Below are 57,671 nucleotides of genomic sequence, written 5' to 3' on the forward strand. Positions count from 1 at the left end.
TACTCCGCAAGATACGGGCGTAGAGATCCGGCTTCTCCGACGAGCCCGGTGATAGCAAGCCGGGAGCTCTGCTTGCCATTGAGACCCACACCTCCCCGCGCGATGACCACGCCACACCCGGCACAAACCCCAGCAAGAGTTAGCGCGCACAACCTCTTCCCACCTATGATGAAAGGGATCAACCACTTTCGACGGGAAGCACCATGAAAACCATGAGCGGGCTGGATGCCGCGTTTTTGCATATCGAGACCCCCGAGACGCCGATGCACATCGGCGCGCTGATCCTGCTGGAGAAGCCGGCGGGCCATCAGGGCAGCTTTCTGCCCGAAATCAAGCGCCTGCTGGCGCCGAGGCTCGCGCTGGAGCCCTTCTTCCGCGCGCGGCTGGCAACGATGCCGCTGGGCTTCGCCAACCCGGTGTGGGTCGACGATGGCCTGCCGGACCTGGGCTACCACATCCGCCATTTCTATCTGTCCAAACCGGGTACCCGCGCCCAGCTCGAAGAACGCGTTGCGGCGCTGCATGGCACCCTGCTCGACCGCAGCCGGCCCCTGTGGGAGCTGACGGTGATCGAGGGGTTGCAGGATGGCAGCGTGGCGCTCTATTTCAAGGTGCATCACGCAACGCTCGATGGCGCGGCGGGTATCGCGCTGGCGGCCTCGCTGTTCGACCGCAGCGCCACGCCGGCCGCTGTGCCGGCTAACTGGCGCGAGCTGGCCGAGCGCGGGGAGCAGACCGGGCTGGTGCCGCGCGTGCAGTCGGCGCTGAGCCAGACGGCTGGGCAGTATCTGAAGCTGGTGCGCCACCTGCCCGATGCGCTCGGTGTACTCGGTGGCGTGTTCGGCTCGCTGACCTCGAAGGGCGAGGATGGCATGCGCCAGAACCTCGGTTTCGGCCCGCGCACCGTGTTCAACGTGCCGATCAGCGGCACCCGCCACTGCGCGACAGCGTCGCTGCCGCTGAAATCGGTGGTGCAGCTGGCACAGTATTTCGAGGTGAGCTTCAACGATATCGTGCTTGCCATCTGCAGCGGTGCCTTGCGCCAGTATCTGCGCGACAACGACGGCATTCCGCGCAAGCCGCTGATCGCCACCGTACCGGTGTCCCTGCGTGGAGCCGGCGACACCAAGGCGACGATACAGGCGACCTTGACGCTGGTGAACCTCGCCACCCATATTGCCGACCCGCGCAAGCGCCTGCAGGCCATACATGGCGCGGCCTCGGCGGCGGTGTCGCTGACGCGCCGCGCCAAGTCGGTGATGCCGACCGATTTCCCGTCGCTCGGCATGCCGTGGTGGCTGGGCACGCTCGCCAAGCTCTATGGCGCCAGCAAGCTGGCATCCAAGATTCCGCCGATTGCGAATGTGGCTATTTCCAATGTCCCCGGCCCGCAGCAGCCGATGTATGTGGCGGGCGCCAAAATTACCGGCTACTGGCCACTGAGCCTCGTCGAGCATGGGCTCGGGCTCAACATCACGGTGATCAGCTATGCCGACGCGCTGCACGTCGGCCTGGTTGCCGCCGATGAAGCCGTGCCCGAGATCGCGCCGCTGGCCGATGCGATCGTCGCCGCATTCGACGAGCTGGTGCAACTCGTCCCCGTTTTGGCGCCGCCCGTCGCGCCGCGCAAGCGCCGCAGCAAGCCGACGGTCAAAGTCTCACCGACACCGCCTACACTGCAATTGAGCGCGGACACCCCGCCACCGCCGAGTGATCTGATGCATTGAACCCCCATGCTTGGCGCCCGCTGCGCCGGCCCGGCCGCTCAAGCATCACCGCGGCGGGCCGATAAACCGCTCATCGAGCGAGGCAGAACAAGGAGCCGCCATGCACGAACACTACTGGTACCACCTCGGCCTGCTGCGCCCACCGGGCATGCTGCGGCTGGCGCTGGAGCTGCGCGCCGGCTGGGAATACGGCGCGAGCCTGATGTCGATGCCGCTGCTGAGCCTCGCCCCCAAGGGGGACGGCCACCCGGTGCTGGTGTTCCCGGGCATGCTGGCGGGCGACTTCACCACGCGGCCGCTACGCCGCTACCTCAGGGATCGCGGCTACACGCCCTATAGCTGGGGGCTGGGCCCCAACCTCGGTCCGCGTGACGGCGTCATCGATGCCAGCCTGGCGCGGCTGCGCGAGGTCTACAACGAACACGGCCGCCCGGTCAGCCTGATCGGCTGGAGCCTGGGCGGCATCTACGCACGCGAGCTGGCCAAGGCGATGCCGGATGCGGTGCGTCAGGTCATCACCCTGGGTACGCCGTTCACCGGCCACCCCAAGGCCACCAACGCGTGGCGCATCTATGAGCTGATCACCGGCCATGAAGTCGGCTCGCCCGAACTGCACGAGCCACTGCGCACCGCCCCGCCGGTGCCGACGACCTCGATCTACAGCCGCAGCGACGGTGTGGTGGCATGGCAATGCAGCTTCGAGCAGGAAGGTGAGATGGTCGAAAACATCGAGGTCACCGCGAGCCACTTAGGCATCGGCCACAACCCGCTCACGCTGTACGCCGTGGCCGATCGCCTGGCCCAGCCGGAAGGCCAGTGGCGGCCGTTCGAGCGTTCGGGCATGCTGCGTTACCTCTACCCCGATCCAAACCGGCCGGCCAGCTATTGAAACGGATGACCCCACCTCACACACAACTGATACGCGCCAACGGCATCGAGCTGTGCTACGAGTCGTTCGGCCGCGCGGGCGACCCGGCCATCGTACTGATCATGGGCCTCGGCATGCAGCTGATTGCCTGGCCCGATGCCTTCTGCTACGCACTGGCCGCGCAGGGTTTCCGCGTGATCCGCTTCGACAACCGCGATGTCGGCCATTCGAGCAAGATCCACTGGGCGCGCCGCCCCAACATGGTGATGTCGATGATCGCGGCCTGGCTCGGCCTACCGGTGGCGGCGCCCTACCGGCTCAAGGACATGGCGGAAGACACCGCCGGTCTGCTCGATACGCTCGGCATCGCTGCGGCCCATGTCGTCGGCGCCTCGATGGGCGGCATGATCGCGCAGACACTGGCGGCACGCTACCCCGAGCGGGTGCTGAGCCTGACCTCGATCATGTCGTCGACCGGCAACCGCCGCGTCACGCTGGGCAAGCCGGCAGCACTGCGGGCGCTGCTGAGAAGGCCGAACAACCCCAATGACCCGGAGAGCCTGATCGAGCACCTGATCCATCTGTTCGGCGTGATCGGCAGCCCCGGCTTCAAGACCGACCAGGACGAGCTGCGGCAACGCATCCGCCTGGGCATTTCGCGCAGCCATCACCCGGCCGGACAATACCAGCAGCTGCTGGCGATACTCGCCTCAGGCGACAGGCGGCGCGAGGTGCGCACGATCACTGCCCCTACCCTCGTCATCCATGGCGCGGACGACCCGCTGGTGCCGGTGGCCGCCGGCCGCGACACGGCACGCTGCATTCGTGGCGCCCAGCTGCAGGTGATCAAGGGCATGGGGCACGATCTCGCACCGGGTGTGCAGGCGATCCTGCTAGCGGCCATCGGTGCTCATTGCAGGCAGGCCGGGCCACCGGGCTGAGCGAGTACATAAAAAAACAGGCACCGAGGTGCCTGTTTTCGTTTGGCCTGATACCGAATATCAGCAAGGCATTTCCGCGCCCTTGCGCGAGTAGAACCACCAGGTGATGACCATGCAGCTCACGTAGAAGGCGACGAAGCAGTACAGCGCCATGTCGGTCGAGCCGGTCATGTCGATCGAGGTGCCGAAGCTCTTCGGGATGAAGAAGCCACCGTAGGCACCGACAGCACCCGAGAAGCCCAGTACTGCAGCCGATTCCTTGCCTGCGTCGAGCAGTGCCTGCTTTTGCGCGGCCTCGCCCTTGCCCTTGGCATCGCGTTGACGCTCGGTCAGGAAGATGATCGGGATCATGCGGAAGGTCGAGCCGTTACCGATGCCAGTCAGCGCGAACAGCACGATGAACATCGCCAGGAAGCCCTGGAAGTCGCCACCCACGCCGCCGTGCGGCAGGTAGTGGAGCACGCCGAATACGGCAACCACCATGGCAGCGAACACCCACAGGGTAACGCGCGCGCCGCCGAGCTTGTCCGAAATCCAGCCACCGAGCGGACGCATCAGCGCACCAACCAAGGGGCCGAGGAAGGCATACTGAGTCGGGTTCACGCCCGGGAACTGCGACTTGGTCAGCATCGCGAGGCCAGCGGAGAAGCCGATGAAGGAGCCGAAGGTGCCGATGTAGAGCCAGCACATCAGCCAGTTGTGCTTGCGCTTGAAGATCACGGCCTGATCTGCGAACGAAGCCTTGGCATCGGCGATGTCATTCATGCCGAACCAAGCGGCGAGCGCCGACACGATGATGAACGGAACCCACAGGAAGCCGGCGTTCTGCAGCCAGATGTGCTTCTCGACACCATCCTTGACGAAGGTGGCGGGATCACCCGACAGCGCGCCGAACATCGCACCCGAGATCACGATCGGGGTCAGAAACTGCACCACCGATACGCCGAGGTTACCGATACCGGCGTTGAGGCCGGTGGCCAGACCCTTCTTCGCCTTGGGGAAGAAGAAGCTGATGTTGGACATCGACGAGCTGAAGTTGCCGCCGCCCAGGCCGCACAGCAGCGCCAGCGCCAGCAGTGTCGGGTAGGAAGTGGTCGGATCCTTCAGCGCCATGCCCATGCCGATGGCAGGGATCAGCAGCGTGGCGGTCGAGATGGCGGTCCACCTGCGGCCGCCGAAGATCGGCACGAGGAAGGAGTAGAAGATGCGCAGCGTCGCGCCGGACAGCGCCGGCAAGGCGGTGAGCCAGAACAGCTGGTTCTTGGTGAAGGTAAAGCCGGCCTTGTCGAGGTTGACCACGACCACGCTCCACAACATCCACACGCTGAACGCCAGCATCAGTGCCGGGATCGAAATCCACAGATTGCGATAGGCAACCCGCTCGCCTTCGCTTTGCCAGAAGCTGGTATTTTCCGGCTCCCAGCGGGTCAGTACATGGGTACTCATTTGCAGTGCTCCCGTTTGACAACAATGATTAGGTACGGGGCCGGATCTCCGCCCGGCCCGGAATTCAGGCCTTGGCCGTGCCCTGCAGGGCGTGCTTCACTTCCACCTCGCAGCTTTCCGGCTTGAAACTGTAGTGCATCCACACCAGGCTCACGCACGCCGTGCCGTAGAGCAGCATGAAGCAGCTGGTACGCACGCCGGTCAGGTCGACCAGTGCGCCGAACATGATCGGCAGGATGAAGCCACCCAGGCCGCCCGCGAGGCCAACGATGCCGGATACGGCGCCGATGTTCTGGCCGAAGTCATCCGAGATAAACTTGAACACCGATGCCTTGCCCACCGCCATGGCGATGCCGACGACAAACAGCACGCCGGTGAAGACAGTCGGGTTGAGACCAAGATTGAGGCTCATCGGGCCTTTGACGGTGGTCACCACCATCTGTGTTTGCGGATAGCTCAGGATGAAGAAGGCCACCCAGCACACCCACATCACCCACCACGTGGTCTTGTAGGCTCCATAGCGGTCGGAGAACCAGCCACCGAGCGCACGCAGCACGCCACCAGGCAGCGAGAAGCAGGCAGCCAGCAGCGCGGCGAGCTTCATGTCGAAACCGTATTCACCGACGTAGTACTTGGTCATCCACAGCGCGAGGCCGACGTAGCCGCCGAACACCACCGAGTAGTACTGGCAGTAGCGCCATACCCGTGGGTCCTTCAGCATCTTGAGCTGCGCACCGAAGCTCGCAGTGGAGCGCACGTTATGCGCCGGATTGGTGGACGAGAACACCCAGAACAGCAAGGCGGTGACCAGCATGATGATCGAGTACACCTTGGGCACCACGGTCCAGGTGCCGCCCGCGCCAGCGATCAGCGCCGGAGCCAGGAACTTGGTGACGGCCGAGCCGGAGTTGCCGGCGCCGAACACGCCCATGGCCAGCCCCTGGCGGTTCTTCGGGAACCAGCGCGCCACATACGGCGTGCCGACCGAGAATGAACCGCCCGCGAGGCCGACGAACAGGCCAAGCGTGAGGAAGTGCCAGTATGCGGTGGCGTACTGCATCATCCAGATTGGGATCACCGTCGACAGCATCAGCGAGAACAGCACGATGCGGCCGCCGAAGCGGTCGGTCCAGATGCCGAGCGGCACGCGCACGAGCGAACCGGTGAGCACCGGCATCGCCGTCAGCAGGCCGAACTCGGTTTCGTTCAGGCCCAGCTGCTTTTTGATCGGAATGCCGATGATGGCGAACATCATCCACACCATGAAACATACGGTAAACGCGGTAGTGCTGGAAATCAGCACTGACATTTGCTTACGACTCTCCTGAGCCATGATGGCTACCCCCCGTAAAACGCTTTTATCACGAGGACCATGCTATGCCCTTACTCGATGAGGGGATACTCGCCGGAGGGCGAAGTCTGGCAAGGCGAAAGGGCTAGGAGGCGGCCAGCCGGGCTAGCGGGGGGCTAGTCCGAAAGGAGTAGTCGCCTTCTCGAGGCCCAGCCCCGGCCAGCCACGATGAGCACGGCAGCTTGGCACAGCCAAGGCCCACGGCCGCGCCGGAATGCACACAGGCGGCCGGAAGGCCGCCTGTGCAGGGGGAGTGGAATTCGGCAAGGTGGCCACCGACGGCAATCGCCGGGCCAGGGGCAGTCAACCCGCTGCCGGCATGGCCTGCATGGCCGCCATGGCCGAGCGGTAGCGCCGCACCGGGTATAGCAGGTTCCAGCCCAGCCAGCCCTGCGACACGAGCAGCGCCAACCCGGCAACGTGCGCCAGCGGCGGCCAGGCTACGGCCAGCAGCAACAGGCACAGCGCCACGCCGTGCGCGATCACCTGGTTGCGCATCCAGCCGGCGGGAATCAGCTGCTTGACGTTGGGCACGGCATAGCGACGGCGGCTCGCCTGGGTCAGGTGCAGCCAGACCAGGAACGGTACGATCTTGTAGAGCATGCCGGTGATCACGCTGAGCGCAAAGCCGCCGATCAGCAGCACGCCCACCAGCAGCTCCTGCCCGCACCACCAGGCGGGCAACGCCGCCAGCAGCGACCCCCAGGCCAGCTGCCAGCAGCGCCGGGTGATGTCCGGCGGACGGCGGCTGCGGGCGATCTGCCGTAGGAACAATCCAGCCATGCCGGCCAGCCCCACGCTCGCCAGCGCCTGCAATAGCCAGACGGCGGGCCAGGCCAGCGCATGGCCGATGCTCAACAGCAGCAGAAACAGGCCGGCCGCGAGCCCCAGGCGCTGCTCGAACCAGCCGGGGAAACGGTCGGTACCGAGAAACATCGGCACGACCGACAGGCCGACCCCCGCCACCAGCAACACGCACCAGCCAATCAAGCCCCATGCTGCATGCAGGTTTGCCAAGGTCACCGACGGCAGCGGCACACCCCAGCCGAGCCAGGCCAGCAGGCTGAGCCCGAGCAGGACGGTGACGGCCAGACCGGTGAGCGCCCAGCGAATGGCGCGGCTGGTGCCGTCCGTGGTATCGGCCTGACGCAGGCCGTACGCGGTCGGCAACAGGAACAACAGCATCGCCGAGCCGAGCAGGAAGGCGGCCAGCCGCAGCCAGGGGCCGTCCATGACGAGAAAGCCCGTCACCAGCGAGAGGGTGCCGGCACTGAGCAGCAGGTGTACGATGCGGGCAAGCCGCAGCGGCTGCGGCAGGCTCACCCCCGCCACCACGGGCAACAACTGCCACAGCGCGCCGAACATGGCCTGTGTCATGAAGCCGAGCGTGAACAGGTGGGTAAGCGCGAGGGTCGCTGGGGTCCAGCGGCTCAACAGTAGGTCGGGGCCGAACCACAGCAGCATGAGGCCGGCGAGCCAGCCGAAGACCGGTGCAGTCAGCAGAAAGCGCAGCGGCGCAGCGATCGGCGGCGTCGCATCATAGGCAAGGCCATGCATGGCGCAAGGTCACGCAGGCCGGGAGATGGTAATCCGGAACAGGCCGTCCTCGGTGGGCTCGCACTGGTAGCAATAGCCCTCGTTGCGCAGCATGTCGTACAGCGGATAGGGCTGGCGGTGAATGCGCAGCACCAGCACATCGCCATCCGGCAAGGATTCCAGCGCGGCGATCGCCTGCTCCATTGGCTCAGGCGGCTCGAGCCAGGCGACGTCGAGATGGTGTTGCTGGCTCATGCCGCCACCTCGTTGCGCATCCGTTCCACCACATCGGCAGCGGCGGCGCCCAGATGATGTTCTGCCATCGGATAGAGCACGTTTTCCTCTTTCAGGTTGTGCTGCTGGATCAGGATCAGCAGCGTGTCGACGACACCGGCGACATCGTCGCCCGCCTTGCGCGCCGCCGCATCGAGCAACTCGTCGGCGAGCCGGCGCATGTCCTGATGTTCGCCGCGCATCACCACGGTCGGCCCCTGGGTGATGCCGGACGCCTGTTCAAACGCCGGGAACAACACGTCCTCTTCCATCTGCAGATGGTGGAACAGTGCCTCGTGGAACGCCGTGGCCTGCGCCTGGCATGTCGCCCAGTCCCCCGAGCTCATGGCCTGTTCGGCCTGAAACAATAATTCGTCGCAACGGCGATGGTCGTCGCCGAGAAAATTGGTGATGTCACTCATGGCCGGCTCCTAGTCTAGATTGAGCGCAGCTTAGCGTGCAGCACCCGCATGCTCCTTGACAGGCATCAAGCCTGCCCCATCGGGGCAAAATGGCAACCAGACCAAGCCGGCCAGACGCGTTGGCGACCTAGTTTCGCCGGCGGGCGGTCATCGCCGCGCCGATGCGATTCAGTGTTTGAGCGTCGAGCAGGCGTACGGCCTCGGGGAATACCTCGCGCTCCTCGCGCGCCGCATGGGCCTGGTAGGTCGCGGCGAACTGCTCGGCGTCGGCCAGCGCCGCTCCCCTGCCCTCGGCCACCGCAGCGAGCTCCGGCTCGATCCGTGTCCACAGGCCGTGCAGTTGCTGGTGCTCGGCTTCGAGCGCATCCAGCGTTGCCGTCAAGGCGCTGTCCCCTGCTTGCCGCAGGGCGGGAAACAGATCCTGCTCCTCGTCTTCATGGTGCTTGGGCGCGGCAATACGGAAATAGCGCAGGATGTTCTCCGCCGCGCGTTTCGCCTGATCGTCGCAGCCATGATCGGGCAGATAGGCGGCGAGCTTCCGCAGCGTGTCCGTGAAGGCACGCACGCGGCCATGGCAGGCAATCAGCATCTCGATCGGCTCGTCGAGCGAGGGAATGGCGGGGATCAGTGCATCGGCACTGCGACTGGTCGGCATCATGAGTCGCTCATCGGCAGGTTGAGCCCATGCTCGACCGCATACACGGCGGCCTGCACACGACTACTCAGGTTGAGTTTCTTGAGGATGTTCTGCACGTGAATCTTGACGGTGCTTTCCGCCACGTTGAGTTCGCGTGCAATTTCCTTGTTGCTGTCGCCGCGCGCCAGGCAGAGCAGGATTTCTCGCTCGCGCGGGGTGAGCTTCTCCTTCTCCTGCGGCTGTGCCGGCTGGCTCGACAGCGTGCGGAACTGCTGCATCAGCTTGGCGGTCATCGCCTCGGCCATCACCGCCTCGCCACGCGCGGCGCGCTGAATCGCGGAGATCAGGAAATCGGCATCGATATTCTTGAGCAGATAGCCGCGTGCGCCGGCCTGCAGCGCACGCGACAGGTCCTCGGCATCTTCCGACACGGTCAGCATGACGACCGCCGTGGACGGGGCATCCTGCAGGATCAGCTGTACTGCATCGAGGCCGGAGAGGCCGGGCATATTGAGGTCGAGCAGCACCACGTCCGGCTTCAGCGTGACGGCGCGCTTGACGCCCTCGACCCCGTCGGATGCCTCGCCGACGATCACGAATTCGGGCTGGCGCGAGAGCAAGGCCTTGATGCCGCTACGGAACAGGGTATGGTCGTCGACCAGCAGGATACGAATCGGTTTACTCATTGATGGGTTCTGTTCTTGTGGAATCGGAAATCGTTCAAGCAACCATACGCTGCTCGCGCGCCAGCCACAACCGCCAGCGCACGCCTTCGCCGAGGCTGGTGTCGAGCGACAGCTGGGCGCCGACACGTTGCGCCCGCTCGCGCATGATGCTGAGGCCGACGTGGGACTCGCCCTTGGCCTTGACCGCCTCCGGGTCGAAACCAATACCGTCGTCGAGAATCGTCAGCTCCAGGTCCTGCGCGTCGCGCAGCTTGACCATGACATGGCGGGCCTGGGCATGCTTGCGGATGTTCGACAGCGCCTCCTGCACGATGAACAAGAGTTGCAGCTGATGCTCGGGCGGCAGGGGCGCGCCCCGGCCGCGCTCCTCGAAGTGGGTGATCACGCCGGTCTGCCGCTGGAACTTGTCGAGCGTGATGCGGATGGCCTCGGGCAGGCTCTCCTGCCCGAGCTTGGCGCGGAAGTTGTGCAACAGCTCGCGCACGTCCTCGTAGCTTTCCTGAATACCGGCCCGGATCAGCGGCATGGTATCGCCAGCCAGCTCCCAGTCGTGCCGCTTGATCGAATCGTCGAGCAGCTGCGCCTGCAGGTTGAGGAAGGTCAGCCCTTGGGCGATGCTGTCATGCAGGCCCTGCGCCATCAGGTTGCGCTCCTGCGAGACGGCCAGCTCACGCTCCTTGGCGGCGAGGCGGCGGTTGTCGAGCGCGGTACCAAGATGGTGGCCGAGCGTATCGAGCAGTTGCATCTCCTGCCCATCGAAGCGGCGCGGCTCGATGAAATACAGGTTGAACACGCCCGGCGAGCCGTGGCTGCTGTGGATCTGGAATACCGACACGGTCTTGAAGCCCTCTTCGCGGCAATTGTGCGAGAACGGCAGCTGCACCGCCTTGCGCAGGTCATGCACGACCGACATCCCGGTCTTGGCCGCTTCGCCGCACAGGCATTCGCCCTCCTTCAGGCAGTGCTCCTGGTCCGCCATCTGTTTCGATACGCCGCGATGCACCACCATGTGCAGGCTGTTGTTGCCTGGATCCGTCGCCCTGACGGTGCCGCCCTGCGCACCGAACATCGACACCACGCGGTCGACGAAGCCCTCGCACAGGACCTCCACCGTCGACGGCTGCGACAGGAAGGTGGTCATGTCGTACAGGCAGGCCAGCTCGCGGTTCTTCTGTTCGACCGACTGGGTCTTCTGTTCGACACGCTTTTCCAGCGTGTCATAGAGGTCTTCGAGCCGCGCCGCCATCTGGTTGAAGCCGGCGGTCAACAGGCCGAACTCGTCACGGCTCTCGATATCGAGCCGCACGCCGAAGTCGCCGCCGGCCATCTTGCTGATGCCCTCCTGCAACAGGTTGACCGGGCGGATGATGATCAGGAACAGCAGATAGATCACGCAGACCGTACCGGCCACGCCGAGCCCGCCGAGCACCAGCTGCGACATACGCAGGAGCGTGGTGCGGCGCGAGTTTTCGATCTCGATCAGCAGCACCTCGTTGTCGATGGTCTGCACGAAGGCTTCGGCCGCCACGCGCAGGGCCGGGATGTCCGCCGCGTGGCCACTGGACGGCAAGGCCGGGCGCAGGCGCACAATCCAGTCGTCACGGGCTTCGGCCAGCTTGCGCTGGATGATCTCGGACTTGGGGACGAACAGCGGGCGCGCCGGATCGCCACGCTGCAGCGTACCGAAGATGCGATCCATGTCACGCGTGGTGGTGGCGATGTCCTGCAGAATATCGGGACGATCGGCGACATTGAGCTCATGCCGCACCGACAGGTTGACGAGACGATAGGCGCGCATGCGCAAGCTGCCGGCGTCGTTGATCGCCGCCGCGCCGCCCTCGAGCTGCCACGACAGCCACAGCGTGAGGCCGATGGCGGTCAACGCTACGGTCAGGAAGGTCAGCAACAGGCCGACGATCTTGAACGTCAGCCGCTGCCGGACCGGTAGAATGTCCGACAAGGTCATGTTTATCTCCAGCACGCCTGTCCCGGCGTGTCTTGATGACTTCAAAATACCGCCGCCGTGCGGCCTGCGCTTATTCGAAGGCGCGCAACCGCTCGACGTCGTGCACGGTCACGTCGCGGCCATCGACCGTGATCAGCCCCTCGTGCGAGAGCTGGGCGAACACGCGCGACAGGGTCTCGGGCGTAAGATTGAGGCGCGAGGCGATGACGTTCTTGGTCGCCGGCAGTGATACGACGAAGGACGCAGCGTGCTCGTCATTGCCTTCCTGCAGCAGATAGCCGATCACGCGCTGGGCGGCCGAGCGCAGGCTGTACGATTCCACATCGTGCACCAGCTCGTGCAGGCGTGTCGAGAGCCCGGCCAGCATGCGCCGCGCGAAGGTGGCATCGGTCTCGATGGCATTGAAGATGGCGTTCTTGTTCACGTGCAGGATCAGGCTGTCGACCAGCGTCTGCGCGTACACCGGCATCGGCCGTTCGAGAAACATCACGGCCTCGCCGAAGCTCTGGCCGGGGCCGAATATCTGCAGCACCTTCTCGGCGCCCGACGGCGACGGGAAGGCCAGTTTGACCTGACCGAACACGATCACCCACAGCCCGGTGGAAGGGTCACCCTTCTGGAACAGCACCTCGCCCCGGTCGGCGCGGATTTCGCGCACCGATTGGCCAAGTTCGTCGATCTCGGCGGGAGACAGGGCCTTGAATAGGGGCAGGTTGGCGAGTACGCCATGTAAATCGAGTTTGGCTCTGGACATGGTCGGGCCGGGCAGTGTTGAGGCAATCGACAGTATAACGCGCACGCGCCCCTCTGCGCAGCCCGCCGCATGCCTGAGGTCAATTCGGTCAAACGGAGTATGGACGAGGCCGCACGCCCAGCAGGGGCACCAGCCGGGGCTGCCCCGGCAACGGCGTCGCGCGCGCCCTGGCTATTCGCGGAACTCGAACTGCTCGAAACGCTCCGCCAGTTGCGCGAGCACGGCAGGCGACGGGCGGAACGGCGGCTGCGTGAGCGCCCTGTCCTGCACCGGTCGGTAGGCCTGCAGCGCGTAACGGCGTGTACCGAACTCGACCAACTTGTCCGCCAGCGCCAACAGCGATGCGTCGTCGAACAGGCCGGGTTCGAGCGTGGTGCGGCATTCGAAGGCGACGCCGGACGCCGCCAGATGACGCAGGCTTTCCCAGGCGGGCTGGGCCGACCCGCGAATGCGCGTCACCGCCTCGTAGTCTTCGGGCAAGGCCTTGATGTCGAGCCCCACCCAGTCGAGATCGGGCAGCACGTCAGCCAGGCGCGCCGGGTAGATGCCGGCCGTGTGCAGGCCGACGGCGAAGCCGGCTTCACGCGCCTCGCGGATCGCCGCGCCCAGCGCCGGATCGATGGTTGGCTCGCCCCCCGAGAAGACAATGCCGTCGAGCAGGCCGCGCCGCGTTTCGAGCCAGTCGCGCAGCGCGGGCCAGCCCGGGCCATCGGCCTGATCGCGCGGCTGCAGGTGCGGGTTGTGGCAATAGCCGCAGCGCCAAGGGCAGCCTTGCACGAACACCACGCACGCCAGCCGGCCCGGCCAGTCTACCGTGGAGAAACGTGCCAGGCCGCCGATGCGCAGCCGCTCAGCCGAGCTGGCAGCGTGATTCACGGAAATAGGTCCGCTCGCCGAACTCGCCCTGCTTGCCGATATTGAACGACGATACCGGGCGGTGATAGCCCATCACGCGCGTCCATACCTCGCAACGCTGGCGCTCGTGCGGCTCCAGTTGCACGGTGGCTTGGTGTTGATCCTGATAGTTCATGGCAGTCTCCTGTTGTAGGTCGCAGCACCTTGCTGCGGTTGAAAATCAGCCCGCGGCCTGGCGCTTGCGGGTCAGAGCCTCGGCATCGCAGGCCGGGCAGAACTCGTGCTCGCCGGCGAGGTAACCGTGCTTCGGGCAGATCGAGAAAGTCGGCGTAACCGTGATGTAAGGCAGGCGGAAGCGCGACAGCGAGCGCTTGACGAGCTGCTTGCAGGCCTCTGCCGACGAGATGCGCTCGTTCATGTAGAGGTGCAGCACCGTGCCGCCGGTATACTTGCGCTGCAGCTCGTCCTGGCGTTCGAGCGCCTCGAACGGGTCGTCGGTGAAGCCGACCGGCAGCTGGCTCGAATTGGTGTAATACGGCTTGTCGCGCGTGCCGGCCTGCAGGATGCCGGCGTAGCGCTTGCGGTCTTCCTTGGCAAAGCGGTAGGTGGTGCCTTCCGCCGGCGTCGCTTCGAGGTTGTAGAGATGCCCCGTCTCCTCTTGGAATACGACGATGCGGCTGCGGATATGGTCGAGCAGGCGGCAGGCAAAGGCGTGACCCCACTCGGTGCTGATGTCGTGCTCGTCGTCGGTGAAGTTACGGATCATCTCATTGATGCCGTTCACGCCCAGCGTGCTGAAGTGGTTGCGCAGCGTGCCGAGGTAGCGCTTGGTGTACGGAAACAGGCCGTTGTCGATGTGGCGCTGGATCACCTTGCGCTTGAGCTCGAGCGACTGCTTGCCGAGTTCGAGCAACTCGTCGATGCGCCGCAGTGCGCCCTCTTCATCGCCCTTGTGGACATGGCCGATGCGCGCGCAGTTGATCGTCACCACGCCCAGGCTGCCAGTCTGTTCGGCCGAGCCGAACAGGCCGTTGCCGCGCTTCAGCAGCTCGCGCAGATCGAGCTGCAGGCGGCAGCACATCGAGCGGATCATGTTCGGCTTGAGCTCGGAGTTGAGGAAGTTCTGGAAATACGGCAGGCCGTACTTGGCGGTCATGTCGAACAGCAGCTCGGCGTTCTCGCTTTCCCAGGCAAAATCCTCGGTGATGTTGTAGGTCGGGATCGGGAAGGTGAACGCGCGGCCCTTGGCGTCGCCCGCCATCATCACCTCGATGTAGGCGCGGTTGATCATGTCCATCTCGGCCTGCAGCTCGCCATAGGTGAACGGCATCTCCACGCCGCCGACATAGGGCACCTGCTCGCGCAGATCTTCCGGGCACACCCAGTCGAAGGTCAGGTTGGTGAACGGCGTTTGCGTGCCCCAGCGGCTTGGCACGTTGAGGTTGTAAATCAGTTCCTGGATGCCCTGCTTGACGTCGGCGTAGCTCAGATTGTCCTTGCGGATGAACGGCGCCATATAGGTATCGAAGGAGCTGAACGCCTGCGCGCCGGCCCACTCGTTCTGCAGCGTGCCGAGGAAGTTGACGATCTGCCCCACGGCGCTCGACAGGTGCTTCGGCGGCGATGCCTCGACCTTGCCCGGCACGCCGTTGAGGCCCTCGTGCAGCAGGGTGCGCAGGCTCCAGCCGGCACAATAGCCCGACAGCATGTCGAGATCGTGGATATGGATATCGGCCTCGCGATGGGCCTCGCCCACGGCCGGCGGGTAGACGTGCGACAGCCAGTAGTTGGCGACGACCTTGCCCGATACATTGAGGATCAGCCCGCCCAGGCTGTAGCCCTGGTTTGCATTGGCGTTGACGCGCCAGTCCTGCTGCTCGAGGTATTCGTTGATCGAGCTGGCGACGTCGACAACCGTCTTCTTGTCGGCGCGCAGCTTGGCATGCTGTTCGCGGTAGACGATGTAGGCACGCGCGGTGCGGATATGGCCGGCGGCGAACAAGGTCTGCTCGACCGCGTCCTGAATATTCTCGATGGTCGGCACATTCCGGCCATAGCGATCGATCAGCGTCTTCACCACCTGGTTGGTCAGCCGCTCGGCTTCCGCCACACCGAATTCGGCGCTCGCGTTGCTCGCCTGGACCAGTGCATTGCGAATCTTGCCGGCATCGAAAGTTACCTGCTGCCCATCCCGCTTGATCACTGCGCGCGGTAAAGTCAGTACCTCGTTCATCCCACCCTCCAATCACTATATATAGTTGGTGAGCGGAGATTAGACATCGATATGTAGCAATTCAACCCCCCTGACATATCGCTTTTCGATTGCTTGAGGCAGGTCAAGAAAACCAGTGGAATCGGTTGGAGCGGTCAACTATGGCTTGTCTTTTGCGATGCCAAAATCTGCCCTAGATCAAGGATCGACCCGCGCGCGACAGCTACCATCGGCCGCAAAGCGAGGCATAGCCTCTTGACTGGGCGCTTCCGCAAGCCGCCGCTGGCGGCCAAGCTGGAGCCACGCTGATATTGCCAACGCTGGGCACCACGCCCCGCCCCTCCCGGGAACCCTATGCAAAAGACACACACTCCTGCGGCCCGCCGCCTGCAGCTGGTCGCACCGGCCGGCAGCCTGGCCGCGCTGCGCGTCGCGCTCAAGAATGGCGCCGACGCGGTCTATCTCGGCCTCAAGAACGCCACCAACGCACGCAATTTTGCCGGGCTCAATTTCACCGAACGCGATATCCAGGAAGGCGTCGAGACGGCCCACTCGATGGGACGCAAGGTGCTGTTCGCGATCAACACCTACCCGCAGGCAGGCAAGACCTCGGAATGGCGCCAGGCCATCGATGCCGCCGTGCGGCTGAAGGCCGATGCGGTGATCCTGGCCGACCCGGGGCTACTCGCGTACGCGCGCGACCGCCACCCGACGCTGGGCCTGCACCTGTCGGTGCAAAGCTCGGCGACCAATGTCGAGGCAATCGAGCTGATGCGCGAGCAGTTCGGCATCCGCCGCGTAGTGCTGCCGCGCGTGCTGACGCTCAAGGAAATCGAGCGGCTGATCCGCCAGACCACGGTCGAAATCGAGGTATTCGGCTTCGGCAGCTTGTGCGTGATGGCCGAAGGCCGCTGCCTGCTGTCGTCCTACGCCACCGGCGATTCGCCCAACAACCGCGGCGTGTGCTCGCCGGCCCATGCCGTGCGCTGGCAGGAACACGGCGACACGCTCGAAGCGCGGCTCAACGGCGTGCTCATCGACGCCTATGGCAAGGGTGAGCCGGCCGGCTACCCCACCCTGTGCAAGGGCCGCTTCAGCGTCGAGAACGAGATCGACTATGTGCTCGAAGAGCCGACCAGCCTCAACGCCGTGAGCCTGCTGCCGCAGCTGCAGCAGATGGGCGTGTCGGCGATCAAGGTGGAAGGCCGCCAGCGCAGCCCGACCTATGTCGGCCAGGTAGTAGCCGCATTGCGCGCCGCCATCGACTCGGCACATGCCGACCCGGCGCGCTTCTCGCCCAAGCCCGACTGGATGGCGGCACTCGCACGCCATGCCGAGGGTGCCCAAGTCACGCAAGGCGCTTACGAAAGGCCCTGGAAATGAAAAACGAACCATTGCCACCCATGGCCTACCGCATCTCGCTCGGGCCGCTGCTGTATTACTGGCAGAAAACCGAGATGCTGAATTTCTACGCCAGCGTCGCCACCTCCAGCGTCGACATCGTCTACCTCGGTGAGACCGTGTGCAGCCGCCGCCACGAGATGCGCCCGGCGGACTGGCTGGGCCTGGCGCAGGATCTGGCCGCTGCTGGCAAGGAAGTGGTGCTGTCCACCCAGACGCTGATCGAATCCGAATCCGACGTGATCGCGCTGCGCCGCCTGTGCGCCCAGAACGATTTCAAGATCGAGGCCAACGAGCTCGGCGCGGTGCGCCTGCTGGCCAACCGTGTGCCGTTTGTAGCCGGCCCCTTCCTCAACACCTATCATGCCGATTCCGCGCGCTGGCTCGCCGGCCTCGGCGCCACGCGCATCGTGCCGCCGCTGGAGATGTCGCGCGACAACCTTGCCGCCCTGCTTGCCGAGAAACCCGCCGGGCTGGAGACCGAGGTGCTGGTGTGGGGGCGCATGCCGCTCGCCTTCTCGGCGCGCTGCTTCACCGCCCGCCATCTACGCCTCAACAAGGATGACTGCGGCTTCCGCTGCATCGACTACCCGGACGGACTGGTGATGAACACGCGCGAGAACGAGCCCTTTCTCGTGCTCAACGGCATCCAGACGCAATCGGCCACCTGTCTCGACCTCACCGACCAGGTGGCCGAGCTGCATCGCCTGGGCGTCGACGTATTGCGCGTCAACCCGCACTCGCAGGGCACGCTCGATGTCGTCGAGGCACTCGCCACCGCACGCGACGGCCACACCCAGCCCGAAGCCGGCCGCTACGCGCCGCCTGGCGCGGCCCCCAGCAACGGCTACTGGCGTGGCGAAGCGGGCATGGCCTGGCAGGAGGAGCAGCACGCATGAAGCTACCTGATTTCCGCCTGCCCTCGCCGATCGCGAGCCTTGGCCGCAAGCTGCCGGCCGCCGCCCACACCCTGCCGCTGCTCGGCATGCTCGATATCGCGCGCCGCCGTGGCTGGCTCACCGCACCGCCGGCGCTCGAAGGCCGGCAGTTCCGCCTGGTGATCGACGATCTCGGCGTCACCGCCCGTTTTCGCTGCGTCAACGGCCGCTTCAAGTCCACCCCACGCGCCAGCGCGGACCAGGATGACCTGACGCTGTCGGCCGATGCCGTCGACTACCTGCGCCTGACGCTGGGGCTCGAAGATGCCGACACGCTGTTCTTCCGTCGTCGCCTCAAGATTGAAGGCGACACCGAGCTCGGGCTCGAGGTGAAATACTGGCTGGACGCCGCCGAGCGGCCCGCTTGGCTGGCAAAGATGGCACGCCATTTCGAGGAGCAGGCGACGTGAAAGACAGCGACCGGCCATTGGTTTACTCCTGCTCGGGCTGCTCGAGCGTGGCCCAGCTTGCCAACCAGTGTGCCGTTCGGCTCGATCGCGAAAATCTTGCCGAAATGTCGTGCATCAGCGGGGTGGGCGGCGGCGTGCCGGCCCTCACCCGGCTCGCGCGCTCCGGGCGCCCCATCCTGGCCCTCGACGGCTGTGCGCTGGCCTGCGTCAAGGCCTGCCTCGCCCAGGCTGGCGTCGCCCCCGACACGCATCTAGTATTGAATCAGCTCGGCGCGCGCAAGCGCTACCACGCCGACTGTGGCGACGACGAAGCCGCCACGGTATGGCTGACGGTGCGCGAGGCAGTGCAGGAGCTGAGCGACGAACCACTCCTGCGCGACGACTGAACGGCCGCGCAACCCGGCCAGCAGGCGCTGCCAACAAGCGTCGCGGGCACATGCGCAGGAAGGCCGGCATCTCCGCCAGGCCGCGCCCGTGCGGAAAAGCGGCCCAGGGTGTCGCCCGCGCAGCAGGCCTGTCGAGCCACCCACGCTGACAACAGGGGGATCACAATGACTGCGGAGCTGCCACACCAGCACGCCACGCCCAGCACTTTCACCTACGTGGTCAACGACCACATGCTGGTCGCCAAGCGTATCGGCATCGACACCTACACCCAGCCCGTGGTGTATCTGCGTGCCGATTCGCATATCTGCCGCTCGGAGGGCTTCGCCTCGCAATCCGGGGTGCTGGTCGAATGCCGGGGGCGCACCGCGATCGCGACGCTCAATGTGATCACCGGCACCGATCTGGTCGAGACCGACGAGGCCGGATTGTCCGAGGCGGCCTGGCGCCTGCTGCAGCCCAACGACGGCGAATGCGTGCGGCTCGCACATGCGCCGATGGTGGAATCGCTGAGCTATGTCAGGGCCAAGGTCTACGGCCAGCATCTCAGCGGCGAGCAGATGCGTACCATCATCCACGACGTGGTATCCGGGCGTTACTCCGATCTGCAGCTATCGGCCTTCGTCACCGCTTGTGCCGGCAATCGCATGTCGTTCTCCGAAACCGTCGACCTGACCCGCGCCATGGTCGAAGTCGGTGACCGCCTGAGCTGGGGCCAGCCCTTCGTCGCGGACAAGCACTGCGTCGGCGGGTTGCCGGGCAACCGCACCACGCCGATCGTGGTCGCCGTCGTCACCGCCAACGGTATCCTGATGCCCAAGACCTCGTCGCGGGCGATTACCTCGCCGGCAGGCACCGCCGACGTGATCGAGACCCTGGCTCCGGTCGACCTCGACGTACGGGCCATGCGCCGCGTGGTCGAGCGCGAGGGCGGCTGCATGATCTGGGGTGGCGCGGTGCGGCTGAGCCCGGCCGATGACATCCTGATCCGGGTGGAGCGGCCGCTCGATCTCGATAGCGAAGGCCAGGTGGTCGCCTCCATCCTGTCGAAAAAGGTATCCGCCGGCTCGACCCATGTGCTGATCGACATCCCGGTCGGCCCCACGGCCAAGGTGCGCAGCAACGATGCCGCCACCCAGCTGGCCAAGCGCCTGATACGCGTCGGCAACGAGGTCGGCCTGCATGTCCACATCAAATACACCGACGGCGGCCAGCCGGTCGGGCGCGGCATCGGCCCGGCGCTCGAAGCACGCGACGTGCTGGCGGTGTTGCAAGGCAGCGCCAACGCGCCGGCCGACCTGCGCGAACGCGCACTGTTGCTGGCCGGCGAGCTGCTCGAACTGGCCGGCCGCGCGCCGCATGGCCAAGGGCTGGAGCTCGCCCGCAGCACGCTCGACAGCGGCCAGGCCTGGCGCAAATTCCAGGCGATCTGCGAGGCTCAGGGCGGCCTGCGCACCCCTGGGGTAGCGCGTTACGTGTACATGGTCACGTCGCTGCACAGCGGCCGTGTCGTGCGCATCGACAACCGCCAGCTGGCCCGCGTCGCCAAGCTGGCCGGAGCACCGAATGCACCGGCCGCCGGCATCGAGTTTCTCGCCCCGCTCGGCAGCTGGATCGAGCGCGGCCAGCCGCTGTTCGCCATCCATGCCGAGGCGCCGGGCGAGCTCACCTACGCACGCGCCTATCTCGAGGCTCACCCGGACATCGTCACCTTCGAAGACACGCCGAGCGGAGAAGCCCCGTGAAGCCGCTGATCCTGCCGCTATTCGGCCATGACGCGCTGGCAGCCAGTATCGCCAGCGGCCTCGATGCGGAAATGGGGAGCGTGTCGCTGCGGCACTTTCCCGATGGCGAGAGCCATGTGCGCCTCGACAGCAATGTCGTGCAGCGCGAGGTGATCGCCGTCGCCAACCTGCACGATCCCGACGCCAAGCTGGCACCGCTGCTGTTCGCGGCAGATGCGGCGAGAGAGCTCGGCGCCAACCGCGTCGGGCTGATCGCCCCTTACCTGCCCTATATGCGCCAGGACACGCGCTTCGCGCCGGGTGAAGCAATCAGCTCGCGCAGCTTTGCCAGGGTGTTGTCCGGCACGGTCGACTGGCTGTTGACTATCGACCCCCACCTGCACCGCTTCAACGCCCTCGACGAGCTCTACACCCGGCCCAATCGCGTGGTGCACGCCGCACCGCTGCTGTCGGCGTGGATCGCCGCCAACGTGGCGTCCCCGCTGCTGATCGGCCCCGATGCCGAGAGCCGCCAATGGGTCGCGGAAGTCGCGGCGGGTGCGGGCGCCCCCTTCCTCGTCCTCGACAAGGTGCGGCACGGCGACCGCGATGTCGCCGTCAGCGTGCCCGAGGTGGCGCAATGGCGCGGCCATACCCCGGTACTGGTCGACGACATCATCTCGACCGGCCGCACGATGATCGAGACCATCGACCACCTGCGCGCCGCCGGCATGAAGGCGCCGGTGTGTCTCGGGGTGCACGCGGTATTTGCCGGCGATGCCCATGCCGCGCTGATGGCCGCAGGTGCCGCGGCGGTGCTGAGTTGCAACAGCATTCCGCATGCGTCGAACCGGCTGGACGTGAGTGCGAGCCTGGTCCAGGCAGCCCGGGCCATGCTTGCGTGATGGTTCCCGCATAGCCCGCCGCGGCGAGCCTGCAGGTCTAGCAGGAAAACGCCGCCGTGCACCACAGCAGGCTCACTTGAGGGCCGGCCGCAGCGACTCGCCAAGCCCCTGCAGCGGCCCGAGCGGGTTGAGCTGGTCCTCGCGCCGGTGGATCAACGGCGTGCCGCCGCTGTCCTTGTATACCACCGTGCCGTCGACGAGCACGACGAGGCCGACGAAATGCCAGCCGCTGACGTCGACATAGCGCTTGAAGCCAAGGAAATCAGCCCAGAAATTGCCGACACGCTGCCGATCCTCGTGCAGGATGTCGATGCGATAGGCCACGCAGCGCAGCTTGGCCGCCAGGCAATCGCGGATGCCATCGTCCAGCTGGCCGCTGCCCTCACCGCCCGGGGCATAGCGGGCCAGCACGTCGGCGTAGCCGAGTACGGCGATATTGGGGGCGGCCTCGGGGTGCAGGCCGAGCGTGCGTAGGTCGCCGTCGCGCGTCTCGTAGGGCTTGATCGTGGCGAACTGGGCCGTCAACTGCTCGAACGAATGCGAGCGGCTTTCCGGCAGCGTTTCTGCCGAGGGCAGCAGGCTGCCGCAAGCGCACAGTTGCGCAGTGGCCAGCATGGCGAAGATCCGTCGCATCGGGGCAGCCCTTGTTCGATCCGTCCACTTTCAGCTTAGTGCTTATCCCGGTCGCCCCCAAGCTCGCCGGCGTGCTACCTTGCCGGGCCGCAATCGGTATAGCGTCAGCGCCAGGGCGCTACCCGGCGCCCTGCGGCGCGGCGGTGCATCTCCCCTGCCGGGCAGTCCCCCTGCAGCGTTGTCAGCTCAGCTCCACCGTCTGCAGATAGTCAGGCACCAGCACGCGCCAGTGCTTGCGCTCCTCGATATGGTGGCGTAGCGTATCGGCGGCGACCGGCTCGCCGTGGGTGATGAACACGGTCTTGGGCGGCGTGGTGAAATGGTCAAGCCAGTCGAGGATTTCGGCGTAGTCGGCGTGCGCCGACAGATTCGAGATCAATGCGACCTCGGCGCGCACCGCCACGTATTCGCCGTGGATCTTCACGCTCTCGGCCCCGGCCAGCATGCTGGCGCCGCGCGTGCCGGCAGCCTGGAAGCCGCAGAACAGGATGGTGTTGCGCGCATCCGGGGCGAAATTCTTGATGTGATGCACCACCCGCCCGCCGGTCGCCATGCCGCTGCCGGCGAGGATGATCATCGGGCCGTGCTGTTGCATCAGCAGCTTGGATTCTTCGCTGCTGCTGACCACGCGCACGCCCTGACACATGGCCTCGCAGGCGGCCCGGTCGAGGCGATGTTCGCCGTGGTGCTGGCTGAACACCCGCGTCGCCTCCACCGCCATCGGGCTGTCGAGATACACCGGCAGGCTGGGGATGCGGCCCGCCGCGCGCAGCCGCTGCAGCGAGTACATGATGCTCTGCGCCCGCCCCACGGCGAACACCGGGATCACCAGCACGCCGTTGCGCGCCGCCGTGCGCGCGACCACCCTGGCGAGCTCGGCCTCGGGGTCGGTGTTTTCGTGGCGGCGGTCGCCGTAGGTCGATTCGAGCACCAGGTAGTCGGCCTCGGCCACATGGCGCGGCGCCAGCATGACCGGGTCGTGCGGGCGGCCCAGATCGCCCGAGAACAGCACACGCTTGCCGCCATGCTCGATGCACACGAGCGAGGCGCCGAGGATGTGGCCGGCCGGCAGGAAACGGAGCGTCACGCCGTCGCCGAGGTCGATGTCCTGATCGTAGCCATGCGGCACCAGAAGGCTCAGTGCGTGCTCCGCATCCTTTGCGGTGTAAAGCGGCAAGGCTGGCGAATGCTTGGAGAAGCCATGGCGGTTCGCATACTCGGCTTCCGACTCCTGCAGATGCGCCGCGTCGCGCAGCAGGATGTCGCACAGGTCGCGCGTGGCGTGGCTGCAGTGGACGGCACCACGGAACCCTTCGCGCGCCAGCAGCGGCAGGTAGCCGCTGTGGTCGATGTGGGCGTGAGTCAGCACCACGGCATCGATCTGTTTCGGGTCGATCGGCAGCGGCGCCCAGTTGCGCAGGCGCAGGTACTTGAGCCCCTGAAACAGGCCGCAATCGACCAGGATGCGCTTGCTGCCGGTATCGACGAGGTATTTGGAGCCGGTGACGGTGCCGGTGGCACCGAGAAAAGTCAGATGCATGGTGTTCCTAGTTGGGTGGGGCGGCATGCCGCCGGTAGATCAGGTGATAGACGAGCGCAACCAGCACGCTGCCGCCCAGCAGGTTGCCGGCGATCACCGGCACGAGGTTGGCGACGAGCCCGCTTAAGCTCAGGGCATCGAGATGGGCGAGATCGGCGGGCATGTCGGGTTTGAGCAACAGCCCGAGTGGAATCAGGTACATATTGGCGATGCTGTGCTCGAAACCGGCCGCGACGAAGGCCGAGACCGGCAGCACGATGGCCGCCAGCTTGTCGACCACGCTGCGCCCCGCCATCGCCATCCACACCGCCATGCACACCAGGATGTTGCACAGCACGCCCTTCCAGAACAGCGTCGCGGCCGGTGCCGCGCATTTGGCCGCGGCCAGCAGCACCACCTGCGTCGCCACCTTGCCGCCATTCATCGCCGGGTGGCCGGACAGCCACACGATGACGGCCAGGCCCGCGGCACCGATGAAATTGGCGCAGCACACGATCACCCAGTTGCGCAGCAGCTCGGCCGTCGAAATGCGCCGGTCGGCCCAGGCCATCGCCAGCAGATTGTTGCCGGTGAACAGTTCGGCGCCGGCCACCACCACGAGCAGGAGCCCAAGCGAGAACACCACGCCGCCGAGCACACGGCTCGCGGCGAAACCGAGGCTCGCGTCGCTCGTCACCAGCACGAAGTAGAGCGAGCCCAGGCCGATGAAGGCACCGGCCAGCATGCCGAGCAGCACAGTCTGCAGCAGCGGCAGGCGCGCCTTGGCGACGCCGACATTCTCGACCCGCTCGGCGATCTCGGCCGGCGCGAAGGCATCGAAGCCATATACGGCCATGCCGCTACCCTGCCCGCTCGACACGCACCGCCGTCACCTTGTATTCGGGCGTGTTGACGAGCCGGTCGCGCACGCTGGAGGTCAGCCGGTTGACGAACAGCTCGGGACGGTGGAAGGTGCAATACAGCTCGCCCGGCTTGACCTTGTCCGTCACGCACAACGGCAGCTCGATGCTGCCGTGGCGGCTCGTCACGCGCACCGTCATGCCGTCGGCGAGATCGAGCTCGCCGGCATTCTGCGGCGACATGTCGAGCGTGTCGGATGGCCTGAGCTCGCGGTCCGCCGTGCGGTAGCTCATGGTACCGGCGTTGAAGTGGTAGAGCGTGCGGCCGGTGGTCAGCAGCAGGGGGTAGCCGGCATCGCAGCGCTCGCTGGTCGGCACGAAGGGGATGCTGGCCAGCACCGCCCGCTCGCCGCTGGCGAAGCGACCCTGGTGCAGCACCGGCGTGCCCGGATGCGCCTCGTGCGGGCATGGCCAGTGCAGGCTTTCGTGCTCGATGCGCGCATAGCTCAGGCCGGCACCGGCCGGCCACACCGCACGCACCTCGTCCCAGATCGCCTCGGGGCCGGCAAACGCGAAGCCCTGGGCGTGGCCCATGTGGCGTGCAAGCTGCTGGATGATCCACCAGTCCGGCCGTGCCAGACCAGGCGCCGGGATGGCCTCGCGCACGCGCTGCACGCGCCGGTCGGAATTCATGAAGGTGCCGTCGCGTTCGAATACGCTGGCAGCGGGCAGGAACACCGTACCGAAAGCGCGCGCCGTCTCGTTCAGGAACAGGTCCTGCACGATCACCAGTTCGAGCGCCTGCATCGCCTGCGCGGTGCGCTTGGCATCGGCCAGCGTCAGGTAGACGTCGTAGCCGAAGGCCCACAGCGCCTTGAATCGCCCTGCCAGCGCCGCATCCATCATCGCCAGCAGGTCGAGCCCCTTGCCCTGCGGAATGGCCTCGCCCCATGCCGCCTCGAAGCGGCCACGCGCCTCGGCGAGGCTCTGCGCGCCGGTCAGCGAGGCCGGCTCGCAGCCCATCTGCGCCGAGCCCTGCACATTGTTCTGCCCGCGCAAGGGGTTGATGCCGCAGCCGGGCTTGCCCAGGTTGCCGGTCAGCAGCGCCAGGTTGACCAGCGTCATCACGCCTTCGGTGCCTTGCAGGTGCTCGGTCATGCCGAGCCCGTGGAAGCACATGGCCGGGCCGTTGCCGGCATACAACCGCGCCGCGGCGCGGATGTCGCGTGCGGGCACGCCGCAGCTGTCGGCCACGCGTTCGGGCGCATAGGCGCGCACAAAGACGGCATAGTCTTCGAAATCATCCACCCGTTCGGCGACGAATACGGCATCCTGCAGCCCGGCCTCGATGATGGCCGCCGCCATGGCGTTGAACAGCTCGACATTGTGGCCGGGCCGCACCGCCAGGTGCAGGTCGGCATAGTCGGCAAGCTCGGTGCGGCGCGGATCGACCACGATCAGCTGCGCGCCGCGCCGCACCGCCTGCTTGATGCGCGCACCGACCACCGGGTGATTCTCGGTCGGGTTGCAACCGCAGATCAGGAAGGTGCGGGCCTGCTCGATGTCGTCGAAGGCGTTGGTCGCCGCGCCGGTGCCGAGCATGGTCTTGAGCGCCTTGGCCGATGGCTGGTGGCAGACCCGTGCGCAGCAGTCGACATTGTTGGTGCCGAGCACAAGCCGCGCGAATTTCTGCGCGAGATAGTTCTCTTCGTTAGTTGCGCGTGCCGAGCCGAGCACGCCGATGGCGTCGGCGCCGTGCCGCTCGCGTATTGCCTTGAGCCGGCCGGCCGTGAAAGCCAGCGCCTCGTCCCAGCCCACCTCGCACCAGTGTTCGCCGTCGCGGATCATCGGTGTCGTCACGCGGTCAGTTGCGTGTGCAAACTCGAAGGCATAACGGCCCTTTACGCACAGGTGGCCCCGGTTGACCGGGCTCGCCGCCGGGCGCACCTGCACCACGCGTCCCTGGTGGCTGCCGACCTCAATCTGGCAGCCGACGCCGCAATAGACACAGGTGCTGCGCGTCCAGGCAGTCGGCGTGACTGTCGTGCGCTTGTCGAACAGCGCGCCGGTCGGGCAGCTGTCGACACAGGCGCCGCACGCTACGCAGCCGCCTGCCGCCAGGCTCGTGCCGCGCGCCGGCGCAACATGGGTGTGTTCGCCGCGCTGCCAGGCAGCCCAGACGGACTGGCCCTGCACCTCCTCGCAGATGCGCACGCAACGGTCGCAATGGATGCAGCGGTCGAGCGCCACGCCGAGGTAGGGATGGCTGTCATCGCGAAAGAGCGGCTCCCTCGCCTCGCCTCCAGCGTCGATGCCATGCGCGGCCAGCAGGCGGTGAAAGGGATGATCCGGCTCGGTCTGCTGCGCCTCGCGCGGGTAGTGCGTGGCCAGCAGCGACAGCTGGGTGCGGCGCAGCGCCGCCAGCGCCGGTGTGTCGGTGCGCACCACCATGCCGTCCCTGACCGTCTCGCAGCAGCTCGCCACCGGCCGGGGCGCGCCATCGACCTCGACCAGGCACAGGCGGCATCCGCCGGATGGCTTCAGCCTGTCGTCGTGGCACAGGTGCGGCACCTCGCACCCCGCCGCCTGCATGGCGTGCAGCAGCAGTGTGCCTTGCGCGTAGTCCCCTGCTTCGCCGTCGATGACTACGCGAAGCATGATGCGAGTTCCTCGCCGTAGTGGCGCTCGATGGCGCGGGCAAACTCGGCCAACCCGCGGCCGTGCCCGCACAGGCTGGCCGACTCGAGTGCGGCAATCAGCGCCTGCCAGCGCGGCTCGGGGATGCGCTCGCCCTGCAGCAGCGCTTCCAAGCGGCGCGCGAGCTCGGGCGCGCCCAGATGGCAGGGCGTGCACTTGCCGCAGGATTCGCGCGCGCCGAAGCGGAACACCTCGGCCAGCAGTTCGGCAATACTGGTGTCCTCGGCAAACGCGATCACCCCGCCGTGCCCGACCGCGCAGCCGATCGCGTGCAGCGCCTCGTAATCGAGCGGCGTATCGAGCAAGGCTGGCGGCACCAGCCCGGCCAGCGGCCCGCCCACCATCACGCCCTTCAGCACACCGCGGCGCAGGCCACCGCCGAGCCCGTCGACGACCTCGCGCAGGCTGATGCCGAACTCCACCTCGTACAGCCCCGGCCGGTGGAACAGCGAATTGAGCGACAGCAGTTTGGTGCCGCGGCTCTTGCCGACGCCCATCTCACGATAGGCCTCGGCGCCATGGCTGACGATCCACGGCACGGCGCACAGCGTCTCGACGTTGTTGACCAGCGTGGGCCGGTCGAACAGGCCGCGCTCCGTGATCTGCGGCGGTCGCGGCCGCACCTCGGGGCGCCGCCCCTCGATGGCGTTGAGCATCGAGGTCTCCTCGCCGCACACATAACTGCCCTGGCCGACCACCAGCTCGATGTCGAAGCCACGGCCGCAGCCGAGCACGCTGGCGCCGAGCCAGCCTGCCTCGTGCGCCTGCGCCAGGGCGGCGTGCAGGATGCCCTGGGCGTCGAGGTATTCCTTGCGCAGGTAGATGTAGCCCAGCTGCGCGCCGACCGCGAGGCCGGCGATGATCATCGCCTCGATCAGGCGGAAAGGGTCGTCCTCGATCAGCAGTCGGTCGCTGAAGCTGCCCGGGTCGCCCTCGTCGGCATTGGCGACGACATATTTGCGCCCGGCGGGCTCACGCGCCACCGCCAGCCATTTCTTCGCCGTCGGGTAGCCCGCCCCGCCCCGCCCGCGCAGGCCCGAGGCCGCGATCAGGTCGAGCAGCACGGCGGGCGGCGTCACCACGGCCTGCTGCAGCGCGTGGCCGCCGCCGGCCTGCTGGTAGGCGGCGACATCGCGCAGCGGGCCGCTGATGACGTTGCCGAGCAGCACCGCATGCCGCGCGCGGGCCTCGATGTGCACCGGTGCGTCGTCGCCCTGCGCGGCCGGGCCGCGGTAGCACTGCCCGAGGCAATACAGCGGCGGCGTCATGCCGTGCGCGTGCTGCCAGCGCTGGGGCGCGTCATGCCGCGCGGCGAAGCAGGCCAGCCCGCAACAGGCGCGGCCGCTCAGCGACACATGCGAGAGATGATAGAAACTGCCGTGTGGCGATTGCACAGTATGAGCATCCACGTTGGCCTCCGTAACCGGAACTGGATGGTGCTTGCCTGGCCCGGCGTCCGGCGCGTGGCCAGCCGCCGGCACGCGTCAGGGCGCGGTGCCTTCGACCGCCGCGTCGCGGCAGGCCTCGTCGGTACGGAACCACGCCTCGCCCAGCTCGGCGTCACCGGCACGGCGATACAGCACGCCGCCGATACAGGCCTGGGTGCCGATCTCGGCTTGCGCGGACAGCCCCAGGTGGCCGGCATCGTCCCGGCTCAGGCGCACGGCCGTGTAGACGTCGTCACGCCGGGTGTAGGTGAAATTGACCAGCTTGATCTTGCTCATCGCATACTCCTTGTCTTGTTCTTGTCGATGAGCCACCTGCGGCGCGGCTCACCGGTCTGCTATCACCATAGCAGGCCGGTGGCGCAAGGTGATGATCTGGATCAAGCCCGGCGATCCGCGTGAACATCGAGCACCGCGGCGCCGGTGATGTGGCCGACGCGCAGGCGGTCAAGCACATCGTTGACCTGCGCCAGCGGCAGGCCGACGCGCCGCCCCACCCGAAAACCGGCCGCGCCGGCACCGACAGCGGCCACCGTGCCGACGACCTTGTGCTCCGGCACGATACCGGGCCTGACATCCGGCAGCTCGCGGCCCACCATGAACAGATCGGTGCGGCATGCCCCGCAGGCATGCACGCGGATCAGCAACGGCCCGGGGCCGGCGTCAGACAGACGCAAGGCTCGCATGGCGTTTCCCTCATGACGGTGTTTCGACCATGGCGCGGCTGCGAGGCTGGGTGCTCAACGCCTGGCCGACAGCCCCACCCAGGCCTGCACCGAGGGCCGCCCCCACTGGCGCTCGACATAGCGGCGCAGCTTGGCCGGCACCTCGTCGCCGTTGGCCACCAGCCGGTTCAGCATCAGGCCGAGGTCGGTATCGGCGATGCACCAGTCGCCGAACAGGTGGTTGCCGTCGGTATCGATCAGGCCGTCGGCGACAGCGAACAGCTTGGCCGCCGCCGCTTGGGCATCCGCCGACAGCAGCATGTCGCTGCGCTGCTGGAAGATCACCGTCGTCGGCCGCTCGACGCGGATGGCCATCAGGTCGCTGCGCAGCCAGGCCTGGATCTGCCGTGCGCGCGCCCGCTCATTGATGTCCGCAGGATAGACCGCCGGATATTGCGGCGACGGGTAGGCCTCTTCGAGGTATTCGCTGATCGCCGACGACTCGGACAGCGCAAAGCCGCCCACTTCGAGCATCGGCACGCGCGCCGTCAGCGAGCGGCCGCGGAACGCGTCGCCGCGCTGCTCGCCGGCATCGAGATCGACGGTGCGCAGGTCGAAGGCGATACCCTTCTCCTGCAAGGTCACGAACACCGACATCGCGTAGGGGCTGGTGAACTGCGAATCAACATACAGCACGGGCTTGTGGCTCATTTCACACTCTCCTGGTCATTTTCGTTAGTGGATTCGGTCGTTTCCTCGAGCTGCTGCAGCAGGTACAGCCGCCGGTAGATGCCCTGCTCGATCGCCATCAACGCCTCGTGGCGGCCCTGCTCGGCGATATTGCCGTGGCTCAGCACCACGATGCGGTCGGCGTCGCGGATGGTCGACAGCCGGTGCGCAATGGCGATCAGCGTGACGCGGCCGCGCAGGGCATCGAGCGCGCGCTGCACGATCTGCTCGGTCTCGCTGTCGATGTGCGCGGTCGCCTCGTCGAGCAGCAGGATGCGGGGATTCCCGGCCAGCGCGCGGGCAATGGCCAGCAGCTGCTTCTGCCCGGTCGAGAGCCGCGTGCCGCCCTCGCCGAGGAAGGTGTCGTAACCGTTTTCGAGCGACACGATCAGCTCGTGCACATGCGCGGCCTGCGCCGCCGCCTCGATCTGCGCCTGGCTCAGCCCGCGCCCCATGTCGATGTTCTCGCGCGCGCTCGCCGCGAGCAGGAACGGCTCCTGCGGCACGAGGCCGACGCCGGCGCGGAACGCCGCGTCACCGATGCGGCCCAGGGCGATGCCGTCGATGTCGATCTCGCCGGCCTGCGGCACGTAGAAGCGCAGCAATAGGGCCAGCAGCGTCGACTTGCCGCTGCCGGTATGGCCGACAATGCCGAAGAAGCTGCCGGCGGGGATCGCCAGATCGAGGCCGTGCAGCACCGGCCGCGCCGGGTCGTAACCGAAACAGAGGCCGCGCATGTGCACCGCGCCGTGCGTGATGGTGGCGCTGCCGCTCGCCGGCTCCGCCTCGCCCTCGCTCAGCAGCGTGTTGACGCGGGCCGCCGCCACCACCGACTGCTGCAGCTGGCTGAACTGCATGGTGATCTGGATCAGCGGCTCGACCACGCGCGCGATATAGCCGACGAAGGCATACAGCACGCCGATCTCCAGCCCGCTGAACTGGCGCAGCCCGAAGCTGTAGATCACCACCGCGAGCAGGATGATGTTGAGCAGGTCGAGCGCCGGACGCAGCAGCCAGGCATTGGCGCGCAGCTCGGACATGCGGGCGTGGTAGTGGCCCTCGTTGATGGTCGCGAAGCGACCGGCGAAACGGCGTTCGGCATTGGCCGCCTGCAGCACGCTCATGCCGGCGATCGACTCCGACATCTGCGCGTTGATGTCCGAGCGCAACTGCCGCGCGCGCGTCACGGCCGGCGCGCTGAGGCGCTGGTAGCCCCACACGATGAGCAGCACCGCCGGCACCAGCAGCGACACGATCAGCATCAGCCGCCAGTCGAGCCAGGCCATCGCCAGCAGAGCGCCGGCCAGCACGATGCAGCTGTCGAGCATGACGAACAGCACCTGCACGTAAAGCGTCTTCACCGCCTCGGTGTCGTTGGTGACGCGGCTCACCAGCTGGCCGGTGATGGCCTTGTCGAAGAAGGCCATGGGCAGCCGCAGCACATGCTCGAACACCGTCTCGCGCAGCCGCCGCACCGAGCGCATCGCCACGCCGGCCAGGCGGATCAGCTGCAGGTAGCGCATGCCGGTCGCCACGAGCCCGGCCAGCAGGCTGCCGGCCAGCAGCAGCGCGATCCATGGCAGGTCGAGATGGCGTGGAATCAGGTAATCGTCGATGAACTGCTTGCCCAGGATGGGCGCCAGCGCCTCGAGCCCCGCGGCCAGCACGAGCCAGCCGAGGCCAGCCCACAGGTGGCGCTGCTCCGGGCTGGCGGCACGGCGCAACAGGGCCACGGCGCGCGCGCGCTCGGACGGCTGCCGCTGGCCGGCCGGGCGAATGTCAGCATTAGCTTGCATCGAGGCTCGCCTCCAGTTGTTGATAGCGCCATTGGCTCGCATACCAGCCGTCGCGCGCCAGCAGCGCATCGTGGTCGCCAGCCTCGGCGATATGGCCGCGCTTGAGCACGACGATATGGTCGGCATCGGCGACCGCGCTCAGGCGGTGGCTGACGATGATCACCGTGCGATTGCGGCGTGTCTCGCGCAGATGGCTCAGGATGCGCGTCTCGGTTTCGGTGTCGACCGCCGACAGCGCGTCGTCGAGCAGCAGCAAGGGGCTGTCAGACAGCAAGGCGCGTGCGATCGCCACGCGCTGGCGCTGGCCGCCCGACAGCGTCACGCCGCGCTCGCCTACCGGCGTGTCGTAGCCGCCAGGGAACCGCAGGATGTCGTCGTGGATCGCCGCCAGCCGGGCCACCCGCTCGATCTCGGCACGGCTCGCCTCGGGTTTGCCGAGCGCGATGTTGTCGGCGATCGAGGCCGAGAACAGGAAAGGTTCCTGCGGCACCCAGCCGATCGCGCGGCGCAGTGTTTCAAGGCGATACGCATCGAGCAGCTGGCCGCCCCAGCTCAGGCTGCCCGCGCTTGGCTCATGCTGGCGCAAGAGCAGCCGGATCAATGTCGACTTGCCGGCCCCGGTCGGCCCGACCAGCCCCAGCGTGCGCCCCGGTGCGAGCGACAGCGACACATTGTCGAGCGCGGCCTGCGGTTGGCCCTCGTAATGAAAGCACAGCCGCTCGGCGGCCAGCACACCGGCAGCGAGGCTCGCCTGCTGACCATGGTCGACGATGCTGAGCGGCGCATCGAGCACTGGCGCCAGGCGCGCCCAGGCGGCCCGGCCGCGCTCGATCAGCGACAGCACCCAGCCGGCGGCGAACATCGGCCAGATCAGCTGGCCCAAGTACATGCTGAAGCTGGTCATGGCGCCGAGGGTGAGCTCCCGCTGCCACACCAGATAGCCGCCCAGCGCCAGCGTGAGCACGGCGGCCACGCCCAGCGCGATGCCCACGGCCGGCTCGTAGGCGGCCTCCCAGCGCTGTGCGCTGAGGCTCGCCCCGGCGGCCTGTTCGGCCAGCTCGGCAAATTGCTGCGCGCTGCGCCGTTCGAGCCCGAGTGCGCGCACCGTGCGCACGCCCGAGAGCGTCTCGTGCACGAAGTCGTTGAGGTCGCCGAAGCGGTCCAGCGCGTCGCGCGAAGCGTGGTGCACATGCGTCGAGATACGCCAGAAGGCGAGCGCCATGAACGGGAACGGCAGCAAGGCCACCAGCGTCAGACGCCAATCGACGCCGAGCGTCATGGTGGCAATCACCAGCAGGAAGGTCGAGGTGCCGTCGAAACCGGCCAGGAATGCCTCCCCCGCGGCCATCTCGACCGCGTCGATGTCATTGGTGGCACCGGCCATCAGGTCGCCCGTGCGCTGCCGGTAGAAGAAGCTCGGCCCCTGCAGCGTCAACCGCTCGTAGAGCCGCTCGCGCAGCTGCACGCCGAGCCGGTAGGAGGCGGCGAACAGCGTCTGCCGCCAGCCCACGCGCAGGCCGTAGATCGCCAGCCCCATCAGCACCAGCCAGCCGAGCTCGGGCAGCAGCGCCGCGCCCTTGAGCTGGCCCGCGATCATGCCGTCGACGATCGAGCCGACACGGCGCGGGATCAGCACGGTCAGCACCGCGATGCCGAGCAGCATCAGCGCGGAGAAGAAATAGGCGCGCCAGTGCTGGCGCACGAAGCTGAAGATCAGCCTGGAGAAAGTCATTGATGGTTCCGAGAGCCAAGTGTTGGTAAGACTGGCGAATACAGCCCCAGGGCACGGTCTGCCCCGGTCGTTGCCGGCCCAGGCCATGTGGCGGCCGGCCCGGCGGTGATGCAGGAAAAGGATGTCGATTCTACAGGCGGCCCGGCGCACGCTTCAATCGCATGCGCCGGCCCACATGCTGGCCGCGGCCAGGCGGGGCCGGTCTGGCTCCCACGCCAGGCCGGCCGGCGCACTCAAGCCATGGTCTTGCCGATCTGCAGCGCCCTCACCTCAGGCAGCTTGGCCCACTGGCTGACCAGCAGCATCGCCGGGCGTTCGCCCTCGACTTCGACCGAGACATCGAGCAGCCCGCGCTCGCCCTGCCGCGCACTGAACTCGCGCAGGCTGAACCCACGATGGCGCGCCACGCGCAATACCCGCTCGACCGAGCCGGCGCGGTCCAGCAACAGCAACTTCAAACGGCTTCGCATTGTGCTTCTCCTTCCAACATGAACAGATTCGATTTGCCCGGCGGCACCAGCGGCCAGACATTGGCGTTACGGTCGACCCTGACGTGCAGCAGCATCGGCCCCGGCGTGGTCAAGAGCTCGGCAATCGCGCCGCGCTGCTCGTCGGCAAACTGCACCGAGCGCGCGGGGATGCCGAAGGCCTCGGCCACACGGCAGAAATCAGGGTTGTCCGACAGATCGGTCTCGCTGTAGCGCTCGTCGAAGAACAGCGCCTGCCACTGCCTGACCATGCCGAGCACCTGGTTGTCGAGCAGCACGATCTTCACCGGCAGCCGGTAGCGGCCGATGGTGGCCAGCTCCTGCACATTCATCATGAACGAGCCGTCACCCGCGACATTGATCACGAGGCGATCCGGGTAGGCGAGCTGTGCGCCGATCGCCGCCGGCAGGCCGAAACCCATGGTGCCGAGGCCGCCGCTGGTCAGGTGCTGGCGCGGGTGGTGGAAACCGTAGTGCTGGGCCACCCACATCTGGTGCTGGCCCACGTCACAACACACGATCGCATCGCGCGGCGCACGCTGCGACAACTCCCGCAGCAGTGCCGGCGCAAACAGGGCCGGGCCCGGCGCCTCGTAATCGAACGCGTGCACCGCCTTGTTGGCCTGGCAGCGCAGGCGCCAGCTATCGATGCGCAGGTGCATCGCCAGCTGCGGCAGCACCACACGCAGGTCGTCGGTCAGGCCGACGTCGGCGGCGCGCAGCTTGCCGATCTCCGCCGCGTCGGTATCGAGGTGGATCACCTTCGCAGCGGGCGCGAATTCCGCGAGCTTGCCGGTCGCGCGGTCATCGAAGCGCGCGCCCACCGCGATCAGCAGGTCACAGGCCTGCACCGCCATATTGGCGGCCCTGGTGCCGTGCATGCCAAGCATGCCCAGTTGCAGCGGATGGTCGTGCGGCAGCGTGCCGAGCCCCTTGAGCGTGGAGACGACCGGCATCTTGGTCTCGGCGACGAACTCGCGCAGCACCTCGACTGCGTCCGCCAGCACCACCCCGCCACCGACATAGAGCAGCGGCCGCTCGGCTGCCTGCAGCAAGGCCCGCGCCCGGCTCAGCGCGCGCGAGTTGGGCGCGCACACCGACATCGCGCGGCGCGGCTCGTAACGGGCCGGCGCCGGCGCCAGCTGGATGTCCTTGGGCACATCGACCAGCACCGGCCCGGGCCGGCCGCTGCGCGCCAGCTGAAACGCCTCGGCCAGCACCTCCGCCAACTCATCGGCCGACTCGACGAGGTAGGAATGTTTGACCACCGGCATGGTGAGACCGAGCACATCGACCTCCTGGAACGCATCGGTGCCGATCAGCTCGCGCGCCACCTGGCCGGTGATCACCACCAGCGGCACCGAGTCGAGATAAGCATCGGCCAGCGCGGTGACCACATTGGTCGCCCCCGGCCCCGAGGTGGCGATGCACACACCGACCCGCCCCGAGGCCCGCGCAAAGCCGCAGGCCGCCAGCGCCGCACCCTGCTCGTGGCGGCACAGCACATGGCGGATGCCGCTGCCGTACAGCGCATCGTAGAACGGCATGATCGCGCCGCCCGGATAGCCGAAGATCAAATCCGCACCCTCCTGCCGGAGCGCGTCCACCATCAAGTCTGCACCACGCATCTGTCGATCCCTTGTTGTCATCGTTGTTCGGGCCCATAAAGCACAAAGCCCCCGGACCTTTCGGCTCGGGGGCTTTGTCGCATTCTGGCTCGGTTGTCTCTTACCGCTCTAACCTACGCTCCACGCATGCAGCAACGCACCCCGTGATCGTTTAATCACTGGGGCGGTGGTAATCATGGCCATGGCTGCGAAGCGTTGCATCTGTGTCTGCTGTGTATTCGTTAAAGCCCGCGAAGGGCGGGCGAGGCAACAATGTAACCTGCGGGCTCGGGATTGGGCAAGCGCTTTGCTCGATGCGCACCGTGCGCCACGAGTGGCGTCTGTGCACCACGCCAAGCCCATACTGTAGCCTGGATGCAGCCGAAGGCGGAATCCGGGCCCACCCCGATGGCGCCAGTCGTGATCTGCCGCAAAGGCGTCTCCCCGGCTTTTGCTACGCACCAGCCGCTGCGACAACTGCCACCGGCCTATGCCGGCTCACTTCAAGGTGTCGAGCCAGGCATTGCGCGCCGTGCGCGCGATGTCGAACATCTGCTGCAGTCCTTCTGCGTCGCGGTGCTCCAGCATCGCCTGCACGCGCTGGAGCTGGGCCTGGTATTCGGCCAGCTCGGTGATCAGCGCGTCGCGGTTGGCGAGGCTGATGTCGCGCCACATCTCGGGGTGGCTTGAGGCGATGCGTGTGAAATCGCGGAACCCGGAGGCCGCGAAGTGAAAGCATTGCTTCGAGTTGGGCTTGTGCGCGATCTCGTCGACCAGCGCGAAGGCGAGCAGGTGCGGCAGATGGCTCACTGCGGCGAACACGGCATCGTGCGCTGCCGGGCTCATGGTGTTGATGCGGGCGCCACAGGCGAGCCACAGGTCGTTGAGGGTTTCGATTGCGAACGGGTCGGTCTCGGGCAGCGGCGTCAACACCACGTTCTTGCCCTCGTACAGGCCAAACCGCGCCGCCTGCGCACCGCTCTGCTCGGCGCCGGCGATCGGGTGGGCCGGCACGAAACGCGGCAGGTGGCGGCCGAGATGTTCACGCGCCATGGCCACCACGTCCTGCTTGGTGCTGCCGACATCGGAAATCAACGCGGTATCGGACAGGTGCGGTGCAATCGCCTGCATCTGTGCCGGCATCTGTCCCACCGGGCAAGCGAGGATCACCAGATCCGCGCCGTCTACCGCCTGGGCCGCATCGGTGCAGGCCTCGTCGATGATGCCCAAGCCCAGCGCGCGCTCCAGGTTGGCCATGCCACGGCCGACGCCGACCACGCGGCCGACCAGGCCCTCGCGCCGAAGCGACAGCGCAAAGCTGCCGCCGATCAGGCCGACGCCGATCACTACCAGTTTGTTGATCTTGTTCATTGCTTCAGCCCTCGATCGGGGCTTCCATTCCACCTTGTTTGACGATTGTCCCGCTGCCGTCGCGCACGGTGACGGCAACCGGGAAGCCGTGGCGCACGCTCTCGGTCACCACGCAGAAATCCTCGAACTGTTCGAGCACGCGATCGAGGTGCTGCAGCTGATCGGCCGCCGCCCCCATCTGCAGCTCGACCTCGACGTGGCCAATGCGCAGCCGGTTGTGCTCGTTGCGCACGAGCTCGCCGGTGATGCTGGCACGGATCGGCTCGGACTGGTTCTTGAACTTGCGCAACGAGAACAGCAGGCTGGCCGCCAGGCAGTTGCCGACGGCCAGCACCAGCATGCGGGAAGGGCTGGGCCCCGTGTCGTGCCCGAGCGGGGCGGGCTCGTCGACCAGCAGTTCGGGCACATCGGGGCTGTCCCAGCTGACCAGGAACTGGAAGCCCTGCTGCTGTTCGAGGCGCAGGGTGAAACGGTTGTCTTGATCTGCCATCTGCTTGTCAGCCATTGAGTTGACGGCCGATTGCCTGCGCGATCAGCGCCAGCGTGCCGTTGAGGTCCTTGAGTTCCTGCGGTGTGAGCGCCTGATCGGCGTCGCACCAGGCTTCGCACGGGTTCGGGTGCATCTCGATCAGCAGGCCATCGGCCCCGGCTGCCACGGCAGCGCGCGACAGCGCCGGCACCATCCAGGCCTTGCCGCCGGCATGCGAGGGGTCGACGATCACCGGCAGATGCGTCTCTTTCTTCAGCACCGGGATCGCGGTGACATCGAGCACGTTGCGGTAGGCCGTCTCGAAGGTGCGGATGCCGCGCTCGCAGAAGATGATGTTGTGGTTGCCGCCCGCCGCGATGTATTCGGCCGACATCAGCCACTCGGAAATCGTCGCCGACATGCCGCGCTTGAGGATCACCGGCTTGTTGACCTTGCCGACTTCCTTCAGCAGGTCGAAGTTCTGCATATTGCGCGTGCCGATCTGGATCACGTCGACATCCCACTCCATGAAGGTATCGAGCATGCGCACGTCCATCAGCTCGGTGACGATCGGCAGCTTGTGGCGCTTGGCCGCATCGCGGAAATACTGCAGGCCGGTGACGCCGAGGCCCTGGAAGGTATAGGGGCTGGTGCGCGGCTTGAAGGCACCGCCGCGCATCAGCTTGCAGCCGGCCGCGGCGACATGGTCGGCGGCCAGGTTCATCTGTTCCTGCGTTTCGACCGAACACGGCCCGCCGATCACCTGCACCGCGTTGCCGCCGAGCTTGACGCCGGCGATGTCGATCACCGTGTCTTCCTTGTGCCACTCGCGCGCGACGATCTTGTACTGCTTGACGATATGCATGGCCTGCTCGACGCCGGGCAGCAGCTCGAAGGTCTCCGGCTCGAGTCTGCGCTCGTCGCCGATGGCGCCGATGATGGTGCGCTCGACGCCGCGCGAGACATGCTCGCTCAGGCCGGCTTCACGGATGCGGTGAATGACCGCGTCGATTTGGGCGTCGCTTGCGCCCCGGTTCATCACGATTAGCATGGATCTTCTCCTGCGCGATTGTGTCGCGCGTTACTTGGCGATAGCCAACCATTGTTTCACAGACGAATAGCCTGCGCAGTTGATAAAAGCAATGGGCCCGATCGGGCCCTTGCATGTCGTCGCGGCAACCGCCTCAGTCGCCCATGGCTTCAGCCAGCGCCTCGATGAAACGCGCATTCTCGGCTTCGGTGCCGATGCTCACGCGCAGGCTGTCGGTCATGCCGTAACTGGCCAGCGGCCGCACGATCACGCCGCGCTCGAGCAGGAACTCATTGAGCGCGCGGGCATCGCCGCAATGGAAGGTGACGAAATTGGCGTAGCTTTGAATATACGGCAGGCTCAGGCGCCCGAGGGCCTCGAACAGCTGCCGCTGCCCGGCGAAGTTGTTCTGCACCGTTGCCCGCAGATGCTCGATGTCGTCGAGCGCCGCGATGGCCGCCGCCTGCGCCAGCGCATTGACGTTGAACGGCTGGCGCACGCGATTCATCAGCTCGGCGAGCTCCGGCGCGCACAACGCATAGCCCATGCGCAGGCCGGCCATGCCGTGCGCCTTGGAGAAGGTCCGCGTGACGACCAGGTTGGGAAAGCGGCTTAGCAGCGCCAGGCTGTCCACGCGCTTCTCGGCCGGCAGGAATTCGATATAGGCCTCGTCGAGCACCACCAGCACATTGCCCGGACAATCCTCCATGAACTCGACGATGTCGCCCGCGCGCGCCAGCGTGCCGGTCGGGTTGTTGGGGTTGGCAATGAACACGATCTTGGTCGCGGGCTCGATCGCCTTCAGCATCGCCGGCAGGTCGTTGCCGTATTCCTGCGCCCTCACCTCGATGCCGCGCGCGCCGGCAAGCCGCGTGATCAGCGGGTAGAGCGCGAAGCAATACTGCGAATACACCACCGAGTCGGCCGGCGTCAGCACCGTGCGCCCGAGCACCGACAATACATCGTTGGAACCGTTGCCGAGCACGATCTGCGCGGTTGTCACGCGGTGCACGGCAGCCAGTTTGGCCTTGAGCTCGAAGGCGTGATCGTCGGCGTAGCGCGCCAGTCCGCCCACCTGGGCCAGCACGGCGGCACGCGCCCTGGCGCCCATGCCGAGCGGGTTCTCGTTGGAGGCGAGCTTGACGATGGCGGCGGGGTCGAGCCCGCGCTCGCGCGCCAGTTCGGCAATCGGTTTGCCGCCGACATAGGGGTCGATGGCGCGGATGTAGTCGGGAGCGAGATCGGTCAGGGACATGGGGTGCAGTCAAATGGATGGGCAGTTCGAAACGCCCGGATCAGGGAACGACAGGCAGGCTCCACTTGGGGCCGGGTACGGCCTGATGCGTCTGCATGCGGTCGAGCAGCAGGCTGGCATCGGTCTCGTGGAGCAGCAGTTCGCGGTTGTCGGCACGCACGAAATCCTCGGTAATCGCGTGTTCGACCATCTGCAGCAGCGGCGCAAAATAGCCGCCGGCGTCGAGCAGCCCGACCGGCTTAGCGTGCACGCCGAGCTGCGCCCAGGTGAGTATCTCGAACAGCTCGTCGAAGGTGCCGAAGCCGCCGGGCAGCGCCACGAAGCCATCGGCCAGCTCGGCCATGCGCGCCTTGCGTGCGTGCATCGAATCGACCACGTGCAGCTCGGTGCAGGCGGTGAGCGTGACCTCCTTGCGGTCGAGAAACCCCGGGATCACGCCGATGACCTTGCCGCCGGCATCGAGGCAGGCATTGGCCACCTCGCCCATCAGGCCGACATTGCCGCCGCCATACACCAGCGTCAGCCCGCGCAGGGCCAGGAGGCGCCCGAGCGTACGGGCGGTGTCGCGGTAGACCGGCGATTTGCCGAAGCGGGAGCCGCAAAATACGCAGATCGTTTTCATCGGGTCTCGAAAAACAGTTCAGGGGTCGGCAGCACACCACACCAAAATGACAGGCGGTGGTGCCTGCCGGCTGATTTTATAGCGCACCTCGAAAAGCCGTTGCGAGCGCAAGTCAGGAAAGGCTCACAACGAAGGCGGGGCCGACCTGACGGACAGGCCATGCCCAAACGAGAAACCGACGCCGGGTTGCGCCCGCGCAGCCGGTTTTTCGCGGTGCGCGCTAGATCACGGCCACCGGGTACGAGCCCAGCACGCGCAGGATCACGGCCCGCTCGGCCAGTTGCGCCAGGGCCGTACTGACCGCGGCATCGGCATGATGGCCTTCGATGTCGACGAAGAACACGTACTCCCACAACCCATCGCGCGATGGCCGCGACTCGAACTTGGTCATGCTCACCCCGTTCGCGGCGAGCGGCGCCAGCAGCTCGACCATGGCACCGGGGCGGTTCTTGGCGCTCATCACCAGGGTGGTCTTGTCGTGGCCGGACTGCGTCGCATCGGCCTGGCCAAAGGAGAGGAAGCGTGTCGTGTTGTTGGGTTCGTCCTCGATGTTCGAGGCCAGCTTGAACAGCTCGTAGCGCTCCGCCGCCGCCTCGCCGCCAATGGCCGCCGCCTCGGGGTCGAGCGAGGCAAGCCGGGCCGCCTCGGCATTGCTGGCCACGGCCACGCGCTCGGCATGCGGCAGGTTCTTGTTCAGCCACTCGTGGCACTGGGCCAGCGACTGGGCGTGCGAATACACGACCTTCACGCCGTCGAGCGACTCGGACTTGCGCATCAGGTGCTGATGGATGCGCAGCACCACTTCGCCGCACACCTTGAGCGGCGATTTGACCATCAGGTCGAGGGTGCGGCCGATCGCGCCCTCGGTGGAGTTCTCGACCGGCACCACGGCGTAGTCCGCCTGCCCCGCTTCGGTCGCGCGGAACACCTCATCGATCGAATCACATGGCAGCAGGTTCGCCGCGTGGCCGAAATGCTTGACCGCGGCCGATTCGCTGAAAGTGCCACGCGGGCCGAGGAAGGCGATGGTCAGCGGCTTCTCGAGGCTCAGGCAGGCCGACATGATCTCGCGGAACAGGCGCGCCACCGATTCGCCCGGCAGCGGCCCCTGGTTGAGCAGCTTGATCCGCCGCAACACCTGCGCCTCGCGCTCGGGCCGATACACCACGCCGCTGCCTTTGAGCACGCCAATGGCGTGGGCATGGTGGGCGCGCTGGTTGAGAAGGTCGAGAATTTGCGCATCGAGGGCGTCGATGGCATCACGATGCTGGCGGATAAGCTCGTCGGACATGTCGCGCTGCAATAAAATGATGAAAATCAGCCGCAGCATAGCATAGACGTGCGTACGGCCGGAACGCCGCCGGCCCCGACAGCACCATTGTCCACATGCGCGGCAGGCCCGGCAGCGGTCGCTGCAACAGGCTTGTCATCACTTGCTGGTAAACCCTGCTTTCGATTACCGCCGGTTTGCCTCACAATGCGCGGTTGCCGAAAATACAGATGACAAGGAGTGCCCATGGATGACCTGAGCAAGTTCCTGGAAGGCTTCGGCCGTTTCAAGCAAAAATACTTCTCCGACGACAAGGCCCTGTTCCAGCGCCTCAACCTCGAAGGCCAGAAACCCAGCTCGCTGGTGATCGCCTGCTGCGATTCGCGCGTCGACCCGGCCATCATCACCGACTGCGCACCCGGCGACATGTTCGTCATTCGCAACGTCGCCAACCTGGTGCCGCCGCGCGAAGTCGGCCCGACCAACCAGGGGGTCTCGGCCGCGCTCGAATTCGGCGTGTCGGTACTCAACGTCGAGCGCATCATCGTGCTCGGCCACGCCTGCTGCGGCGGCATCAGCGCCTTGATGAAGGACGACATGGGCACCGCCTCCGCCGGCTACCTCGCCCGCTGGATGGGCATTGCCGAACCGGCGCGCCAGCGCGTGTGGGAGCAGTACGCCGGCAAGCCGCTCGACGAGCAGATCCGCGCCTGCGAGCTGGCGTCCATCCTCGTCTCGCTCAACAATCTGCTGACCTTCCCGTGGATACGCGAGCGCGTCGAGGCCGGCACGCTCAATCTGCATGGCTGGTATTTCGACATCGAGCACGGCGAGCTGCTTGGCTACGACGGCAGGTCGGGCGAATTCAAGTCGCTGGGCCAGAACTGAGGCAAGCGGCCCCGGCCGCCAGCAAAACCCGACGGCTCCGCAATCTGCGGGGCCGTTTCATTTTCCGGCACCGGCCCAGCTTTTTTGCTGCACCGCACCGCGCAACCCCGCGATTCTGGTACAATTTCCGGTTTTAGTTCACCCGCTGGGGCCTGCGCGTCACGCCCCTTCGCATCAAGGATTACCGGCAATGGAAGCTGAACGCCTCAACCAGATCGCCAACACCATGCAAGACCTCGCTGCCCGCAACGACGAGCTGCGGAGGTATCTTTGACTACGATCAGAAGCAGGATCGTCTCGAAGAAGTCACCCGCCTGACCGAAGACCCCGAGGTCTGGAACGACCCGAAGAAAGCCCAGGAGCTCGGCAAGGAGCGCAAGCTGCTCGAGGGCGTGGTGCTCAACATCGACAGCATCGCCAGCGGCATCTCCGATAGCCGTGAGCTGTTCGAGATGGGCCGGGCCGAAGAGGACTGGGACACGGTCGCCGCCGTCGAGGCCGACGTCGCCGAGATCGAGAAGCGTGTGGCCGACCTCGAATTCCGCCGCATGTTCAATGACCCGATGGACCCGAACAACTGCTTCATCGACATCAAGGCCGGCGCGGGCGGCACCGAGGCGCAGGACTGGGCCGGCATGCTCGAACGCATGTACCTCAAGTACTGCGAGCGCAAGGATTTCAAGGTCGAGGTGCTCGAAGAATCCGAAGGTGAAGTGGCCGGTATTTCCAGCGCCACGCTGAAGATTTCCGGCGAATACGCCTATGGCCTGCTGCGCACCGAAGTCGGCGTGCACCGTCTGGTGCGCGTGTCGCCGTTCGATTCGAACGCGCGCCGCCACACCTCATTCTCGAGTGTGTTCGTCTACCCCGAAATCGACGACAGCTTCGAGATCGAGATCAACCCGGCCGACCTGCGCACCGATACCTTCCGCGCATCCGGCGCCGGCGGCCAGCACATCAACAAGACCGACTCGGCCGTGCGCATCACCCACATGCCGACCGGCATCGTCGTGCAGTGCCAGAACGACCGCTCGCAGCACCGCAACCGCGACGAGGCGATGAGCATGCTGCGCGCGCGCCTGTACGAGCTCGAACTGCGCAAGCGCAACGAGGCCAAGCAGGCGCTCGAGGACAGCAAGTCGGATATCGGCTGGGGCCACCAGATCCGCTCCTACGTATTCGACCAGTCGCGCGTCAAGGACCTGCGCACCAACGTCGAAGTGGGCAACGTCAAGGGCGTGATGGATGGCGACCTCGACATCTTCATCCAGGCGAGCCTGAAGCAAGGCGTGTAAATCGGCCGATATCAAGGAGGGAAGCATGCAACGCACCATCGCATCGATCTTGCTGGCAGCCGGCATGGCTGCCCTCCCCGTGTCGGCGATGGCCGCCACCAAGACGTCCGCCACGCAGTCCGGGCAGAACATCGGCGGCGGCTTCCAGGGCGACTATCTGTTCAACCTGGTGGCCAAGCCCGGCTACCGCGAGGCCTGGGCCGCACTGGCCGCGCGCACCGATCTGCCGAGCTGGGTGAGCACCGCCACCGGGCCGAGCAGCCCGAGCAGGCTGGTGTTTCAGGACAAGCGGCAATACGAGCTGGCATCGAGCTGCAAGCAGCACGACTGCGCCAACAACCGCCTGCTCGTGCTGTTCGACAAGGCGCGCAAGCAGGCCTGGGGCGTCTGGATCAGCATTCCCGACAATGTCGGCGCCAGCGATCCGATGAGCCGTCATGCCAACGCAAGATATATCTGGCTCGGTGAACCAAGTGGCGCAATCAAGTCGCTGCTGCTCGCCGAACTGCAAAGCGATCCGAACTGGTAAGTTTTCATGCCCGACTTGATTGGGCGGCAATAAGGTAAATCCACATGAACGAGAACATCGAAGCAGGCACCGCACACCAGGATGACAACCAGCTGATGGCCGAACGCCGCGCCAAGCTGGCAGAGATCCGCAAGGAAGGCATCGCCTTCCCCAACGACTTCAAGCGCGAACACCTGTCCGCCGATCTGCACGCCAAGTATGGCGAAGCCGAGAAGGAAACGCTCGAAGCCGACAAGATCGAAGTCTCGGTTGCGGGCCGCATGATGCTCAAACGCGTGATGGGCAAGGCCAGTTTCGCCACGCTGCAGGACGGCAAGGGCCGTATCCAGCTCTACATCTCGAACGACAGCGTGGGCGCCGATGCGCACGCCGCGTTCAAGCACTGGGACCTGGGCGACATCGTTGCCGCCCGCGGCACGCTGATGAAGACCAAGACCGGAGAGCTGACCGTGCAGGCCACCGAAATCCGCCTGCTGGCCAAGGCGCTGCGCCCGCTGCCCGAGAAGTTCCACGGCATGACCGATCAGGAGCAGAAATACCGCCAGCGCTACCTCGACCTGATCTCCAACGAGCAGAGCCGCGACACCTTCATCAATCGCTCGAAGATCATGCAGCGCGTGCGCGAAGTCATGGTGAACGAGGGCTACCTCGAAGTCGAAACGCCGATGATGCACCCGATCCCCGGCGGCGCGGCGGCCAAACCTTTCGTCACCCACCACAACGCGCTCGACATGCAGCTGTACCTGCGCATCGCCCCCGAGCTGTACCTCAAGCGCCTGGTGGTGGGCGGCATGGAGCGGGTGTTCGAGATCAACCGCAACTTCCGCAACGAGGGGATGAGCACGCGCCACAACCCCGAGTTCACCATGATGGAGTTCTACGAGGCCTACGCCGACTACAAGCGCATGATGGAGCTGACTGAGACCGTCATCCGCGAATGCGCGCGCGCCGTGCACGGCCATGCCGTGGTCGAGGTGCAGGGCAAGCCGGTGGACCTGTCCAAGCCGTTCGAGCGCCTCACCGTGACCCAGGCCATCGTCAAGTACAACCCGCAATACAGCGAGGAACAGCTCAACGACCGCGCCTGGCTCAAGCAGGAAATCGAACGCCTGGGCGGCAAGCTCGTCGCGACCGACGGCGTAGCCGGCCTGCAGTTCTCGCTGTTCGAGGAAACCACCGAAGAAAAGCTGTGGGACCCGACCTACATCATCGACTACCCGATCGAAATCTCGCCCCTGGCGCGTGAATCGGACGACCGCAAGGGCATCACCGAGCGCTTCGAACTGTTCATTCTCGGCCGCGAGCTGGCCAACGGATTCTCCGAGCTGAACGACCCGGAAGACCAGGCCGAGCGCTTCCTCGACCAGGTACGCCAGAAGGACGCCGGCGACGACGAGGCCATGCACTACGACGCCGACTACATCCGCGCGCTCGAACACGGCATGCCGCCGGCCGGCGGCTGCGGCATCGGCATCGACCGCCTGGTGATGCTGCTGACCGACGCGCCGTCGATTCGCGACGTGATTTTATTTCCGCAAATGCGCCCGGAATAAGTCTCGGCACGAGGCAAATCAACGGACGGCACGCCCGTCCGTTTTTCTTTTGCGAGCCCGACCAGCATGGCCCTGATCCCCGCCACCCTCGCCCATTCGACCGACGGCATCCCCTACTCCGCCGCGTTCGACGACATCTATCACTCCAACGATGGCGGCATCGGCCAGATCCACCACGTGTTCATGGGCGGCAACGCGCTGCCCGGGCGCTGGCAGGGCCGGCCCAACTTCGTCGTACTGGAGACCGGTTTCGGCCTCGGGCTGAGCTTCCTCGCCACCTGGCAGGCTTGGCGCGACGACCCGCAGCGCAGCGAACGCCTGCACTTCATCTCGGTCGAGAAGCACCCATTCTCGCGCGACGACCTCGCCACCCTGCACCGCCAGTGGCCAGACCTCGCACCGCTGGCCGCACAGCTGCTGGCGCAGTGGCCGGTGCTGGTGCCGGGCTTTCACCGCCTCCATCTCGACGACGGCCGGGTGACGCTGACGCTGCTGCTCGGCGATGCGCTCGATCTCTTGCCCAAGCTGGTGGCCGAGGTCGATGCGTTCTACCTCGACGGCTTCGCGCCGAGCAAGAATCCCGAACTGTGGTCGCCACCGCTGTTCAAGCAGATCGCGCGACTCGCCGCGCCCAGCGCGACCGCCGCCACCTACACGGTGGCCGCGCTGGTGCGGGACGGCCTGCAGGCGGCCGGTTTCAAACGGGAGAAGCGCCCCGGCTTCGGCAAGAAACGTGACATGCTGGCCGCGCGCTTCATGAACCCGCGCCCGAGCCACCTCAGGCCGCCGGCAGACCGGCATGCGATCGTGCTCGGCGCCGGGCTCGCCGGCACAGCCACGGCGGCACGCCTCGCTGCACGCGGGTTTCGTGTCGAACTGATCGAGCGCCGCAGCGGGCCGGCGCAGGAATGCTCGGGTAACCCGGTCGGCGTGCTGCTGCCGGTGATGTCGCTCGACGACAACCGCCAGTCACGGCTGTCACGCGCCGCGCTGCTGTATGGCTTGCGGCACTTGGCGGCCATCTCGCCCAGCGCACCGGCCACCGGCTGGTGGAAGACCAGTGGCGTACTGCACCTGGCAAGTGACGCCGACGATGCGGCCCACCAGCAGCGCGTGATCGATGCACTCGGCTTGGCGCCAGAATTTGCCCGTTTTGTCGATGCCGACGCCGCCAGCCGCCTCGCAGGCAGGGCGGTGAAGCATGGAGGCTGGTGGTTCGGCCACGGTGCATGGGCCAACCCGGCGTCGATCTGCACCGCCAATCTGGCGGCGTTCGCCGCTGCCATCCGGCCACACTACAACGTCGAGATCGCCAGCATCGTGCGCGACGGCGAGCACTGGCAGGTGTTCGACGGCACGGGGCGGCTCGTTGCCAGCGCACCCATCCTCGTCATCGCCTCGGCCGCTGGTGGCGCACACTTCGCCCAGACCGCCCACCTGCCGCTGACGCAGGCCTGGCGCCAGCTCAGCTGCGTCCCGGCGCATGCCACGCCGCCGCTCGACATCGTGGTGTGCGGCGATGGCTATGTGACGCCCACCTGGAACGGCGTACGCGCCGTCGGCGCCAGCGAGGCCGGCGGGCCTGGGCTGGCCCAGGCAGCCGGGCACCGCAGCAACCTGGCGCTGGCCGAAGGCCTGCTTCCCGGCTTCACCGCCGGCATCGATGCCGCGCAGCTGCCGGGCCGCATCAGCTATCGCCCGGCCTCGCCCGATCGCATGCCGCTGATCGGCCCCATTGCCGACGCCGCGGCCTTCGATCCGCAAAAGCACCACCGCCCGCTGCTCGTGCCACGCCACGCAGGGCTCTACTGCGCGCTGGGCTTTGGCGCGCGCGGGCTGACCTGGTCCGCGCTGGCGGGCGAGCTGCTGGCCAGCCAGATCGCCGGCGAGCCCTGGCCCGTCGAACGCGACCTGGCCGATGCAGTCGACCCGGCACGCTTCCTGCTGCGGCTTGGCAAGGCGCAGCGCAGCGACGACACGGTGGAATAGGCCCCGCCCGGCCGGCACGCCGAACTGGCCGCCGGCCAATCCCCGATGGAAGTCGCGCCCGCACTCTGCTACATATGAAATGGCTGGCGCGGCCTCGTGGCGGGCCGCATCCATGCCCGGCCGGGCTTGCGTCAACAGGGGTGAGTGAACGTCATGAGATGTCGGGTATCGAGCCTTGCCACGGTGTCACGCTCATTGCCGGCCATCGCCGGATGGCTCGCGACCTCCCTGTTCAACATGGCGGCCGCAGCGGATCAGCGGCCAACCATCCGCTGGCTGGTATCCCACGAGCCGCCAGCCACCATCGTGCATGGCGAGGGACGAGGCGGTGGGTTTGGCGACAATTACCGCAAGGCGCTGATCGAACGCCTCCCCGAATTTGCCCACCGCGTCGAGATCACCACCAGCAGGCGACGTGAAGCATTGATGCGACGCGGCGAGCCGGTGTGTTCGATCCTGATGATACGCACCCCGGCGCGTGAGCAATTTGCGCTGTTCGCCAGCAAACCGTATCTGCTGGCCTTGCCGGTACGCCTCGTCATGCAGGAAGAAACCGCCGAGTCGCTGCGCCCGCTGGCTCACGACGACACACTGCGGCTCGAAGACGTGCTCGGCGATGGCACCCACCATCTGGGAATATTCAAGTCGGTCAGCTTCGACTCACTGATCGACCGGCAACTGGCGGACATCGGCAAGGGCTACCCCGACGCCATCCGCTATTTCGACGAAGCACCGGGCTCGACCTTGCGGAACCTGGTGCGCCTGATGTCGAAAGGCCGCTTCGACGTGACCCTGGGCCACAGCGTGGTAGTCCACCACTGGACGCGCAACGATCCGTCGATCGGCAGGCTGGTCTACATCCCGGTGGCCAGCGTGGTGGCACCCATCCCGCTCCACGTTTCCTGCACCAAGTCTCTGTTCGGCCAGGAGGTGATCCGGCAGGTCGAGCAGCTCCCCGGCCTCGACAGCCTCGCCGACACTGCCGCCCGGGACTATGCCAGCCGCTTGCCGGAAGAAGAGCAGGTGCGCTACCGGGCGATCCTGCAGGCCGCGCGCAGGAGCACCAAGGCCGGCAGCGAATAGCAGCCGCCTCGCCGCTGGCGTGCCTCGGCTGGCATGCCGATCAGACCCACGAAGCAAGCAGCCTCGGCTACCGTCCCGACGAGCACGCCTCGAGCCAGCCCGGGCCTTCCTCTCTCGGCCCAGCGACGACCATGTCGGCCAAGCATGTTGAATGGGCCGGGCCCGCCCCACCGCCAGGGGCAACACGCACCATTGTCACCCGGCCGTCATCCTGTTTGCATATTCCCGGCTTCCAAGGGTAGGCTACGCCTTCCAACAAGAATACGAGCGCTACTCAGGAGACCTTCATGCCCGACAACTATCTGCCACACCAGACCATCCAGTCCTTCGCGCCGCCGGTGCGCACGCTGCTCGGCCCCGGCCCGTCCGACGTGCCGCAACGCGTGCTGGCCGCGCTGGCGCGCCCGACCATCGGTTATCTCGACCCGGCCTTCGTGGCGATGATGGAGGAGCTGAAGTCGCTGATGCGTTATGCCTTCCAGACCCGCAATGCGCTGACCTTCCCCGTCTCCGGCCCCGGCTCGGCGGGCATGGAGATGTGCTTCGTCAACCTGGTGAACCCGGGCGACAAGGTGATCGTGTGCCGCAACGGAGTGTTCGGCGGGCGCATGATCGAGAACGTCGAGCGTTGTGGCGGCGTGGCCGTGGTGGTCGACGACGAATGGGGCAAGCCGGTCGATCCGGCCAAGCTGGCCGCCGCGCTGGCCGCCAACCCCGACGCCAAGGTCGTGGCCTTCGTGCACGCCGAGACCTCGACCGGCGCGCTCTCCGACGCCGCCACGCTGTGCCGCCTGGCGCACGAGGCAGGCTGCCTGAGCATCGTCGATTGCGTGACCTCGCTCGCCGGCGTGCCGGTGCTCGTCGATGAATGGGGCGCCGATGCAGTGTACTCGGGTAGCCAGAAATGTCTGTCGTGCGCACCGGGCCTGTCGCCGATCACCTTCAGCGAGCGCGTGGTCGAAAAGATCAAGTCGCGCGGCCGCAAGGCGCAGAGCTGGTTCCTCGATCTCGACCTGCTGCTGGGCTACTGGGGCGAGACCACGCGCACCTACCACCACACGGCGCCGAACAACAGCCTGTATGCGCTGCACGAGTCGCTGCTGATGGTGGCGGAAGAGACGCTGCCGGCAGCCTGGGCGCGCCACCGGCGCAACCACCTGGCGCTGCGCGCGGGCCTCGAACAGCTGGGGCTGGGCTTCGTCGTCGACGAGGCGCATCGCCTGCCGCAGCTCAACGCGGTCAGCATTCCCGAGGGCGTCGATGACAAGGCGGTGCGCGCCTCGCTGCTGCAGGATCACGGTATCGAGATCGGCGCGGGCCTGGGCCCGCTGGCCGGCAAGATCTGGCGCATCGGCCTGATGGGCTATTCGAGCCGCGAAGAGAATGTGCTGCACCTGCTGGCCGCGCTGGAGTCGGTGCTGGCAGCACAAGGCCGCTCCGTTACGCCGGGTGCGGCGGTGGCAGCGGCACAGCGTAGCTACCAGGGCTGATCGCCCGCCTGCAACGGGTGGCGGGTTAGCGCCGCCCGATTCCTCAACGCCGGGCCCGCCCGCGTATCACCCGTTTTTCCACCTCGATCACCAGCAAGGTCAGCAGCCCGAAGCCGATGATCGGCCACCAGTGCGCCAGCGACAGCGGCGCGGTGCCGAACAGCGTGTTCATCACCGGCAGATAGGTGAAGGCCAGTTGCTGCAGCACCAGCACACCCACGGCCAGCAGCACCATGCGGTTGCCGGTGAGGCCGCGCCACGACAGCACCGGGTCGACCAGGTAGCGGCAGTTGAACAGATAGAAGGCCTCGGCCACGACCAGGGTGTTGACGGCCGCCGTGCGGGCGACGAGCTCGGATTCGCCCTGCCCGTCGAGCCACTGGTGCACGGCCAGGCTGCCGGCCGTCAACAGCGCCGAGACGAAGGCCGTGCGCCACACCAGGAGCGGCGACAGCAACGGCTCGCGCGGCGAACGTGGCGGGCGCCGCATCACCCCGGCCTCGGCCGGCTCGAAGGCGAGCGACAGCGACAGCGTGACGGCGCAGATCATGTTGACCCACAAAATCTGCACCGGCGTGATTGGCAGGGCAATGCCGAACAGCACCGGGAACAGGATCAGGCAGGCCTCGGCGATATTGGTCGGCAGTATCTGTATGAAGGCCTTCTTGAGGTTGTCGTAGACGGCCCGCCCCTCCTCCACCGCATGCGTGATCGAGGCGAAATTGTCGTCGGCCAGCACCATCTGCGCCGCCTCCTTGGCGGCCTCGGTGCCCTTCATGCCCATCGCCACGCCGACATTGGCGCGCTTGAGCGCCGGCGCGTCGTTGACGCCATCGCCGGTCATCGCCACCACCCGGCCCTGTGCCTGCAGCGCCTCGACCAGCCTGAGCTTGTGCTCGGGGCTGACGCGCGCGAACACGCCGGTACGCGCCACGGCCGCCGGCCAGTCGGCCGCTGGCAGCGCATCGAGCGCCTGGCCGGTGAGCGCACCACTGCTGACGTAGAGCCCCAGCTCGGCGCCGATGGCGAGCGCAGTGGCCGCGTGGTCGCCGGTGATCATCTTCACGTCGATGCCGGCCTCGTGGCACTGCCGCACCGAGGCAATCGCCTCGGCTCGCGGCGGGTCGCTCATGCCCACGATGGCCAGCAGGCTGAGCCCCTGCTCGACGTCGCCGAAGCCAAGCTGGCGCCGGCCATCCGCCACCGGCTTGGCAGCGAGCGCCAGCAGCCGCTCGCCGCGCGCCGCCAGGCGGTCGCAACAGGCCTGCCAGTAGGCAAGGTCGAGCGGCACATCCACCTCGCCCTGCCGCGCCAGCCGGCACAGCGCCAGCAGCTTCTCCGGCGCGCCCTTGACGAACAGCAGCCCGTCGCCGTCGTGGCCGTGGTGCAGCGTGGCCATGAAGCGGTATTCGGATTCGAACGGAATGACGTCGATGCGCGGCCGCGCCTCGCGCTCGATCGCGGGATCGAGGCCGAGCTTCATCGCCAGCGTCAGCAGCGCGCCCTCGGTCGGGTCGCCCTCGAGCAGCCAGCGGCCTGCTTCGTTGCGTAGCCGCGCATCGTTGCACAGCACGGCGGCACGGCCGATCAGCGCCAGCTCCGGCAGGCTTTCCGGCGCCAGCACGGTGCCGTTCTCGCGCAGGCCGCCGTCGGGTGCGTAGCCCGAGCCCGACACGGCCCACTCACGGGCCGCCGTCGCCAGGTGGCACACCATCATCTCGTTGCGCGTCAGCGTGCCGGTCTTGTCGGTGCAGATCACACTAACCGAGCCCAGCGCCTCGACCGCCGGCAGGTGGCGGATGATGGCCTGGCGCTGCGCCATGCGCCGCACGCCGATGGCCAGCGTGATGGTCATGATGGCCGGCAGGCCTTCCGGGATCGCCGCCACCGCGAGCCCCACCACGGCGACAAACATGTCGCCCCAGCCATAGCCGCGCCACAGCACGCCAACGCCGAACACCAGCACCGACACGGCGAGGATGGCCCAGGTCAGGCTCGCCGAGAAGCGCGCCATCTGCCGCAACAGCGGCGTCGTCAGGGGCTTGACCGCGTGCAGCAGCGAGCTGATGCGGCCGATCTCGGTCGCGGCACCGCTGCCCACCACCACGCCTCGGCCGAGGCCGTAGGTGACCAGCGTGCCGGAATAGGCCATCGAGCTGCGGTCGGCCAGTGCGCAGGCGGCATCGACCACCCCGGTCTGCTTGTCGACGGGTGCCGATTCGCCGGTGATCGCCGCCTCATCGATGCGCAGGCTGCGGCAGGCGATGAGGCGCAGGTCGGCCGGCACCTTGTCGCCCGACTGCAGGACCACGACATCGCCGGGCACCAGCTGCTCGGCATCGAGCTCGACGCGCTGGCCGTCGCGCAGCACGATGGCCTTGAGCGACAGCAGCTGGCGGATCGCATCGAGCGCCGCCTCGGCGCGGCCTTCCTGGATATGGCCGATGACGGCATTGATCACCACCACGCCGAAGATCACCCCGGCATCGACCCAGTGGCCCATCGTCGCGGTCACCGCGCCGGCGGCCAGCAGCACGTACAGCAGCACGTTGTTGAACTGCGACAGGAAGCGCCGCCAGGCGCTGCGGCCCGCCACGGCCGGCAGCCGGTTGGGGCCGAAGCGGGCGAGCCGCGCCGCAGCCTCGTCCGCTGCCAGCCCGCGCTCCGCCTCGACATCCAGCTGCCGGGACACGGCATCGGCCGGCAGGGCGTGCCAGGCGGGCACTTGATCTTCGGGAATGGGCTGGCTGGGCATGGTGGCGCGGCGGCGGCTCAGCTGGCGGCGACTACGTCCGGCAGTGTGAAATAGAAGGTTGCGCCCTGGCCTGGCGCCGCTTCGGCCCAGATCTCGCCGCCGTGGCGCTGGATGATGCGGTAGACCGTCGCCAGGCCGATGCCGGTGCCTTCGAACTCACGCGCCAGGTGCAGCCGCTGGAAGGCGCCGAACAGCTTGCTGGCATAGTTCATGTCGAAGCCGGCGCCGTTGTCGCGCACGTAGAAAGCCGACTTGCCGCGCGAACTCGTTTCGCCGACCTCGATGCGGGCCTGACCGCATTTGCTCGAAAACTTCCAGGCATTGCCCAGCAGGTTGTCGAGCACCGCGCGGATCAGCGCCGGGTCGCCGTCGGCCGTCAGGTCCGGTTGCAGCACGATCTCCACCTGGCGCTCGGGGTCGCCCTGCTGCAAATCCTGCAGCGCGCAGCGCGCCATCTCGCTCAAGCTCAGGTGCTGGCGCCGGAGCTCGCCGCGGCTGACGCGCGACAGCACCAGCATGCCTTCGATCAACAGCCCCATGCGCCCCGTTGCCTGCACGATGCGTTGCAGCAGGTCGCGCCCGTTGTCGTCGAGCCGATCGCCGTAGTCCTCGCGCACCAGCCGGCTGAAGCCATCGATCGCCCGTAGCGGCGCGCGCAGATCGTGCGAGACGGAATAGCTGAATGCCTCGAGCTCGCCGTTCGCCGCCTGCAGCGCCGCCGTGCGTTCCGCCACCAGCTCTTCGAGCCGCAGGCGGTAGGCCTCCAGCTCCTCTTCGCTGCGCTTGCGCTCGGTGATGTCGTCCAGCGTGCCGGCGGTGCCGACATACTCGCCATGCTTGCCATAGCGCACCCGCTGCGTCGCCTCAACCCAGCGGATGCTGCCGTCGCGCCGTTCGAGCCGCGCCGCATAGCGACAGCTGCCGTTCTCGCCGCTCTTGAGGCGGCGCTGCCACTCGTCGACCACGGGCTGATCGAGCGGATAGAACACGCTGACCAGGTCGCGCCACATCATTTGCTCTACCTGCAGGCCGGTGATTTCCTGCCACGCCGGGTTGAGGAAAGCCAGGCGGCCGCTCTCATCGGTCTGGAAGATCACCTCGCGCACATTGTCGACCACGTCGCGGTAGCGCAGCCGGCTCTCGCGCAGCGCCTGCTCGCGTTCCAGCAGCACCTTGATCATGCTGTTGAACACCTGCGCCATCTCGGCGACATCACGCGGGCCGCCCTGCTCCGCCTGCACGTCCGACTCGCCGCGCTCGGCGCGCCGCATGGCGAGCGAAAGGCTGGCCAGCGGCCGCGTGAGGCGCCCGACCAGCACGCTGATGCCGAGCAGCAGCAGGATCGAGCACACCAGCGCGATCACCACGTTGGCCAGCACGATCTGCCAGCGCTGCCTTACCAGCGTGGATTTGCTCTGCACCACGCTGACATAGCCGAACACCTGCGGCCCGGTGGTTTCGACCTGATAGGGGGATTCTTCGGCATGGCTCGATACGGGTGCGAGAAAACGCCAGGCGTCGTCGGTTTCGCCGACCAGGGTGGCAACGCTCACCGCCACCGAGGGCAGGCCGAGCGGCGGCACGGCCTTGCCCGCCCTGTCCTGCGCCAGCAGCGCATCGCCATTCGGGTAATAAAGCTCGACGCGGGTGACATCGGGGAAATTCAGCGTGGCGGTGATCGCCTTGGCGACGTTGTCCGGCGAGCCGTACAGCAGGGCCAGCGCGCTCTGGCTGGCCAGGCTCTGCGCGGCACTCTCGCCCTGCTCGATGAGCGAGCGGCGGATCACCCGGTCGCCCTGCCAGGTGCTGATCAGCGACGACAGCAGCACGATCAGCACCACACCCGCCGTAATGGCGAGGCTGAGCTGGCGGCGGAAGGTCAGGTTCCGGAACAAGGCCGAGCCCCGGTGCTCAAGGCTCGGGGAAGACCATGTCGAACCCTTGCTGCTGCTTGTAGCTCAGGTTCAAGCCAAGATGGGTGGCGGTACGCACGTTGACGGCGATCAGCACATCCATCAGCGGCGCAACATGGCTGCTGGTGCTCACCGTGGTCAGCGACATGGCCGATTGGGCCAGGTTGCGGCCCAGCTCGACGTTGTTCGGGTAGAGCGAGAACAGCGCACCGCGCCGCACATGGGCGACGCTGCTGGAAAACAACGGGATATTGCGGTTCCACGACTCCTGCAGCACCATCGGCAGGATCACGCTGTCGTCCACTGTGGTGGTGTCCTGCGGCAGCCACACGGCGTCGCGGCGCGCGTCGGCCTGCGCCAGGATCTCCTGGTAGCTGCGCAGCGCGGATTTGATGTCCTGCGCCTCGTAGGCCTGCAGCTCGATGCCATTGGCCTTGGCGGCGTCGCGCGCGATGCGCACCAGCCAGTCGTTCTGGCGCGGGTCGTAGACGATGAAGACGCGGCTGGTGGTGGGCGACAATGCCTTCAGTCGCTGGAACAGGATGGCCGGATCGGGCGCCAGGCTGTGCACGGCCATGCTGCTGGCCGGCGCGTCGGGAATCGACACCACGCCGCCCACCACTACGCCCATGCCATTGCCCAGCGAGGCAGCCGCCTTCAGGCCCTGCCGGCCCAGCGCGATGACGACGCGGATATCCTGCTTGCGCAGCTCGGCCGCGATGGGCTGCACGTTGGCGTCGTTGCCGACGGGAAACTTGCTCACCCGGCCCGGGGCCTTGGCCTCGATGCCCTCGACGATCTTCGCGAACACGCTACGATAAGGCTCGCCGACATCGGGGTACAGCACCGCAATCTGGCCCGACATGAGCGTGCTGACCTTGCTCATGCGCGGGCGATGGTCGCCGACGATGCCGACTGCGTCCGCCAGTTCCAGATCGCTGCGGGCAAGGTAGATCGCGATGGGAGCTTCGGTGTCGAAGTCGATCAGCACGATGTCTTCCGCACGGAACAAAGCGGTCTCGCCGCCGTCCATCGCGGGGGTGCCATCGTCAAGAATGACGGAATCCTGCCAGGGCGGGTAATAGTTCACGCTGGCGGCGCTGGCATAGAGCTCGCCGGCCTGCAATGAGGCCGGCAGCGCGATGGCGGCCAACACTCCCCAGGCCAGCAGCTGGCGTGCTAGTACTATCTTGACGGATGGAGACACTCTATCCTCGTTACGACATTCGTCAATGCAAAGGCGGTAATGCTACCCGATGTCGGCACCGGCGTCCCCTTTCTCGCTACAGGCGGTAGTCCAGCTCGACGAGCCAGTTGCGGCCGGGCAGCGGCAAATCGTTGGGGATATTGCCCGGTGCCGGCGATGGCTCGCGCGCATTGGCGTCGAACAGGTTGCGCACGCTCAGCGCGGCGCTCCAGCGCTGCTTGTCGTCACCGCGGCGCACCGTCAGGTCAAGCGTGCGGTAGTCGGCCACGGTCGGGCGCGTGTCGCCTGCCGCCCGCTGGCGGTCGGCCACCCACTGCGCCAGGGCGTTGACGGCCCAACCGTCGGCCAGCCGGTAGTCGGCCCGCAGCAAGGCTGTGCGGCCCGGTGCGTCGGGTGCGTCCTGCTCGCTACTGCTGCGGTCCTTGGCGCGCTGCCATGACAGATTGCCGCCGAGACGCAGCGACGGCGCCGCCTGCCAGCCGATTTCGAGCTCCGCGCCGTAGCCGGTCTGCTCGCCGCTGTTCTGCGCGGTCGAGCCGGTGCTCGGGTCGGCATTCGGCACGAAACGCAGCATGTCGGACATGCGGTAATGGAACAGGTTGGCCGTTGCCTGCCAGCTGCGGCTCGCCTGCCACACGAGCTGCGCCTCGCTGGTGCGCATGCGTTCTGGTTTCAGGTTCGGGTTGCCTTGCGCCACCGGGTTGTTGATCGCGTAAAGCTCGACGAACGAGGGCGCGCGGAACGCCTGGCCATACATCAGCTTGGCGGTCAGGTTGTAGGCAGCCTCCCACACCAGCGCCATGCGCGGGTTGGTGGTGCCGCCGAAGTCGGAATAGCGGTCGTGGCGCAGGCCCAGCGTGGCCTGCCAATCCTTGGCCAGCTGCCATTCGTCCTGCAGGTAGGCGTAGCGCACCGTCCGCTCGCCCGCCCGCAAGAAAGGCGCACTGTCGCTGACGTCGACGATCTGCCCGAGCGGTGTCGGCAGGTAACCCACCCCCGGCAAATAACGCAGGTAGAAGTTCTTAGTTTCCTCTACCCGGTATACCTCGTCCCGCTTCACGCCGACGCCGATGTGCAGCCGATGGGCGTTCCAGCCGGTATAGAAACCGCTGGCGGCAATCCCCTGCCCCTGCTCGGAGCGGCCGGGCGTGCCGATCATGCCGTCGGGAAAGCTGCCGCCGAAGGCGCCGGGCGGGTAGACAACAACATAGGATGCCGTCCGGCTATTGCTGAAATGGCCTTCCAGCTTCACGTCCCAATCTTTGAACCATTCCGTGTCGTGATAGCTGAGATTGGCCATGGTCTTGCGCCGGCTCGTCACGCCCCGGTCGTCGAGCGCCTCGGC

50 protein-coding genes (1 of these 50 running past the window's edge) are annotated in these 57,671 nt (G+C 66.8%); 16 read left to right on the forward strand and 34 right to left on the reverse strand.

The genetic code is table 11. The features are described 5' to 3' along the window. The first annotated feature begins 203 nt into the window (after positions 1-203). The 3 genes from ABWL39_RS18385 to ABWL39_RS18395 all read left to right on the forward strand — a co-directional run bounded on the left by ABWL39_RS18385 (position 204) and on the right by ABWL39_RS18395 (position 3,536). Positions 204-1,727 (forward strand): wax ester/triacylglycerol synthase family O-acyltransferase, encoded by a 1,524-nt coding sequence (locus ABWL39_RS18385; protein WP_367794799.1) that lies wholly within the window; start codon positions 204-206, stop codon positions 1,725-1,727. A 100-nt stretch (positions 1,728-1,827) separates the two neighbouring features. Further along, positions 1,828-2,616, forward strand: a complete 789-nt coding sequence (locus ABWL39_RS18390; RefSeq protein WP_367794802.1) for an esterase/lipase family protein — start codon at positions 1,828-1,830, stop codon at positions 2,614-2,616. 5 nt (positions 2,617-2,621) lie between these two features. After that, on the forward strand, positions 2,622-3,536 hold the full coding sequence (locus ABWL39_RS18395; RefSeq protein WP_367794805.1) for an alpha/beta fold hydrolase: 915 nt from the start codon (positions 2,622-2,624) through the stop codon (positions 3,534-3,536). A 60-nt stretch (positions 3,537-3,596) separates the two neighbouring features. Here the strand turns inward: ABWL39_RS18395 and ABWL39_RS18400 are convergent, their stop codons facing one another. From ABWL39_RS18400 to ABWL39_RS18455, 12 genes are all read right to left on the reverse strand, one after another. Next, positions 3,597-4,982, reverse strand: a complete 1,386-nt coding sequence (locus tag ABWL39_RS18400; protein WP_367794808.1) for a NarK family nitrate/nitrite MFS transporter — start codon at positions 4,980-4,982, stop codon at positions 3,597-3,599. Between the two features lie 64 nt (positions 4,983-5,046). Further along, a complete protein-coding gene (locus tag ABWL39_RS18405) occupies positions 5,047-6,291 on the reverse strand; it encodes a nitrate/nitrite transporter (protein ID WP_367794811.1) in 1,245 nt (414 codons plus the stop codon). Between the two features lie 345 nt (positions 6,292-6,636). Next, complete coding sequence (locus ABWL39_RS18410) at positions 6,637-7,890, reverse strand: hypothetical protein (RefSeq protein WP_367794814.1); 1,254 nt, start codon at positions 7,888-7,890, stop codon at positions 6,637-6,639. 9 nt (positions 7,891-7,899) lie between these two features. Then, the gene (locus ABWL39_RS18415; RefSeq protein ID WP_367794817.1) at positions 7,900-8,124 is read right to left on the reverse strand and encodes a DUF2249 domain-containing protein; all 225 of its coding nucleotides are present in this window, start codon (positions 8,122-8,124) and stop codon (positions 7,900-7,902) included. Continuing rightward, positions 8,121-8,564 carry a hemerythrin domain-containing protein gene (locus ABWL39_RS18420; RefSeq protein WP_367794820.1) on the reverse strand — a complete coding sequence of 148 codons (444 nt, stop codon included), beginning with the start codon at positions 8,562-8,564 and terminating at the stop codon, positions 8,121-8,123. Before ABWL39_RS18420 ends, ABWL39_RS18415 begins: the two co-directional genes overlap by 4 nt. A 127-nt stretch (positions 8,565-8,691) precedes the next feature. After that, positions 8,692-9,222, reverse strand: a complete 531-nt coding sequence (locus ABWL39_RS18425; RefSeq protein WP_367794823.1) for a hemerythrin domain-containing protein — start codon at positions 9,220-9,222, stop codon at positions 8,692-8,694. Beyond that, positions 9,219-9,887 (reverse strand): response regulator, encoded by a 669-nt coding sequence (locus ABWL39_RS18430; RefSeq protein ID WP_367794826.1) that lies wholly within the window; start codon positions 9,885-9,887, stop codon positions 9,219-9,221. The genes ABWL39_RS18425 and ABWL39_RS18430 overlap by 4 nt, the downstream gene beginning before the upstream one ends. Before the next feature lie 34 nt (positions 9,888-9,921). After that, entirely contained in the window at positions 9,922-11,853 is a 1,932-nt protein-coding gene (locus tag ABWL39_RS18435) for a type IV pili methyl-accepting chemotaxis transducer N-terminal domain-containing protein (protein WP_367794829.1), read from the reverse strand. Positions 11,854-11,923: 70 nt separating this feature from the next. Then, positions 11,924-12,607, reverse strand: coding sequence for a Crp/Fnr family transcriptional regulator (locus tag ABWL39_RS18440; RefSeq protein WP_367794832.1), 684 nt, complete (start codon positions 12,605-12,607; stop codon positions 11,924-11,926). 171 nt (positions 12,608-12,778) lie between these two features. Then, positions 12,779-13,483: an anaerobic ribonucleoside-triphosphate reductase activating protein gene (locus ABWL39_RS18445; RefSeq protein ID WP_367794834.1), complete on the reverse strand. Its 705-nt coding sequence runs from the start codon at positions 13,481-13,483 to the stop codon at positions 12,779-12,781. Continuing rightward, the gene (nrdD, locus tag ABWL39_RS18450; RefSeq protein ID WP_367794837.1) at positions 13,458-13,637 is read right to left on the reverse strand and encodes an anaerobic ribonucleoside-triphosphate reductase; all 180 of its coding nucleotides are present in this window, start codon (positions 13,635-13,637) and stop codon (positions 13,458-13,460) included. Before nrdD ends, ABWL39_RS18445 begins: the two co-directional genes overlap by 26 nt. Positions 13,638-13,682: 45 nt before the next feature. Continuing rightward, complete coding sequence (locus tag ABWL39_RS18455; RefSeq protein WP_367794840.1) at positions 13,683-15,695, reverse strand: ribonucleoside triphosphate reductase; 2,013 nt, start codon at positions 15,693-15,695, stop codon at positions 13,683-13,685. Positions 15,696-16,028: 333 nt separating this feature from the next. Here ABWL39_RS18455 and ABWL39_RS18460 point away from each other — a divergent pair, with 333 nt between their 5' ends. The 6 genes from ABWL39_RS18460 to ABWL39_RS18485 all read left to right on the forward strand — a co-directional run bounded on the left by ABWL39_RS18460 (position 16,029) and on the right by ABWL39_RS18485 (position 21,436). Then, positions 16,029-17,057 carry a peptidase U32 family protein gene (locus tag ABWL39_RS18460; RefSeq protein WP_367794843.1) on the forward strand — a complete coding sequence of 343 codons (1,029 nt, stop codon included), beginning with the start codon at positions 16,029-16,031 and terminating at the stop codon, positions 17,055-17,057. Between the two features lie 20 nt (positions 17,058-17,077). Continuing rightward, the gene (locus tag ABWL39_RS18465) at positions 17,078-17,974 is read left to right on the forward strand and encodes a U32 family peptidase (RefSeq protein ID WP_367794973.1); all 897 of its coding nucleotides are present in this window, start codon (positions 17,078-17,080) and stop codon (positions 17,972-17,974) included. Further along, a complete protein-coding gene (locus tag ABWL39_RS18470; protein ID WP_367794846.1) occupies positions 17,971-18,423 on the forward strand; it encodes an SCP2 domain-containing protein in 453 nt (150 codons plus the stop codon). Before ABWL39_RS18465 ends, ABWL39_RS18470 begins: the two co-directional genes overlap by 4 nt. Further along, positions 18,420-18,809, forward strand: coding sequence for a putative zinc-binding protein (locus ABWL39_RS18475; protein ID WP_367794849.1), 390 nt, complete (start codon positions 18,420-18,422; stop codon positions 18,807-18,809). Before ABWL39_RS18470 ends, ABWL39_RS18475 begins: the two co-directional genes overlap by 4 nt. 231 nt (positions 18,810-19,040) lie before the next feature. Beyond that, positions 19,041-20,552 carry a thymidine phosphorylase family protein gene (locus tag ABWL39_RS18480; RefSeq protein ID WP_367794977.1) on the forward strand — a complete coding sequence of 504 codons (1,512 nt, stop codon included), beginning with the start codon at positions 19,041-19,043 and terminating at the stop codon, positions 20,550-20,552. Further along, on the forward strand, positions 20,549-21,436 hold the full coding sequence (locus ABWL39_RS18485) for a ribose-phosphate pyrophosphokinase (protein ID WP_367794853.1): 888 nt from the start codon (positions 20,549-20,551) through the stop codon (positions 21,434-21,436). The genes ABWL39_RS18480 and ABWL39_RS18485 overlap by 4 nt, the downstream gene beginning before the upstream one ends. 72 nt (positions 21,437-21,508) lie before the next feature. Here ABWL39_RS18485 and ABWL39_RS18490 read toward each other — a convergent pair whose 3' ends face one another. From ABWL39_RS18490 to pheA, 18 genes are all read right to left on the reverse strand, one after another. Beyond that, positions 21,509-22,051: a hypothetical protein gene (locus tag ABWL39_RS18490; RefSeq protein WP_367794856.1), complete on the reverse strand. Its 543-nt coding sequence runs from the start codon at positions 22,049-22,051 to the stop codon at positions 21,509-21,511. Positions 22,052-22,250: 199 nt separating this feature from the next. Then, on the reverse strand, positions 22,251-23,609 hold the full coding sequence (locus ABWL39_RS18495; protein WP_367794859.1) for an MBL fold metallo-hydrolase: 1,359 nt from the start codon (positions 23,607-23,609) through the stop codon (positions 22,251-22,253). Positions 23,610-23,616: 7 nt separating this feature from the next. Next, complete coding sequence (locus ABWL39_RS18500; RefSeq protein WP_367794862.1) at positions 23,617-24,444, reverse strand: formate/nitrite transporter family protein; 828 nt, start codon at positions 24,442-24,444, stop codon at positions 23,617-23,619. 4 nt (positions 24,445-24,448) lie between these two features. Continuing rightward, positions 24,449-27,106, reverse strand: coding sequence for a formate dehydrogenase subunit alpha (fdhF, locus tag ABWL39_RS18505; protein WP_367794865.1), 2,658 nt, complete (start codon positions 27,104-27,106; stop codon positions 24,449-24,451). Beyond that, positions 27,094-28,554, reverse strand: coding sequence for an NADH-ubiquinone oxidoreductase-F iron-sulfur binding region domain-containing protein (locus tag ABWL39_RS18510; RefSeq protein ID WP_367794868.1), 1,461 nt, complete (start codon positions 28,552-28,554; stop codon positions 27,094-27,096). Before ABWL39_RS18510 ends, fdhF begins: the two co-directional genes overlap by 13 nt. Positions 28,555-28,629: 75 nt before the next feature. Further along, complete coding sequence (locus tag ABWL39_RS18515; RefSeq protein ID WP_367794871.1) at positions 28,630-28,869, reverse strand: hypothetical protein; 240 nt, start codon at positions 28,867-28,869, stop codon at positions 28,630-28,632. 101 nt (positions 28,870-28,970) lie between these two features. Then, a complete protein-coding gene (locus tag ABWL39_RS18520) occupies positions 28,971-29,276 on the reverse strand; it encodes an alcohol dehydrogenase catalytic domain-containing protein (RefSeq protein ID WP_367794874.1) in 306 nt (101 codons plus the stop codon). 54 nt (positions 29,277-29,330) lie between these two features. Then, complete coding sequence (gene yfcF, locus ABWL39_RS18525; RefSeq protein ID WP_367794877.1) at positions 29,331-29,966, reverse strand: glutathione transferase; 636 nt, start codon at positions 29,964-29,966, stop codon at positions 29,331-29,333. Beyond that, positions 29,963-31,780: an ABC transporter ATP-binding protein gene (locus ABWL39_RS18530; RefSeq protein WP_367794880.1), complete on the reverse strand. Its 1,818-nt coding sequence runs from the start codon at positions 31,778-31,780 to the stop codon at positions 29,963-29,965. The genes yfcF and ABWL39_RS18530 overlap by 4 nt, the downstream gene beginning before the upstream one ends. Next, the gene (locus ABWL39_RS18535; protein WP_367794883.1) at positions 31,770-33,512 is read right to left on the reverse strand and encodes an ABC transporter transmembrane domain-containing protein; all 1,743 of its coding nucleotides are present in this window, start codon (positions 33,510-33,512) and stop codon (positions 31,770-31,772) included. The genes ABWL39_RS18530 and ABWL39_RS18535 overlap by 11 nt, the downstream gene beginning before the upstream one ends. 233 nt (positions 33,513-33,745) lie before the next feature. After that, positions 33,746-33,982 (reverse strand): ACT domain-containing protein, encoded by a 237-nt coding sequence (locus ABWL39_RS18540; RefSeq protein ID WP_367794886.1) that lies wholly within the window; start codon positions 33,980-33,982, stop codon positions 33,746-33,748. Beyond that, on the reverse strand, positions 33,967-35,628 hold the full coding sequence (gene ilvG, locus ABWL39_RS18545) for an acetolactate synthase 2 catalytic subunit (protein ID WP_367794889.1): 1,662 nt from the start codon (positions 35,626-35,628) through the stop codon (positions 33,967-33,969). Before ilvG ends, ABWL39_RS18540 begins: the two co-directional genes overlap by 16 nt. Before the next feature lie 477 nt (positions 35,629-36,105). Then, positions 36,106-36,978 carry a prephenate dehydrogenase gene (locus tag ABWL39_RS18550; RefSeq protein WP_367794892.1) on the reverse strand — a complete coding sequence of 291 codons (873 nt, stop codon included), beginning with the start codon at positions 36,976-36,978 and terminating at the stop codon, positions 36,106-36,108. A 4-nt stretch (positions 36,979-36,982) separates the two neighbouring features. Next, a complete protein-coding gene (locus tag ABWL39_RS18555; RefSeq protein ID WP_367794895.1) occupies positions 36,983-37,468 on the reverse strand; it encodes an OsmC family protein in 486 nt (161 codons plus the stop codon). Positions 37,469-37,475: 7 nt separating this feature from the next. Further along, on the reverse strand, positions 37,476-38,498 hold the full coding sequence (gene aroF / locus ABWL39_RS18560) for a 3-deoxy-7-phosphoheptulonate synthase (RefSeq protein ID WP_367794897.1): 1,023 nt from the start codon (positions 38,496-38,498) through the stop codon (positions 37,476-37,478). Positions 38,499-38,631: 133 nt separating this feature from the next. Then, a complete protein-coding gene (gene hisC / locus ABWL39_RS18565) occupies positions 38,632-39,732 on the reverse strand; it encodes a histidinol-phosphate transaminase (RefSeq protein WP_367794899.1) in 1,101 nt (366 codons plus the stop codon). 40 nt (positions 39,733-39,772) lie between these two features. Further along, positions 39,773-40,354 carry a TIGR00730 family Rossman fold protein gene (locus ABWL39_RS18570; RefSeq protein WP_367794901.1) on the reverse strand — a complete coding sequence of 194 codons (582 nt, stop codon included), beginning with the start codon at positions 40,352-40,354 and terminating at the stop codon, positions 39,773-39,775. Positions 40,355-40,574: 220 nt separating this feature from the next. Next, on the reverse strand, positions 40,575-41,645 hold the full coding sequence (gene pheA, locus ABWL39_RS18575) for a prephenate dehydratase (RefSeq protein ID WP_367794903.1): 1,071 nt from the start codon (positions 41,643-41,645) through the stop codon (positions 40,575-40,577). Positions 41,646-41,870: 225 nt separating this feature from the next. Between pheA and ABWL39_RS18580 the strand changes: the two genes are divergently transcribed. The 7 genes from ABWL39_RS18580 to ABWL39_RS18610 all read left to right on the forward strand — a co-directional run bounded on the left by ABWL39_RS18580 (position 41,871) and on the right by ABWL39_RS18610 (position 50,451). Beyond that, positions 41,871-42,512 carry a carbonic anhydrase gene (locus ABWL39_RS18580; RefSeq protein ID WP_367794905.1) on the forward strand — a complete coding sequence of 214 codons (642 nt, stop codon included), beginning with the start codon at positions 41,871-41,873 and terminating at the stop codon, positions 42,510-42,512. Positions 42,513-42,702: 190 nt separating this feature from the next. Further along, positions 42,703-43,807, forward strand: a protein-coding gene (gene prfB / locus ABWL39_RS18585; protein ID WP_367794907.1) for a peptide chain release factor 2 whose coding sequence is annotated in 2 segments (ribosomal slippage) — positions 42,703-42,783 and positions 42,785-43,807 — 1,104 coding nt in all. Because the reading frame shifts where the segments join, the coding sequence is not laid out codon by codon here. Positions 43,808-43,832: 25 nt separating this feature from the next. Beyond that, positions 43,833-44,336 (forward strand): inhibitor of vertebrate lysozyme family protein, encoded by a 504-nt coding sequence (locus ABWL39_RS18590; RefSeq protein ID WP_367794909.1) that lies wholly within the window; start codon positions 43,833-43,835, stop codon positions 44,334-44,336. A gap of 44 nt (positions 44,337-44,380) precedes the next feature. After that, a complete protein-coding gene (gene lysS, locus ABWL39_RS18595) occupies positions 44,381-45,889 on the forward strand; it encodes a lysine--tRNA ligase (RefSeq protein ID WP_367794912.1) in 1,509 nt (502 codons plus the stop codon). Between the two features lie 66 nt (positions 45,890-45,955). Next, on the forward strand, positions 45,956-47,878 hold the full coding sequence (mnmC, locus tag ABWL39_RS18600; RefSeq protein WP_367794915.1) for a bifunctional tRNA (5-methylaminomethyl-2-thiouridine)(34)-methyltransferase MnmD/FAD-dependent 5-carboxymethylaminomethyl-2-thiouridine(34) oxidoreductase MnmC: 1,923 nt from the start codon (positions 45,956-45,958) through the stop codon (positions 47,876-47,878). A gap of 144 nt (positions 47,879-48,022) precedes the next feature. Further along, positions 48,023-48,961 (forward strand): hypothetical protein, encoded by a 939-nt coding sequence (locus ABWL39_RS18605; RefSeq protein WP_367794918.1) that lies wholly within the window; start codon positions 48,023-48,025, stop codon positions 48,959-48,961. A 287-nt stretch (positions 48,962-49,248) separates the two neighbouring features. Next, the gene (locus ABWL39_RS18610; protein ID WP_367794920.1) at positions 49,249-50,451 is read left to right on the forward strand and encodes an alanine--glyoxylate aminotransferase family protein; all 1,203 of its coding nucleotides are present in this window, start codon (positions 49,249-49,251) and stop codon (positions 50,449-50,451) included. A gap of 43 nt (positions 50,452-50,494) precedes the next feature. Here ABWL39_RS18610 and ABWL39_RS18615 read toward each other — a convergent pair whose 3' ends face one another. The 4 genes from ABWL39_RS18615 to ABWL39_RS18630 all read right to left on the reverse strand — a co-directional run. Continuing rightward, on the reverse strand, positions 50,495-53,206 hold the full coding sequence (locus ABWL39_RS18615) for an HAD-IC family P-type ATPase (RefSeq protein ID WP_367794922.1): 2,712 nt from the start codon (positions 53,204-53,206) through the stop codon (positions 50,495-50,497). Positions 53,207-53,223: 17 nt separating this feature from the next. Next, positions 53,224-55,101 (reverse strand): ATP-binding protein, encoded by a 1,878-nt coding sequence (locus tag ABWL39_RS18620; protein WP_367794925.1) that lies wholly within the window; start codon positions 55,099-55,101, stop codon positions 53,224-53,226. A gap of 16 nt (positions 55,102-55,117) precedes the next feature. Beyond that, entirely contained in the window at positions 55,118-56,326 is a 1,209-nt protein-coding gene (locus ABWL39_RS18625) for an ABC transporter substrate binding protein (RefSeq protein WP_367794928.1), read from the reverse strand. Positions 56,327-56,402: 76 nt separating this feature from the next. Beyond that, positions 56,403-57,671, reverse strand: the 3' portion of a protein-coding gene (locus tag ABWL39_RS18630; RefSeq protein ID WP_367794931.1) for a TonB-dependent receptor plug domain-containing protein. 828 nt of this gene lie beyond the right edge of the window; 1,269 of the gene's 2,097 nt are visible here — the last part of the coding sequence; its start codon lies beyond the right edge, outside the window; the stop codon is at positions 56,403-56,405.

The sequence above is a fragment of the Chitinivorax sp. PXF-14 genome, from assembly GCF_040812015.1.
Classification (GTDB): domain Bacteria; phylum Pseudomonadota; class Gammaproteobacteria; order Burkholderiales; family SCOH01; genus JBFNXJ01.

Bases quoted from the DNA above. Each gene is read 5' to 3' on its own strand.
- ABWL39_RS18385 (WP_367794799.1), top strand. From the start codon at position 204: ATGAAAACCATGAGCGGGCTGGATGCCGCGTTTTTGCATATCGAGACC.
- ABWL39_RS18390 (WP_367794802.1), top strand. From the start codon at position 1,828: ATGCACGAACACTACTGGTACCACCTCGGCCTGCTGCGCCCACCGGGC.
- ABWL39_RS18395 (WP_367794805.1), top strand. From the start codon at position 2,622: ATGACCCCACCTCACACACAACTGATACGCGCCAACGGCATCGAGCTG.
- ABWL39_RS18400 (WP_367794808.1), bottom strand. From the start codon at position 4,982: ATGAGTACCCATGTACTGACCCGCTGGGAGCCGGAAAATACCAGCTTC.
- ABWL39_RS18405 (WP_367794811.1), bottom strand. From the start codon at position 6,291: ATGTCAGTGCTGATTTCCAGCACTACCGCGTTTACCGTATGTTTCATG.
- ABWL39_RS18410 (WP_367794814.1), bottom strand. From the start codon at position 7,890: ATGCATGGCCTTGCCTATGATGCGACGCCGCCGATCGCTGCGCCGCTG.
- ABWL39_RS18415 (WP_367794817.1), bottom strand. From the start codon at position 8,124: ATGAGCCAGCAACACCATCTCGACGTCGCCTGGCTCGAGCCGCCTGAG.
- ABWL39_RS18420 (WP_367794820.1), bottom strand. From the start codon at position 8,564: ATGAGTGACATCACCAATTTTCTCGGCGACGACCATCGCCGTTGCGAC.
- ABWL39_RS18425 (WP_367794823.1), bottom strand. From the start codon at position 9,222: ATGATGCCGACCAGTCGCAGTGCCGATGCACTGATCCCCGCCATTCCC.
- ABWL39_RS18430 (WP_367794826.1), bottom strand. From the start codon at position 9,887: ATGAGTAAACCGATTCGTATCCTGCTGGTCGACGACCATACCCTGTTC.
- ABWL39_RS18435 (WP_367794829.1), bottom strand. From the start codon at position 11,853: ATGACCTTGTCGGACATTCTACCGGTCCGGCAGCGGCTGACGTTCAAG.
- ABWL39_RS18440 (WP_367794832.1), bottom strand. From the start codon at position 12,607: ATGTCCAGAGCCAAACTCGATTTACATGGCGTACTCGCCAACCTGCCC.
- nrdD (WP_367794837.1), bottom strand. From the start codon at position 13,637: ATGAACTATCAGGATCAACACCAAGCCACCGTGCAACTGGAGCCGCAC.
- ABWL39_RS18455 (WP_367794840.1), bottom strand. From the start codon at position 15,695: ATGAACGAGGTACTGACTTTACCGCGCGCAGTGATCAAGCGGGATGGG.
- ABWL39_RS18460 (WP_367794843.1), top strand. From the start codon at position 16,029: ATGCAAAAGACACACACTCCTGCGGCCCGCCGCCTGCAGCTGGTCGCA.
- ABWL39_RS18465 (WP_367794973.1), top strand. From the start codon at position 17,078: ATGGCCTACCGCATCTCGCTCGGGCCGCTGCTGTATTACTGGCAGAAA.
- ABWL39_RS18470 (WP_367794846.1), top strand. From the start codon at position 17,971: ATGAAGCTACCTGATTTCCGCCTGCCCTCGCCGATCGCGAGCCTTGGC.
- ABWL39_RS18480 (WP_367794977.1), top strand. From the start codon at position 19,041: ATGCTGGTCGCCAAGCGTATCGGCATCGACACCTACACCCAGCCCGTG.
- ABWL39_RS18490 (WP_367794856.1), bottom strand. From the start codon at position 22,051: ATGCTGGCCACTGCGCAACTGTGCGCTTGCGGCAGCCTGCTGCCCTCG.
- ABWL39_RS18495 (WP_367794859.1), bottom strand. From the start codon at position 23,609: ATGCATCTGACTTTTCTCGGTGCCACCGGCACCGTCACCGGCTCCAAA.
- ABWL39_RS18500 (WP_367794862.1), bottom strand. From the start codon at position 24,444: ATGGCCGTATATGGCTTCGATGCCTTCGCGCCGGCCGAGATCGCCGAG.
- fdhF (WP_367794865.1), bottom strand. From the start codon at position 27,106: ATGCTTCGCGTAGTCATCGACGGCGAAGCAGGGGACTACGCGCAAGGC.
- ABWL39_RS18515 (WP_367794871.1), bottom strand. From the start codon at position 28,869: ATGAGCAAGATCAAGCTGGTCAATTTCACCTACACCCGGCGTGACGAC.
- ABWL39_RS18520 (WP_367794874.1), bottom strand. From the start codon at position 29,276: ATGCGAGCCTTGCGTCTGTCTGACGCCGGCCCCGGGCCGTTGCTGATC.
- yfcF (WP_367794877.1), bottom strand. From the start codon at position 29,966: ATGAGCCACAAGCCCGTGCTGTATGTTGATTCGCAGTTCACCAGCCCC.
- ABWL39_RS18530 (WP_367794880.1), bottom strand. From the start codon at position 31,780: ATGCAAGCTAATGCTGACATTCGCCCGGCCGGCCAGCGGCAGCCGTCC.
- ABWL39_RS18535 (WP_367794883.1), bottom strand. From the start codon at position 33,512: ATGACTTTCTCCAGGCTGATCTTCAGCTTCGTGCGCCAGCACTGGCGC.
- ABWL39_RS18540 (WP_367794886.1), bottom strand. From the start codon at position 33,982: ATGCGAAGCCGTTTGAAGTTGCTGTTGCTGGACCGCGCCGGCTCGGTC.
- ilvG (WP_367794889.1), bottom strand. From the start codon at position 35,628: ATGCGTGGTGCAGACTTGATGGTGGACGCGCTCCGGCAGGAGGGTGCG.
- ABWL39_RS18550 (WP_367794892.1), bottom strand. From the start codon at position 36,978: ATGAACAAGATCAACAAACTGGTAGTGATCGGCGTCGGCCTGATCGGC.
- ABWL39_RS18555 (WP_367794895.1), bottom strand. From the start codon at position 37,468: ATGGCAGATCAAGACAACCGTTTCACCCTGCGCCTCGAACAGCAGCAG.
- aroF (WP_367794897.1), bottom strand. From the start codon at position 38,498: ATGCTAATCGTGATGAACCGGGGCGCAAGCGACGCCCAAATCGACGCG.
- hisC (WP_367794899.1), bottom strand. From the start codon at position 39,732: ATGTCCCTGACCGATCTCGCTCCCGACTACATCCGCGCCATCGACCCC.
- ABWL39_RS18570 (WP_367794901.1), bottom strand. From the start codon at position 40,354: ATGAAAACGATCTGCGTATTTTGCGGCTCCCGCTTCGGCAAATCGCCG.
- pheA (WP_367794903.1), bottom strand. From the start codon at position 41,645: ATGTCCGACGAGCTTATCCGCCAGCATCGTGATGCCATCGACGCCCTC.
- ABWL39_RS18580 (WP_367794905.1), top strand. From the start codon at position 41,871: ATGGATGACCTGAGCAAGTTCCTGGAAGGCTTCGGCCGTTTCAAGCAA.
- ABWL39_RS18590 (WP_367794909.1), top strand. From the start codon at position 43,833: ATGCAACGCACCATCGCATCGATCTTGCTGGCAGCCGGCATGGCTGCC.
- lysS (WP_367794912.1), top strand. From the start codon at position 44,381: ATGAACGAGAACATCGAAGCAGGCACCGCACACCAGGATGACAACCAG.
- mnmC (WP_367794915.1), top strand. From the start codon at position 45,956: ATGGCCCTGATCCCCGCCACCCTCGCCCATTCGACCGACGGCATCCCC.
- ABWL39_RS18610 (WP_367794920.1), top strand. From the start codon at position 49,249: ATGCCCGACAACTATCTGCCACACCAGACCATCCAGTCCTTCGCGCCG.
- ABWL39_RS18615 (WP_367794922.1), bottom strand. From the start codon at position 53,206: ATGCCCAGCCAGCCCATTCCCGAAGATCAAGTGCCCGCCTGGCACGCC.